Annotated in this window: 57 protein-coding genes and 1 pseudogene (2 of these 58 only partly in view); 27 read left to right on the forward strand and 31 right to left on the reverse strand. The window is 53.1% G+C overall.

What is annotated here, in order from left to right; translation table 11 throughout:
- Positions 1-1,630 carry the 5' portion of an ABC-F family ATP-binding cassette domain-containing protein gene (locus L6H70_RS21005; protein ID WP_236336076.1) on the reverse strand. It extends 323 nt beyond the left edge of the window, so 1,630 of the gene's 1,953 nt are visible here — the first part of the coding sequence; the start codon lies at positions 1,628-1,630; its stop codon lies off the left edge, out of view.
- Positions 1,631-1,941: 311 nt separating this feature from the next.
- Here L6H70_RS21005 and L6H70_RS21010 point away from each other — a divergent pair, with 311 nt between their 5' ends.
- From L6H70_RS21010 to groL, 7 genes are all read left to right on the forward strand, one after another.
- The gene (locus L6H70_RS21010; protein WP_236336077.1) at positions 1,942-2,592 is read left to right on the forward strand and encodes a 5-formyltetrahydrofolate cyclo-ligase; all 651 of its coding nucleotides are present in this window, start codon (positions 1,942-1,944) and stop codon (positions 2,590-2,592) included.
- Positions 2,573-3,046 (forward strand): cyclic pyranopterin monophosphate synthase MoaC, encoded by a 474-nt coding sequence (moaC, locus tag L6H70_RS21015; RefSeq protein WP_236336078.1) that lies wholly within the window; start codon positions 2,573-2,575, stop codon positions 3,044-3,046. The genes L6H70_RS21010 and moaC overlap by 20 nt, the downstream gene beginning before the upstream one ends.
- A 78-nt stretch (positions 3,047-3,124) precedes the next feature.
- Positions 3,125-3,610, forward strand: coding sequence for a MogA/MoaB family molybdenum cofactor biosynthesis protein (locus L6H70_RS21020; protein ID WP_054939027.1), 486 nt, complete (start codon positions 3,125-3,127; stop codon positions 3,608-3,610).
- Between the two features lie 135 nt (positions 3,611-3,745).
- A complete protein-coding gene (gene tatA, locus L6H70_RS21025; protein WP_236336178.1) occupies positions 3,746-3,985 on the forward strand; it encodes a twin-arginine translocase TatA/TatE family subunit in 240 nt (79 codons plus the stop codon).
- Positions 3,986-4,092: 107 nt separating this feature from the next.
- Entirely contained in the window at positions 4,093-4,863 is a 771-nt protein-coding gene (tatC, locus tag L6H70_RS21030; protein ID WP_236336079.1) for a twin-arginine translocase subunit TatC, read from the forward strand.
- A 360-nt stretch (positions 4,864-5,223) separates the two neighbouring features.
- Complete coding sequence (groES, locus tag L6H70_RS21035; protein WP_054939030.1) at positions 5,224-5,505, forward strand: co-chaperone GroES; 282 nt, start codon at positions 5,224-5,226, stop codon at positions 5,503-5,505.
- Positions 5,506-5,645: 140 nt separating this feature from the next.
- Positions 5,646-7,277 carry a chaperonin GroEL gene (gene groL, locus L6H70_RS21040; RefSeq protein WP_054939031.1) on the forward strand — a complete coding sequence of 544 codons (1,632 nt, stop codon included), beginning with the start codon at positions 5,646-5,648 and terminating at the stop codon, positions 7,275-7,277.
- A gap of 161 nt (positions 7,278-7,438) precedes the next feature.
- Here the strand turns inward: groL and L6H70_RS21045 are convergent, their stop codons facing one another.
- On the reverse strand, positions 7,439-8,410 hold the full coding sequence (locus L6H70_RS21045; RefSeq protein WP_236336081.1) for a tRNA dihydrouridine synthase: 972 nt from the start codon (positions 8,408-8,410) through the stop codon (positions 7,439-7,441).
- Positions 8,411-8,626: 216 nt separating this feature from the next.
- Between L6H70_RS21045 and L6H70_RS21050 the strand changes: the two genes are divergently transcribed.
- Genes L6H70_RS21050 through L6H70_RS21060 form a run of 3 tightly spaced genes read left to right on the forward strand, consistent with a single transcriptional unit; the run spans position 8,627 to position 9,397 of the window.
- The gene (locus tag L6H70_RS21050) at positions 8,627-8,908 is read left to right on the forward strand and encodes a hypothetical protein (protein ID WP_236336082.1); all 282 of its coding nucleotides are present in this window, start codon (positions 8,627-8,629) and stop codon (positions 8,906-8,908) included.
- Entirely contained in the window at positions 8,905-9,081 is a 177-nt protein-coding gene (locus tag L6H70_RS21055) for a hypothetical protein (RefSeq protein WP_236336083.1), read from the forward strand. Before L6H70_RS21050 ends, L6H70_RS21055 begins: the two co-directional genes overlap by 4 nt.
- Positions 9,068-9,397 carry a hypothetical protein gene (locus tag L6H70_RS21060; protein ID WP_236336084.1) on the forward strand — a complete coding sequence of 110 codons (330 nt, stop codon included), beginning with the start codon at positions 9,068-9,070 and terminating at the stop codon, positions 9,395-9,397. The genes L6H70_RS21055 and L6H70_RS21060 overlap by 14 nt, the downstream gene beginning before the upstream one ends.
- A gap of 106 nt (positions 9,398-9,503) precedes the next feature.
- Here the strand turns inward: L6H70_RS21060 and L6H70_RS21065 are convergent, their stop codons facing one another.
- The 3 genes from L6H70_RS21065 to L6H70_RS21075 form a co-directional block, all read right to left on the reverse strand.
- Complete coding sequence (locus L6H70_RS21065) at positions 9,504-10,013, reverse strand: SRPBCC family protein (RefSeq protein WP_236336085.1); 510 nt, start codon at positions 10,011-10,013, stop codon at positions 9,504-9,506.
- Positions 10,014-10,061: 48 nt separating this feature from the next.
- Entirely contained in the window at positions 10,062-10,397 is a 336-nt protein-coding gene (locus L6H70_RS21070) for an ArsR/SmtB family transcription factor (RefSeq protein WP_236336086.1), read from the reverse strand.
- Positions 10,398-10,538: 141 nt separating this feature from the next.
- Positions 10,539-12,041 carry an NAD(P)H-binding protein gene (locus L6H70_RS21075; protein WP_236336087.1) on the reverse strand — a complete coding sequence of 501 codons (1,503 nt, stop codon included), beginning with the start codon at positions 12,039-12,041 and terminating at the stop codon, positions 10,539-10,541.
- Positions 12,042-12,226: 185 nt separating this feature from the next.
- Here L6H70_RS21075 and msrA point away from each other — a divergent pair, with 185 nt between their 5' ends.
- The 9 genes from msrA (at position 12,227) to L6H70_RS21120 (ending at position 24,752) form a co-directional block, all read left to right on the forward strand.
- Positions 12,227-13,201 (forward strand): peptide-methionine (S)-S-oxide reductase MsrA, encoded by a 975-nt coding sequence (msrA, locus tag L6H70_RS21080; RefSeq protein WP_236336088.1) that lies wholly within the window; start codon positions 12,227-12,229, stop codon positions 13,199-13,201.
- Between the two features lie 214 nt (positions 13,202-13,415).
- Entirely contained in the window at positions 13,416-14,507 is a 1,092-nt protein-coding gene (locus L6H70_RS21085) for a cobalamin-dependent protein (protein ID WP_236336089.1), read from the forward strand.
- Positions 14,500-16,185: an ATP-binding protein gene (locus tag L6H70_RS21090; protein WP_236336090.1), complete on the forward strand. Its 1,686-nt coding sequence runs from the start codon at positions 14,500-14,502 to the stop codon at positions 16,183-16,185. The genes L6H70_RS21085 and L6H70_RS21090 overlap by 8 nt, the downstream gene beginning before the upstream one ends.
- A gap of 332 nt (positions 16,186-16,517) precedes the next feature.
- Positions 16,518-16,979, forward strand: coding sequence for a hut operon transcriptional regulator HutP (gene hutP / locus L6H70_RS21095; protein WP_236336091.1), 462 nt, complete (start codon positions 16,518-16,520; stop codon positions 16,977-16,979).
- Between the two features lie 126 nt (positions 16,980-17,105).
- Positions 17,106-18,659 carry a histidine ammonia-lyase gene (gene hutH / locus L6H70_RS21100; RefSeq protein WP_236336092.1) on the forward strand — a complete coding sequence of 518 codons (1,554 nt, stop codon included), beginning with the start codon at positions 17,106-17,108 and terminating at the stop codon, positions 18,657-18,659.
- A gap of 522 nt (positions 18,660-19,181) precedes the next feature.
- Positions 19,182-20,843: a urocanate hydratase gene (gene hutU / locus L6H70_RS21105; protein WP_236336093.1), complete on the forward strand. Its 1,662-nt coding sequence runs from the start codon at positions 19,182-19,184 to the stop codon at positions 20,841-20,843.
- Between the two features lie 19 nt (positions 20,844-20,862).
- Positions 20,863-22,140, forward strand: coding sequence for an imidazolonepropionase (hutI, locus tag L6H70_RS21110; RefSeq protein WP_236336094.1), 1,278 nt, complete (start codon positions 20,863-20,865; stop codon positions 22,138-22,140).
- On the forward strand, positions 22,137-23,411 hold the full coding sequence (locus tag L6H70_RS21115; protein WP_236336095.1) for a Zn-dependent hydrolase: 1,275 nt from the start codon (positions 22,137-22,139) through the stop codon (positions 23,409-23,411). The genes hutI and L6H70_RS21115 overlap by 4 nt, the downstream gene beginning before the upstream one ends.
- 18 nt (positions 23,412-23,429) lie before the next feature.
- Positions 23,430-24,752 carry an amidohydrolase family protein gene (locus L6H70_RS21120; protein WP_236336096.1) on the forward strand — a complete coding sequence of 441 codons (1,323 nt, stop codon included), beginning with the start codon at positions 23,430-23,432 and terminating at the stop codon, positions 24,750-24,752.
- 281 nt (positions 24,753-25,033) lie between these two features.
- Here the strand turns inward: L6H70_RS21120 and L6H70_RS21125 are convergent, their stop codons facing one another.
- Complete coding sequence (locus L6H70_RS21125; RefSeq protein ID WP_236336097.1) at positions 25,034-25,780, reverse strand: SDR family NAD(P)-dependent oxidoreductase; 747 nt, start codon at positions 25,778-25,780, stop codon at positions 25,034-25,036.
- A gap of 181 nt (positions 25,781-25,961) precedes the next feature.
- On the opposite strand from L6H70_RS21125, the gene L6H70_RS21130 reads away from it, so the two are divergent.
- A complete protein-coding gene (locus L6H70_RS21130; protein ID WP_236336098.1) occupies positions 25,962-26,312 on the forward strand; it encodes a winged helix-turn-helix transcriptional regulator in 351 nt (116 codons plus the stop codon).
- On the opposite strand, the pseudogene L6H70_RS21135 reads toward L6H70_RS21130, so the two are convergent.
- A pseudogene (locus tag L6H70_RS21135) lies at positions 26,313-26,533 on the reverse strand (transposase); the annotation flags it as partial.
- Positions 26,534-26,697: 164 nt separating this feature from the next.
- Complete coding sequence (locus L6H70_RS21140) at positions 26,698-27,273, reverse strand: dihydrofolate reductase family protein (RefSeq protein ID WP_236336099.1); 576 nt, start codon at positions 27,271-27,273, stop codon at positions 26,698-26,700.
- Between the two features lie 218 nt (positions 27,274-27,491).
- Between L6H70_RS21140 and L6H70_RS21145 the strand changes: the two genes are divergently transcribed.
- The 3 genes from L6H70_RS21145 to L6H70_RS21155 all read left to right on the forward strand — a co-directional run bounded on the left by L6H70_RS21145 (position 27,492) and on the right by L6H70_RS21155 (position 29,344).
- On the forward strand, positions 27,492-28,016 hold the full coding sequence (locus L6H70_RS21145; RefSeq protein WP_236336100.1) for a GNAT family N-acetyltransferase: 525 nt from the start codon (positions 27,492-27,494) through the stop codon (positions 28,014-28,016).
- Between the two features lie 86 nt (positions 28,017-28,102).
- The gene (locus L6H70_RS21150) at positions 28,103-28,834 is read left to right on the forward strand and encodes a ZIP family metal transporter (RefSeq protein WP_206103419.1); all 732 of its coding nucleotides are present in this window, start codon (positions 28,103-28,105) and stop codon (positions 28,832-28,834) included.
- Positions 28,835-28,909: 75 nt separating this feature from the next.
- Entirely contained in the window at positions 28,910-29,344 is a 435-nt protein-coding gene (locus L6H70_RS21155) for a hypothetical protein (protein ID WP_236336101.1), read from the forward strand.
- A 67-nt stretch (positions 29,345-29,411) separates the two neighbouring features.
- On the opposite strand, the gene L6H70_RS21160 is transcribed toward L6H70_RS21155, so the two are convergent.
- The 4 genes from L6H70_RS21160 to L6H70_RS21175 all read right to left on the reverse strand — a co-directional run bounded on the left by L6H70_RS21160 (position 29,412) and on the right by L6H70_RS21175 (position 33,059).
- Positions 29,412-30,320 (reverse strand): aldo/keto reductase, encoded by a 909-nt coding sequence (locus L6H70_RS21160; protein WP_236336102.1) that lies wholly within the window; start codon positions 30,318-30,320, stop codon positions 29,412-29,414.
- A gap of 150 nt (positions 30,321-30,470) precedes the next feature.
- Positions 30,471-31,460 carry an aldo/keto reductase gene (locus L6H70_RS21165; protein ID WP_236336104.1) on the reverse strand — a complete coding sequence of 330 codons (990 nt, stop codon included), beginning with the start codon at positions 31,458-31,460 and terminating at the stop codon, positions 30,471-30,473.
- A gap of 279 nt (positions 31,461-31,739) precedes the next feature.
- The gene (locus L6H70_RS21170; protein WP_236336105.1) at positions 31,740-32,588 is read right to left on the reverse strand and encodes an AraC family transcriptional regulator; all 849 of its coding nucleotides are present in this window, start codon (positions 32,586-32,588) and stop codon (positions 31,740-31,742) included.
- A gap of 159 nt (positions 32,589-32,747) precedes the next feature.
- Positions 32,748-33,059: a (2Fe-2S) ferredoxin domain-containing protein gene (locus L6H70_RS21175; RefSeq protein WP_206103423.1), complete on the reverse strand. Its 312-nt coding sequence runs from the start codon at positions 33,057-33,059 to the stop codon at positions 32,748-32,750.
- A 337-nt stretch (positions 33,060-33,396) separates the two neighbouring features.
- Between L6H70_RS21175 and L6H70_RS28930 the strand changes: the two genes are divergently transcribed.
- A complete protein-coding gene (locus L6H70_RS28930) occupies positions 33,397-34,575 on the forward strand; it encodes a YsnF/AvaK domain-containing protein (protein ID WP_236336106.1) in 1,179 nt (392 codons plus the stop codon).
- Between the two features lie 119 nt (positions 34,576-34,694).
- Here L6H70_RS28930 and glpX read toward each other — a convergent pair whose 3' ends face one another.
- The 4 genes from glpX to L6H70_RS21200 form a co-directional block, all read right to left on the reverse strand.
- Positions 34,695-35,690 carry a class II fructose-bisphosphatase gene (gene glpX / locus L6H70_RS21185; protein ID WP_206103425.1) on the reverse strand — a complete coding sequence of 332 codons (996 nt, stop codon included), beginning with the start codon at positions 35,688-35,690 and terminating at the stop codon, positions 34,695-34,697.
- 65 nt (positions 35,691-35,755) lie between these two features.
- Positions 35,756-36,556 (reverse strand): pyruvate, water dikinase regulatory protein, encoded by an 801-nt coding sequence (locus L6H70_RS21190; protein WP_236336108.1) that lies wholly within the window; start codon positions 36,554-36,556, stop codon positions 35,756-35,758.
- 18 nt (positions 36,557-36,574) lie between these two features.
- Complete coding sequence (locus tag L6H70_RS21195; protein WP_279306783.1) at positions 36,575-37,195, reverse strand: helix-turn-helix transcriptional regulator; 621 nt, start codon at positions 37,193-37,195, stop codon at positions 36,575-36,577.
- A 272-nt stretch (positions 37,196-37,467) separates the two neighbouring features.
- On the reverse strand, positions 37,468-38,400 hold the full coding sequence (locus L6H70_RS21200; RefSeq protein ID WP_236336111.1) for a DMT family transporter: 933 nt from the start codon (positions 38,398-38,400) through the stop codon (positions 37,468-37,470).
- Between the two features lie 182 nt (positions 38,401-38,582).
- Here L6H70_RS21200 and L6H70_RS21205 point away from each other — a divergent pair, with 182 nt between their 5' ends.
- The gene (locus L6H70_RS21205; protein ID WP_236336112.1) at positions 38,583-39,998 is read left to right on the forward strand and encodes an aminotransferase-like domain-containing protein; all 1,416 of its coding nucleotides are present in this window, start codon (positions 38,583-38,585) and stop codon (positions 39,996-39,998) included.
- 519 nt (positions 39,999-40,517) lie between these two features.
- Here L6H70_RS21205 and L6H70_RS21210 read toward each other — a convergent pair.
- From L6H70_RS21210 to L6H70_RS21260, 11 genes are all read right to left on the reverse strand, one after another.
- Positions 40,518-41,927, reverse strand: a complete 1,410-nt coding sequence (locus L6H70_RS21210) for a nucleoside recognition domain-containing protein (RefSeq protein ID WP_236336113.1) — start codon at positions 41,925-41,927, stop codon at positions 40,518-40,520.
- Positions 41,905-42,636: a FeoB small GTPase domain-containing protein gene (locus L6H70_RS21215; protein WP_236336114.1), complete on the reverse strand. Its 732-nt coding sequence runs from the start codon at positions 42,634-42,636 to the stop codon at positions 41,905-41,907. Before L6H70_RS21215 ends, L6H70_RS21210 begins: the two co-directional genes overlap by 23 nt.
- Positions 42,633-42,887: a FeoA family protein gene (locus tag L6H70_RS21220; RefSeq protein WP_236336115.1), complete on the reverse strand. Its 255-nt coding sequence runs from the start codon at positions 42,885-42,887 to the stop codon at positions 42,633-42,635. The genes L6H70_RS21215 and L6H70_RS21220 overlap by 4 nt, the downstream gene beginning before the upstream one ends.
- A 622-nt stretch (positions 42,888-43,509) precedes the next feature.
- Positions 43,510-43,968: an SRPBCC domain-containing protein gene (locus tag L6H70_RS21225; RefSeq protein WP_236336116.1), complete on the reverse strand. Its 459-nt coding sequence runs from the start codon at positions 43,966-43,968 to the stop codon at positions 43,510-43,512.
- Between the two features lie 91 nt (positions 43,969-44,059).
- Positions 44,060-45,019, reverse strand: coding sequence for a helix-turn-helix transcriptional regulator (locus L6H70_RS21230; RefSeq protein ID WP_236336117.1), 960 nt, complete (start codon positions 45,017-45,019; stop codon positions 44,060-44,062).
- A gap of 97 nt (positions 45,020-45,116) precedes the next feature.
- On the reverse strand, positions 45,117-46,214 hold the full coding sequence (locus L6H70_RS21235) for a GerAB/ArcD/ProY family transporter (protein ID WP_236336118.1): 1,098 nt from the start codon (positions 46,212-46,214) through the stop codon (positions 45,117-45,119).
- 10 nt (positions 46,215-46,224) lie between these two features.
- Positions 46,225-46,458: a hypothetical protein gene (locus tag L6H70_RS21240; protein ID WP_236336119.1), complete on the reverse strand. Its 234-nt coding sequence runs from the start codon at positions 46,456-46,458 to the stop codon at positions 46,225-46,227.
- A gap of 11 nt (positions 46,459-46,469) precedes the next feature.
- Positions 46,470-47,765: a Ger(x)C family spore germination protein gene (locus tag L6H70_RS21245; RefSeq protein ID WP_236336120.1), complete on the reverse strand. Its 1,296-nt coding sequence runs from the start codon at positions 47,763-47,765 to the stop codon at positions 46,470-46,472.
- On the reverse strand, positions 47,762-48,865 hold the full coding sequence (locus L6H70_RS21250; protein WP_236336121.1) for a GerAB/ArcD/ProY family transporter: 1,104 nt from the start codon (positions 48,863-48,865) through the stop codon (positions 47,762-47,764). Before L6H70_RS21250 ends, L6H70_RS21245 begins: the two co-directional genes overlap by 4 nt.
- Positions 48,862-50,493, reverse strand: coding sequence for a spore germination protein (locus L6H70_RS21255; protein ID WP_236336122.1), 1,632 nt, complete (start codon positions 50,491-50,493; stop codon positions 48,862-48,864). Before L6H70_RS21255 ends, L6H70_RS21250 begins: the two co-directional genes overlap by 4 nt.
- A gap of 170 nt (positions 50,494-50,663) precedes the next feature.
- Positions 50,664-51,815: a phosphodiester glycosidase family protein gene (locus tag L6H70_RS21260; RefSeq protein WP_236336179.1), complete on the reverse strand. Its 1,152-nt coding sequence runs from the start codon at positions 51,813-51,815 to the stop codon at positions 50,664-50,666.
- Between the two features lie 158 nt (positions 51,816-51,973).
- On the opposite strand from L6H70_RS21260, the gene L6H70_RS21265 reads away from it, so the two are divergent.
- Positions 51,974-52,552 carry a histidine phosphatase family protein gene (locus tag L6H70_RS21265; protein ID WP_236336123.1) on the forward strand — a complete coding sequence of 193 codons (579 nt, stop codon included), beginning with the start codon at positions 51,974-51,976 and terminating at the stop codon, positions 52,550-52,552.
- Positions 52,553-52,725: 173 nt separating this feature from the next.
- A complete protein-coding gene (locus L6H70_RS21270; RefSeq protein ID WP_236336125.1) occupies positions 52,726-53,577 on the forward strand; it encodes a GGDEF domain-containing protein in 852 nt (283 codons plus the stop codon).
- Here the strand turns inward: L6H70_RS21270 and L6H70_RS21275 are convergent.
- The 4 genes from L6H70_RS21275 to L6H70_RS21290 form a co-directional block, all read right to left on the reverse strand.
- Positions 53,574-54,803 carry an SLC45 family MFS transporter gene (locus L6H70_RS21275; RefSeq protein ID WP_236336127.1) on the reverse strand — a complete coding sequence of 410 codons (1,230 nt, stop codon included), beginning with the start codon at positions 54,801-54,803 and terminating at the stop codon, positions 53,574-53,576. The genes L6H70_RS21270 and L6H70_RS21275 overlap by 4 nt on opposite strands.
- A 4-nt stretch (positions 54,804-54,807) precedes the next feature.
- On the reverse strand, positions 54,808-55,545 hold the full coding sequence (locus L6H70_RS21280) for a glycerophosphodiester phosphodiesterase (RefSeq protein WP_236336129.1): 738 nt from the start codon (positions 55,543-55,545) through the stop codon (positions 54,808-54,810).
- A 194-nt stretch (positions 55,546-55,739) separates the two neighbouring features.
- Positions 55,740-56,072, reverse strand: coding sequence for a hypothetical protein (locus tag L6H70_RS21285; RefSeq protein WP_236336130.1), 333 nt, complete (start codon positions 56,070-56,072; stop codon positions 55,740-55,742).
- A gap of 113 nt (positions 56,073-56,185) precedes the next feature.
- A protein-coding gene (locus L6H70_RS21290) for a hypothetical protein (RefSeq protein ID WP_236336131.1) crosses the window boundary here: on the reverse strand, positions 56,186-56,360 show its 3' portion. Its footprint extends 407 nt past the window's final position; the window shows 175 of its 582 coding nt (coding positions 408-582); its start codon lies beyond the right edge, outside the window; the stop codon is at positions 56,186-56,188.

The following is a 56,360-nucleotide window of genomic DNA, read 5'->3' on the forward strand; positions in this document are numbered from 1 at the left end:
CGATGGCTTCCAGTTCTTTTTTCTTCTCAACGTAATCATCATAGTTGCCAAGATACTGGTCGATGCCGCCGGGATGCAGCTCCAGAACGCGCTCCGCCATTTTGTTAAGGAAATAACGGTCATGGGAGATGAATAACAGGGTTCCTTCAAAATCGATCAGGGCGGACTCCAATACCTCGCGGCTGACCAGATCCAAATGGTTGGTAGGCTCATCGAGAATAAGCATGTTTGCGCCGCGCAGCATCAGCTTAGATAGTGCCACACGTGCTTTTTCACCACCGCTTAAAGCTGAGACCCGTTTCAGGACATCTTCCCCGCTGAACAAGAAGTTGCCGAGAATGGTACGGATCCGGGCCTCTTCAAGCATCGGATATTCGCTCCACAGCTCCTCCAGAACCGTATTGCGCGGGTTGAGCCTTGTCTGTTCCTGATCGTAATAAGCGATTTTTACTTTGGCTCCCCAGTTTACGGTTCCGGCGGATGGCTCCCGGGTACCGGTCATGCATTGCAGCAGCGTTGATTTGCCGATCCCGTTCGGGCCGATCAGTGCTGCTGTTTCGCCGCGGCGCAGTTCAAAGGATGCGTTACGGAAGAGTGGCGCTGCTTCTTCGCTGAACGATACGGCAACGTCACGTACCTGCAGCACCTCTTTACCGGACATGAAGTCAGGCTCGAAGGAGAAGCTGGCTTTCTTCAGGTCGCCGAGCGGCTTGTCGATGCGGTCCATCTTTTCCAGCGCTTTGCGCCGGCTCTGGGCACGTTTGGTTGTAGAAGCACGCACGATGTTACGCTGCACGAAATCCTCCATCCGGGAGATCTCATCCTGCTGCTTCTCGTACTGCTTCATGCGGATCTCATATTCTGCAGCCTTCAGCTCCATATAACGGCTATAGTTGCCTGTATACCGCCGGGACTGATGCCGCTCAATTTCAACGATCGTGGTAACCAGCCTGTCGAGGAAATACCGGTCATGGGAGACGACCAGAATTCCGCCGGCATAGCTGCGCAGATAATCCTCCAGCCACGTCAGCGTCTCAATGTCCAGATGGTTCGTAGGTTCATCGAGCATGAGCAGATCCGGGGCCTGAAGCAGGATGCGGGCCAGCGCGAGGCGAGTCTTCTGTCCGCCGCTTAAGGTGGCAATCGGTGTATCCGGTGCGAATTCCCCGAAGCCCATCCCGTGCAGCACGCTGCGGATGCGTGTGTTCATCTCATAACCGCCGTGGTCTTTGAACCAATCTGACCGTTTGGCGTACCGTTCCAGCAAATCCTCATACCGTTTCGGATCATCGGCAAGCTTAGGATCAGCGATGCTCGCCTCCATCTGCCGCAGCTCGGCTTCCGCCTCGATCAGGGGAGCAAATACAGCGAGCATCTCCTCTTGGATCGTTTTGTCCGACTGCAGCCCGCTGTTCTGGGCCAGATAGCCGATAGTTGTTTCTTTGGATTTATGAATTTGCCCGCTGTCAAAGGACATCTCACCCGCGAGGATCTGCAGGAAGGTGGATTTGCCGGCGCCATTAACGCCTACCAGTCCAACCCGTTCCTTCTCATTCACCTGCAGGCTGATGCCGTCCAGCACGCTTTGTATACCATATGATTTCGAAATTCCTGTCGCTTGAAGAAGCATACCAATGAAACCTCCGCCCTTGCATATTTCGCCTTGGCACTGACGCCCGGCCGTGTAACTTGCTTATTCTATAGTTTACATGAAAAGCGCCAGCGGCGCGAGGGGGCAGGAGCTTTGCGGCAGGGGGGCGGAAAGCTGGGAGAATTGGGGAGCGCAGCGTGTTTTTTGACAGCAGGATAGCAGGAGAACATCTTAATTGATTCGCATAACAGGGCAAATGATACAACCTTGGCGAACCGGGGAGAAGAGTGGTAAACTGAGTTTACAAACTATGATAAGCTAGTCATATGAACAGGAGGAGGCGGCTGCAGATGACAGGCCAGAGCGCCTTACTCGCCGAATTAAAGCGGGAACTGCGTGCGGAGAGAGCCGCCGTCCGCGACAAGCTGCCGGCAGACCAGAGAGAGGCGTTGTCTGCTCTGGTCTGCAGTTATGCAGCGGAGTGGCTTGCACGGGAAGGTGCAGAGACGCTGCTTGCCTACGTGCCGTTTCGTTCGGAGCTGGACACACGCCCGCTGATCGATGGCGCCTGGGCAGCAGGCCGTAAGGTGCTGCTGCCCCGTGTGATCCAGTCCACAGGAAAGATGAGCCTGCATCCGGTAAACTCATGGAAAGAGCTTGCCGCCGGAGCTTATGGTATCCAGGAGCCTATTTCCGCCCCGGCTTGTGAACCCGGCGGGCAGTGCCGTCCGGATGCTGTATTCGTACCTGGACTGGCCTTTGACCGCCGCGGCGGAAGGCTCGGTTACGGACGCGGCTATTATGACCGTCTGCGGGCGGCCTGGGAAGCGGAGCCTCCGGCATCCGCAGGAGCTCTGCTGTGGATCGGCCTGGCATTCAGCCAGCAGCTGATTCCGGAGGTACCCATGGATTACCATGATGCCTATATGGACATGTTGATTACAGAAGACGGTATCATGGATTTCCGGAAGGAGAAACAGCATGGAACTAAGCCATTTTAATGAGCAGGGCCGGGCACGTATGGTGGATGTCAGCGACAAGGAGATCACCAAGCGGTCGGCCGCTGCGAGAAGCAAGGTAAAGATGGACCCCGGGACGCTTGATGCCATCAAGGCCGGCAGGATCGGTAAAGGGGATGTACTGGCTGTCGCTCAGGTCGCTGGAATCATGGCCGCCAAAAAAACAGCCGACTGGATCCCGATGTGCCATCCGCTGCCGCTGACCGGCATTGACATCCGCTTCTCGGATAACAGCAAAGATGAACTTTATATAGAAGCAACTGTCAAGACAACCGGGCTGACCGGTGTGGAGATGGAGGCGCTGACGGCCGTTTCTGCGGCAGCGCTGACAGTGTACGACATGTGCAAGGCGCTGCAGAAGGACATGATTATCGGACCGACGATGCTGGTGTCAAAGAGCGGCGGGAAAAATGGGGATTATGCGCTGGAGGTTTAAACACAGCACGGCTAAAGCGCGAGAAGGCTGCAGTCCGCAGCCGTCCATACATAGTACATAGAGAGGGAGGGACAACCTATGGCGTGGAAAACAGCAATCCTGACGGCCAGCGATAAAGGGTCCAGGGGCGAACGGGAAGACACTAGCGCCCAGGTTATTCGGGAGCTGGTGGAAGAAGAGCTTGGCGGTGAGATCATTGAGGTCAGAATCGTGCCGGATGAGCAGGATGAGATTATTGCCGCATTGATTGAGCTTACGGATTATTTTAAGGCCGACCTGGTGCTGACTACAGGAGGAACCGACCTGGCAATCCGTGATGTTACACCGGAAGCGACCCGGCGTGTAATTGAACGGGAGGTGCCCGGTCTTTCAGAAGCGATGCGGAGTACAGTTATGCAAAAGAACCGCGCGGTGATGCTTTTCCGCGGCATTTGCGGAATCCGCGGAAGAACGCTTATTGTTAATCTGCCGGGTACTCCGAAAGGTGTACATGAGAATCTGGCAGCAATTATGGACCAGCTGCCGGAAGCGCTGCTGATGGTCACCGGCCAGTACCGTCAATAACCTCTGCCGGCCTCTGTCTGTGTCCCATCCAATCTGCAGAAAAGCTGGTTGGATGTGTGATAAAAGTTATGGTATTATTAAATTAGTGTTTAAGATATCATGAACGGACAGAGTGACGAGGAGGAATAACAAATGCTGAATGGTATTGGTGCTCCCGGAATTATTTTACTGGTTATCCTGGCGCTGCTGCTCTTTGGTCCAAACAAGCTTCCTGAGCTTGGGCGTGCAGTCGGACGCACCTTCCGTGAGTTCAAGGACGGGGCACGTGAGATTATTAGCGAGCCGGAACCGGCAAAGCGCAGTGAAGCGCCTGTTCCGCCGGCCCCGCAGAAAATAGCTGCAGAACTTCCGCAGGACCGGCGTCTTCCGGAATAATACGATTTATCTACGCGGGGGCGTTCCTCTCAGGTCTGGTTAAGACTGGGCGGCGCCCCCTTTTTTTTACGGGGAATTCTACATAAGTCATTGGGTGGTGCCATATCATGTCTCTGGAAGCGGAAGAAATGTCAGTGGTTGATCATCTAACCGAACTGCGCAGACGAATTATCTATGTGCTGATTGTGTTTGTGGCCGGTCTTATCGGCGGACTGTTCGTCGCCAAACCGATTTATCTGTACCTGATCCACGCCGATCAGGCTGAGGGATTTGTCCTGCATGCCTTTTCCTTCTGGGACGGCATCGGCATGTATATGAAGATTGCCATGGCGGTCTCGCTGGCGATCTCACTGCCGTTCATTGTCTATCAGCTGTGGGCGTTCATCAGTCCCGGGCTGCGGCCTCTGGAGCGTAGTGCGGCGCTGCGGTATGTGCCCTATGTGTTCGTGCTGTTTATACTGGGCATAGCATTTGCCTATTACATTGTGTTTCCTATGGCGCTGTCATTCACAATCACTATTACCCGCAGCATGGGGCTTGAGGAGACGTACGGGATTGCCGAATATTTCAGCTTCATGTTCAGCCTGTGCATTCCGCTGGCCTTGCTGTTTGAGCTGCCGCTGATTGTAATGTTCCTGACAAAGCTGAGAATTCTCAATCCGCTGCGCCTGCGCCGGATGCGGCGGTATGCCTATTTCGCGCTTGTCTTTATTGCCGTAGTGATTACGCCGCCCGATTTCATCTCGGACTTTCTGGTAACCCTTCCGCTGCTCGTGCTCTATGAGTTCAGCGTATTTCTCTCAGCCTTTGTCTACCGCAAGCAGCTGGCGGAGGATGCCGTACGGGAAGCGCGTTATGTTAAACAAGAGGAGCTCTGACAATGACCCCCCGGCTTTGAACCTTGAGTTTTGAAGCCGGGACGGGCATACTTTGCCTTCTGGTGGATAGAATGTAAGAGAGTGTGTGCCGGACAACCCTGCAAACCATATTTTTCCGTAAAACAATGCGATTTTACGTAAAAGGACTTGAAATCCTTCTTCAAGTTGAGTATCATAAAAATTGTTGTTAGCACTACAGATGGTTGAGTGCTAACGGAGCTGAACAATATGGGATTAGCCGGCAGAGGCCGCGCCAAGACGATATTTTCACGAGCAGCCGTATGAATCCTTTTTGATTCTCCGGCATCCCAATCTATGTTCTCAAGGTAAATAACATAATTTCAAAGGAGGCTATTTTTCATGATCAAACCACTAGGTGAACGCGTATTGGTAGAACCAAGCGAGCAACAGGAAACCACTTCTTTCGGTATCGTGCTTCCGGACTCTTCCAAAGAGAAGCCGCAGGAAGGCAAAATTATCGCAGTCGGCAGCGGAGCTCTTAAAGACGGAGTGCGTGTACCACTGGAAGTTAAAGAAGGCGACCGCGTGATCTTCTCGAAATATGCCGGAACCGAAATCAAATATGAAGGCAAAGAATATCTGATTATGAAGGAAAGCGACATTCACGCGATTCTTGACTAAGAAGAACGTTTATAAGTTTAGCCGTAACCATACTTAAGCTTCAACGCACGTAACACAAACCAGGCATATGCTTTCGAAGCCAGTTTGTTCGAAGTGTATTCCAGATGTAACGCTCACAAACTTTTAGGAGGTTAACACTAATGGCAAAAGAAATTAAATTCAGTGAAGACGCCCGCCGCTCGATGCTTCGCGGGGTTGATGCTTTGGCAAACGCAGTAAAAGTTACACTGGGTCCTAAAGGCCGCAACGTGGTGCTCGAGAAGAAATTCGGCAGCCCGCTGATCACTAACGACGGTGTTACCATCGCCAAAGAAATCGAACTCGAAGATGCATTCGAGAACATGGGCGCACAGCTCGTTAAAGAAGTAGCTACTAAGACTAACGATGTAGCCGGTGACGGTACTACAACTGCAACGGTTCTGGCACAGGCCATGATCCGCGAAGGTCTGAAGAACGTAACTGCAGGCGCTAACCCAATGGTTATCCGCAAAGGGATCGACAAAGCGGTTAAAGCAGCTGTTGCTGAACTGCAGAAGATTGCTAAGCCAATCGAAGATTCCCAGGCTATCGCTCAAGTAGCTGCGATCTCCGCGGCTGACGATGAAGTGGGTCAACTGATTGCAGAAGCTATGGAAAAAGTCGGCAAAGACGGTGTTATCACTGTTGAAGAATCCCGCGGATTCCTGACTGAGCTTGAAGTGGTTGAAGGTATGCAGTTTGACCGCGGCTACATTTCCCCGTACATGATTACCGACACGGACAAAATGGAAGCTGTTCTGGACAACCCGTACATCCTGATCACTGACAAGAAAATCAGCAGCACGCAGGAAATTCTTCCGCTGCTTGAGAAGATTGTACAGCAGGCCCGTCCGCTCGTGATTATCGCTGAAGATATCGAAGGCGAAGCACAAGCTATGCTGATCGTGAACAAACTGCGCGGAACCTTCAACGCTGTTGCTGTTAAAGCCCCTGGCTTTGGCGACCGCCGCGAAGCAATGCTGCAGGACATCGCTGCTCTGACAGGCGGCCAAGTAATCACTGAGAAGCTGGGTCTTGACCTGAAGAGCACTTCCATCGAACAACTGGGTAACGCCCGCCAAGTGCGCGTAACCAAAGAAAACACTACTATCGTAGACGGCAGCGGCGACAAAGCGGACATCAATGCACGCGTAAGCCAAATTCGTTCCCAGCTGGAAGAAACCACTTCCGAGTTCGACAAGGAAAAACTGCAGGAGCGTCTGGCTAAACTGGCTGGCGGCGTAGCCGTTGTCAAAGTCGGCGCAGCAACTGAAACAGAATTGAAAGAGCGCAAACTGCGCATCGAAGACGCCCTGAACGCAACCCGCGCTGCGGTTGAAGAAGGTATCGTATCCGGTGGTGGTACAGCTCTTGTGAACGTATATAACGCTGTAGCAGCTGTAGATGTAACCGGCGACGAAAGAACTGGTGTCAACATCGTGCTGCGCGCTCTGGAAGAGCCAATCCGTACGATTGCTGCGAATGCTGGAGAAGAAGGTTCCGTTATCGTGGACCGCTTGAAGAAAGAAACTGTTGGTGTAGGCTACAACGCGGCAACCGGCGAATGGGTGAACATGTTCGAAGCCGGAATCGTTGACCCTGCGAAGGTAACTCGCTCCGCGCTGCAGAATGCTGCATCCGTAGCAGCTATGTTCCTGACCACCGAAGCTGTCATCGCTGACAAGCCAGAGCCTGAAAAAGGCGGCGGCATGCCAGACATGGGCGGCATGGGCGGTATGGGCGGCATGATGTAATAAGGGCTAAGAGCCCTTATATATCAAGAGTTTTCCTTGATAGGAAACCTGCTTTGACCAAAATGTGTTAAAAAAGAGACCTTTCGTAGTTATATACGAAAGGTCTCTTTCTTTTTTCTAGGTATTTCATATGCGTTTGATGATTTTAAAGGAGATATACTTCAATCTAATACTTGATCTAATAGAGGTTTTACTAAACGGCGAACCTCGTCTGTTGACGTGGTATCCATTAATTGGTTTCTTAGTTCGTCTGCACCTCTAAATCCACGAGTATAGATTTTGAAAAAGCGAAGCAGTGGTTTAAATGAACGCGGCAGGGTTTCTGTTGAATATTTATCGTGCAGATCCAACTGTAAAAGAAGTAAATTGAGAAAATCCTTCGCGCTATGTTCTTTGGGTTCTTTTTCAAAAGCAAATGGATTGGTGAAAATACCACGGCCAATCATGATACCATCAACGCCGTGTTGTTCAACTATTTTTAATCCTGTTGCGCGGTCCGGAATATCTCCATTAATGGTTAACAACGTATTAGGAGCAATTTCATCGCGCAATTTTTTTATTACAGGAATTAGCTCCCAGTGTGCCGCTACTCTGCTTTTCTCTTTTTTTGTACGAAGGTGAATGGAAAGATTCGCAATATCTTGTTTCAATATATGTCCTAACCAGCCGCGCCACTCGTCAATTTTAGAGTAACCCAATCTTGTTTTCACACTGACCGGCAATCCGCCTGCTTTTGCTGCTTGAATAATTTCTGCTGCAACTTCAGGATGGCGTATTAATCCAGCCCCTTTTCCACTAGATGCGGCGTTTTGTGCCGGGCACCCCATGTTTATATCGATCCCACGAAAACCAAGTTTTTTCATATCCATACTCATCTGTTCAAAAAGTGCAGGTCTATTGCCCCAAATATGAGCGACAATCGGTTGCTCATCAGCTGTGAACATTAACCGGCCACCTACATTTTCTTTTCCAACAGGGTGACAATAATTTTCTGTACTTGTGAATTCCGTGAAAAATACGTCAGGTGTTGCAGCTTCTCTAATGACGTGACGAAATACAATATCTGTGACATCTTCCATTGGAGCTAATATAAAAAACGGCTTCGGTAAATCCATCCAAAAATTCGGTTCCATGTTATCTTCTCCTGTTGCAACATATAAAAAGTCTTTGATCCATCATACATAGTATCATTATTTTTCGTTTGATGCACAGAATCAATAGAGAGGGCATGTAACATCATTCTAACAAAATACTAAATTACCCAATCCATAGGTTTGCAAAATGAATAGAGTATAGCAGATGTTCTTCCGGCAGCAGCTATAGATTTGTTCACAAATGGGGTGATATTGATGGATTTGAATGCATTGACTGGCCTGTTCAATAACAACGACGGCTCAGTCGTGCTTAATGTCCTTTTATCCATCGCTTTAGTCTGGAGCATCCGGCAGATCGCGAATAAAGAAAAGGTCATACAGCATTATCAGAAACGTGATGAGGAGAACGAGAAGGAGCTCAATCAATACAACCGTTCACTCGTCAAGCTGCTTATTGAAAGGGAAGACATGACAAGAGAGACCAAGGTAAGAGAGAGCGCTGATAAAATGAATAGTGGGGAGGTCGTCGACAAGTGAAGCTCCTCGATATTTTCAGAAAAAATGAGATCAAGCCCAGTCGTGTGAAGAAAGAAATCGAGAAGTTAGGCAAAATCCAGGCAGCCTATGAAATGAATGATATCGAAAGCCTGATGGACCTGCATCATTCCGGCCTGGGCAAGAGAGGAGATGATCTGCATGGGAATCATTGATTTGACGCTTGTCGCCCTGGAGTTAACCGCCTTTATAGTGTTTGCGGCATATGTGGTACGGTACAGCCGCTATTTTATCGGTAATGGCCCGCAACGCACCTATAATCTCTATCTCCGCAGTGTATGGATTACTTACTCCACCGTGGCTTTGCTCTGTCTTAACCTGTTATGGGGCCGGATAAATATAGTTTTTGGTTACAACATAGACAGCATATCGAACACACTTAGAGAGTTTGTGATGATCCTTTCACTGATTCTGCTTGTGTTTGCCGGACTAATGCACAAGGATTTGTGGGACAGCCATCATAAGGATTGATTAGCCCGTCTGATGCAGCGGATTAATAGATCTATCCATGTAAAAAACACCTGCCGGAGAAGTCTCCAGCGGGTGCCTGTTGTGTGTGCTGTATCTAACCGATGTTCTAACGTATGCTGGCCAAATGCTCAACCAGTCTGTTCCAGGTTTCCGTGATGCCTTGGAGCATGCCCATATCCATTACCTGCTTCAGGTCTTCGGGGGTTGCGTAATCCGAGCGGCAAATGACCAATGTCCCGCTGTCCGTTTGGGTGAAGGTCAGCGTTACCAGCGTCTCTGCCAAATCTTCGTTCACATTGCCCTCAGCATCAGAGAAATAATCAACATAGACAATCTTCTCGGGCTCGATGATCTCGCGGTACACGCCCTTGCCCCAGGACTCCATTCCATAGAAATCGCCCTGATTCTTGTCCTCGCATTTCATACAGTAGTGCCAGACTCCGCCTTCGCGGAAATCGATATGGCATACCGGGAGACTCCAGCCACGCGGGCCCCACCAGTGCTTCAAATGCTCCGCCTGTGAGAATGCCTGAAATACCAGCTCACGCGGAGCCTTGAATTCACGTTCAAGAATAAGCGATTTGTCCTCTACTCTGGATACCATTTGATTAGTCATTTGCTCTCATCCTCTCTGATTGCATGAAATGTGCTTATCACGTCCAGCCTAGTCTTGCTGCTCTGCCGGCAATTTCTTCTCCAGCGTCTGTAAGTAATCATCCAGACGGTTAAGTCTGTCCTCCCAAAGTACACGGTAGTTCTCCAGCCAATCGTCCAGTTCCCGGAAAGGAGCCGGACACAGACTGTAGATTCTGCGGTTGGCATCGACCTTGGACTCCACGATTCCGGCCTCGCTTAAAACCCGCAAATGCTTAGAGGCTTGGGGCTGCCGAATCTGCAGCTGCCGGGCGATTTCTCCTACAGTTAGCGGATGCCCGCGCAGCAGTTCAACCATCTGCAGGCGGTTAGGTTCAGCCAAGGCACTCATAACCGTTGCATTCATATTCATCATCCATTCGCTTGCGTTACTTTCCTTTGCTGAATACAATATACCATAACAGGAATATTCCTGTAAAGGAATATTTATAACTGACCCCCGTCCTCCTATTAGAGAACCGGCAGGGTATCGGAGGAAGGGCGAAGCTTAAGACTTGGCGCCTAACCGCTGCAAATGTCTGCGGAAGGCGGCCATTACCCACAGATGGGCTTTGGCTTGTGTGTATTTATAGAGAAACCACGGCAGGGAAGGCAGATAATCATGGATGGCAATGACGCATTCCCGGGTGCCGGGAATCTGGAGGAATTCAAGCCTGCCTTCATGGGTATCGCCTTTTTTGGTGAAGGCTCCGCCGGAAATTTGATACACTGTACTCTCCGCACTGCTCCTTTCCGGGAGATAGGTCAACTCCAGAATAGGGGTGCGGCTGGCCCGCAGGTGCACCCGGTAGATATTCCGCCCGTCATAATCAATACGGACCAGCGGCTTCAATGTTCTGCCCAGCCACTCCAGATAATAACGGGCGGCCCAATCGGTATTGGTATTGCCCGGCAGTACTACGCGCTGAATGGAGCGGACATCGGCGGCTGGTTTTGGTTTGCTTCCTGAGTTTGTTTTCGCAGGGGCGGCTGATTTTCCTTTAGGCCTTAATGCGGCTTCGTCCTCCTCCTTCAGCGCCTCCCGCGCAGCTTCATCAAAAGGAATCCGGCCATCGCTGATGCCGGGAACCGTCCGCGCGGGATGAACAACCATCGGATGGGCCAGGCTTTCAATCAGCGGGTAGGCCATCTCCTTCGGCGCTCCGGTGATCAGCGTCACCCAGAGGCGCGACAGATGGATGGTCAGCAGCGGAATATCAAATAATCTCCGTTTTTTGTGCAGGACCTCCGCGGTCTTCAGCATCATTTCTTTATAAGTCATGCTGCCGGGACCGCCGACGTCGATCGCACGGCCGTATAACCCAGCGCTGCCGATACATTTGCGGAGTGCAAGGAGTACCTCTGACAAGGCGATTGGCTGGGTGGGTGTCCGCGTCCATTTCGGCAGCAGCATGACCGGCAGACGCCGGACCAGCTTGACGAGGATCGGGAAGGACGAGCCCTGCGGTCCCACAATCAATCCGGCACGTATGGTTGTAACAGGTACCCCGTAAGAGCCGAGGATTCGCTCTACTTCAAGCCGGCTGCGTAAATGGCGGGAGAGCTGCTCCTGCGGGATATTCCCGGGAATAATGCCACTTAAGTAGACGATCTGCTTAATGCCGTTCTTGCGGGCTGCCCGGGCAAAATTGTCCGCCAGTATGGCATCCATGTCCTCAAAGGCCGCTTGGGTCAGCTTAGCCGAAGGCAGCATCGAATGAACGAGGTAGATGGCATAGTCTGCGCCTTGCAGTGCCTGCTCTGCCGATGACATCGAGAACAGCTCACAGGAGCGCCACTCTACATTCGGGCTGTTCTCCTTCTGGTTCCCGTGTCTTGACAGAGCGATCACGTCGTAATCCCCGGTTAAGAGCTTCAGCAGATTATGGCCGATATATCCGCTCGCTCCGGTTAAGGCGATTGCCGCTCTCCGGCCGGTGCCTTCACTCCCTGTTACTGGTTCAGGTCTGTTCTCTTTTGTTACCTCTTTTGCAGTTCTGGGTGTATTCATAGATTATCCCTGCTTCCATTAATGATAGATATGACCGAACTAAGCATCGTGCTGTTCAGTACCCTTTTCCGCGCTGCTTCAACCTCTGTCTTGTTATAACCCTGATTTATGTGAAGAAAAAGGATATTCAGTTATAATGAAGTTCATAAGCATTAAATTTGAAACAAATAAGGGAGGCAGGCCGGATGAATGATCAGCAGAATACCGGGCAGCAGCTCGCTACCTTTGCCGGGGGCTGCTTCTGGTGTATGGTCAAGCCGTTTGATGAGCTGCCGGGCATTGTCTCCGTGGTGTCCGGCTATACGGGCGGGCATACCGGGAACCCGACATATGCTGAGGTCGGAACCGAGACTACCGGACATTTCGAGGCTGTACAGATTACCTTTGAGCCGGAGCTGTTTCCGTACACGCGTCTGCTGGACATCTATTGGCAGCTGATCGATCCGACAGACCGGGGCGGCCAGTTCATGGACCGGGGGAGTTCCTACCGGACGGCTATCTTCGTGCACAGTGAAGAGCAGCGGGCCCAGGCGGAGGCTTCCAAAGCTGCGCTTCAGGCAGAGAAGCGGTTCAAGTCTCCGATTGTGACCGAAATTCTCCCCGCAGAAACGTTTTATCCGGCTGAAGCAGAGCATCAGGACTACTATAAGACTCATCCGCTGGATTATAAGCTGTATCTGAAGGGCTCCGGCCGGGGAGATTTCACTGAACACCATTGGAATGGGCGTGAAGACAAGGAGCGGCTGCGTTCCCGGCTGACCGCTCTGCAGTACGAAGTGACTCAGCATAAAGGGACGGAGCCTGCGTACGACAATGCGTACTGGAACCATTATCAAGACGGCATTTATACCGATGTGCTGAATGGCGATCCGCTGTTTAGCTCCCGGGACAAGTTCGATTCAGGCACCGGCTGGCCCGCGTTCACCTCACCGCTCGAACCGGGGCTGGTCCGCAGGGAAGCGGACTACAGCGGCGGCGGGGTGCGGACATTGCTGCGGAGCAGGCTGAGCGGTGCTTACCTCGGGCAGTTATCCTACGACGGTCCGGAGCCTTCGAAGCTGCATTACCGGATTTATTCAGCCGCAATCCGTTTTGTTCCGAAGGCGGAGCTTGCTGCAAATGGGTTGGAGCGCTACCAGGCACTGTTTGCGGATGATTAGACGGCGGGGGCATAGCATGAAGGAATAGCATCAGCGTGGACTGTCCGGCAGTCTGGCTCTAAGCCAGTCCTGCAGCTGAATAAGCTGTGAAGGAATATTGTACCCCCCTTTGTATTGTAGGGATTTCCTGGGCCTTTCCCGGCAGGCTTGCGAAATATTGTATAATAATATAAAAAGCGTTATTTTTGCGTTTGTACAGTAAAGGAGTGACCGCATGCATCTTGATCAGCAGAATGCAGGAGAACGGCTGAAAGGGATAGCCGAGCAGCTGGCGGAGGAAATCACTGCACGCCAGTATGAACGACAGCCTGACCTAGAGCAAAGATTCGGTCCTTCCGGAAGAGCAAGAACCAAGCAGGATTCCTTATATCATTTGCGGTATCTGGCGCAGAGTGTGGCGCTGGAGAGTCCGCTTCTGTTTATTAATTATATTGCCTGGCTGAAAGTCCTGCTTGCGCAGTACAAAATAACGGGCGAGGATTTGCGGATCAACCTCGATCTGATGAAAGAAGCGATAAGCGCCCGGGTAGAGCAGCCCGAAAGAGAGCTGATTCTAAGTTATCTGGACATGGGCATATATCATACACGCGGGGAGGGGAGTCTGCCCTCCTTTCTTCAGCCGCAGAAGCCTTATTTCCATGAGGCGGATGAATATCTTCAGCTGCTTCTGGACGGAGAACGGCGTAAGGCTTCGGAGTTTGTACTGGGCTTATATAAGGACGGCATACCCATCCACGATATTTATCTGCATATCTTCCAGGAAACCCAATATGAGATTGGACGGCTATGGCAGATGGGCCGTATTACGGTAGCCCAGGAGCATTACTGCACAGCCTGCACCCAGAGCATCATCTCCCAGCTCTATCCGCAATGGATTCGGGCGCAGAACGGCAAGAAAAAACTGGTTGCGGTTGGTGTGGGTGAAGAGCTTCATGAAATCGGACTGCGGATGCTGGCTGATTTCTTTGAAATGGAGGGCTGGAATACCTTCTATCTGGGCTCCAATATGCCCGTAGAGGGCCTGGTCCGACATTTGAAGGAGCAGCCTGCTGATCTGCTGGCCATTTCAATTACGATGACCTTCCATGTATCGGAGGTCATTCGTCTGATATCGTCCATCCGCAGCAGCCGCGAACTGGACGGCCTCCGCATTATGGTCGGCGGTATGCCGTTTAATATAGACACGGAATTATGGAAGAAGGTCGGTGCTGACGGCTATGCCCCGGACGCGAAGCTTGCACTGGAGGTGGCCGAACGGCTTGTTTCTGAAGAGGCCATACTGAAGGCGGGATTTCCAAATGATTGACCATGAGCAGGAAATCCGCAAACTGAGGGGGACCATCGAGAATCTCTCGCATCAGGTGATTGACGGCCAAGCGCGGGAAGAACAAATCTTGGCTGAATTTTCGGCGATGAACAATGAATTGATTACGATGCACCGGCAGCTTGCCAAGAATAATGCCGAGCTTAAGGAGCTGAAGGAAGAGGCTGAAGCGGCCAACCGGGCGAAAAGCCTGTTTCTGGCTACAGTCAGCCACGAAATCCGCACACCTATGAATGGTATTCTGGGTATGACCGAGCTGCTCGGGGCAGAGGGGATGGCGGAAGAACAGCAGAGTTATCTGCAGGTGATCCGTGATTCCGCGCAGTACCTGCTGCAGATGATCAATAATCTGCTCGATATCTCCAAAATTGAAGCCAGAAAAATGGAATTGAACAAGATCTCCTTCAGCGTTCATGATCTGCTGGAGCATGCCTTCAAGCTGCTCTCTCCCGCTGCCGTAAAGCGCGGAAATACTTTGAAATGGAAGATTGGAAGCGGTGTGGCGGCTACGCTTGAGGGAGATTCCCCCAAAATCCTTCAAGTGCTAATCAATCTGCTCGGCAATGCGGTGAAGTTCACGCAGAACGGGGAAGTAGAGCTGACCGTGAGTCTGGCCGGTGAGGATGAATTCCGTCAGAGGCTTTGTTTTGCAGTCCGGGATGAGGGGATCGGCATCTCGCCGGAGGATCAGGCGGCTCTGTTTCAGCCGTATTCGCAAATGAGCCGGGACGGGGAGAAGGCCGCAGAAGGTACCGGACTCGGGCTGTCGATTTGCAAGTCGATGGTTGAACTGATGGGCGGAACAATTAAGGTGGATAGTTCACCTGGACAGGGTTCCACCTTCTCCTTCGGGCTTGTGCTGGACAAACCGTCTATCCTGCCGGAGCCGCAGCCTCCTGCTGAAGCTTCATTACCGGAGGGCCGATTTAGTGCGCTGCCCATACTGGTTGCTGAAGATAATGGGCTGAACCGCACACTGCTGCAGCAGCAGCTCAAGAGGCTGGGGATTACAGAGGTGCATCTGGTGGACAGCGGCAGTGAGGCTGTAGAAGCCTGGCAGCAGCAGGAGTATGGGCTGATTCTGATGGACAGCAGGCTTCCGGGCATGAACGGCGACGAGGCGGTTCGTCTCATCCGCCAGCAGGAATTATCCGGGGCAAGGCCGAGGATTCCCATCATTGGTGTGACCGGAGACGGGGCGGAGGAGAGCCGGTTGCAGTTCGTCCGGGCTGGCTTAGATGACTGGGCGGTGAAGCCGCTGAGTCTGCAGAAGCTGCAGCAGCTTTTGGACAAATGGTTTGGCAGGGAGCCGTATATTCCCGTCCTCCAGCAAGACACGCTGACCGGCATCCGGGAGATGGACGGTGAAGAAGAGCCGCAATTTCTCCGCATGCTGGTAGAGATTTTCAAGAGTGATACCCCTCTTCGGCTGGCGGCACTGGATGCGGCGGCGTCGATGAGGGATCTTCCGGAGATGGCGGCGGTTGCCCACGGCCTGAAATCAGGCAGTCTGAGCATCGGTGCGCAGTATTTTTCCCATCTGTGCGCGCTAATTGAACTTCATGCCAGAGCAGATGAATATGACTTGGCCGTGCAGCAGCTGACTAAGCTTGGGCCTGCATACGAGGAAGCCTGCCGGGAGCTCGAAAACCTGCTGTAGATACAGAAAAGTTAGACCGGTATGCCCATTTTCACGGGGATTGCCGGTCTTTTTTCAGGCGCATGATCATATCAAGGCAGTAGAGACATATTATATAACGTGATCGCAGACGGTATTGCTGCTATTCTCTGACAATGTCATATAAGGTCACATTTACGATTGACAAATGCTGGAGCCAGGTATATATTCTTCTCAGCGATATATAGTGATTAGTCAACAGAATGTAGCTGAGAATCAGGAGACAGAGGTTTCCTAGTTTCGGTTGCATTTTTTTTATGAATCAAGAACCAGGACATACCAATCAATGCCAAAGAATCGAGGAGAATTTCTGCATGGGGGAAACATCCGCTTCATCTTTTCCGATCGGGAAGTTAGCTATACTGCTTGCGGTTCTTCAGGAGCATGAATGGAAAAAGGTCATTGAGCAGGAGCTGGCTTCGCAGGACTTCCGCTATACGATCGGGCGGGTCGGGGCTATGGATATGATTAAAGTGATCGCAGCCATCGAAACAGCAGCCAAAAGCAATCACATTATCGATCCGGGTTCCTACCGGGAGGTGCATTCACTGTATCATGCCATCATTGAGGCGATTCAGAGCATTGGCCGCGGCATCGTTCAGTTCGGCGATATTCTGCGCACGGTGGGGCTGACTTTTGCCATTGTAAGAGGGAAGATGTCGGGTGCTGTGGAGCATGAAGGGGAATGGATTGCGGTATGTGCCTACGGGACGATTGGTGCTCCCAAAAAGGGATTTGAGCATGAGGCCATCGGGTTTGGTTTTAATCATATTTAGCAGGTGGATTGCTGAAGAAGTCACCTTAACATGATCAAGCCGTAATTTAGTGATTAGTAATATAGAAGCCGGTACCTCTTATTAGGGTATGGGCTTTTTCTATTACTCAAAAAGCAGGTGAAGCTCATGTTAGAAATAGCTAATCATACAGTGTTTATATACGGTAATTCTTTAACCATGGAGGAAGTCGTCAATGTAGCCCGGTACCACCACCACGTGGAGCTTAGTGAAGAGAGCTGCCGGAAAGTGGAGCATACCCGAAACTATGTAGAGAAACTGCTGCGGGAGAAAAAAGTGGTGTACGGCCTGACCACAGGCTTCGGCAAATTCAGCGATACGTATATTTCCCCGGAGGATACGAAGGCGCTGCAGCTTAACCTGATCCGCAGCCACAGCTGCGGGATCGGAGCGCCGTTTCCGGAGGAGGTGGTCCGGGCCATCCTGCTGCTGCGGGTTAATGCGCTAGCCCTCGGCTACTCCGGCATCCGCCTGGAGGTCCTCCGGCTGATGATAGAACTGCTTAACAGGGGCGTCGTGCCGGTGATCCCGGAAAAAGGCTCCCTGGGCGCAAGCGGGGACCTGGCCCCGTTATCGCATATGGTACTCGTCCTGATCGGTGAAGGCGAAGCCTATTACCGGGGAGTGCGGCTGCCGGGGGCAGAGGCGCTGGCCCAGGCGGGGCTTACGCCCATCGTGCTGGAGGCCAAAGAGGGGCTGGCGCTGATTAACGGAACGCAGGTCATGACGGCAGTCGGCACGCTGGCCTGCTGGGATGCGCTGAAGCTGGCGGACTGGGCGGACTGTGCGGCGGCATTGACCTGCGAGGCGCTGCTGGCGGTACGGGATGCTTTTGATCCGGCGACGCATGCCGTCCGGCCGCATAAGGGCCAGCAGCAGGCGGCCGCCAACATCCGGAATCTGACGGCCGGAAGCACCCTGATGACAAACCAGGGGGAGAAGCGGGTGCAGGATGCCTATTCGCTGCGCTGCGCGCCGCAGGTTCACGGGGCGAGCAGGGATGCGCTGGCTTATATCGCGGAGAAGCTGAATATCGAGATGAATTCGGCGACGGACAATCCGCTGATTTTTGCCGATGAAGAGCGGGTAATCTCCGGCGGGAACTTCCACGGCCAGCCGGTTGCCCTGCCGATGGACCATCTGTCGGTCTGCGCGGCAGAGCTGGCCGATATTGCCGAGCGGAGGATTGAACGGCTGGTCAACCCGCAGCTGAACGAGGGGCTGCCCCCGTTTCTGACGCTTAACGGCGGGCTGCAATCCGGGTTCATGATCGCACAGTACGCCGCAGCCGCTGTCGTCTCAGAGAACAAATCGCTGGCTCATCCGGCCAGTGTGGACTCCATTCCGTCCTCGGGCAATCAGGAGGATCATGTCAGCATGGGGACGATCGGTGCACGCAAGGCAGGGCAAATCGTTGACAACGCCTATGCCGTACTGGCCATTGAGCTGCTCTGCGCGGCGCAGGCCATCGACTTCCGGGGGCCGCAGCGGCTCGGCAAAGGCACAAAATGGCTCTATGACCGCTGCCGCGAGCAGGTGGCGGCGGTGAAGGAAGACCGCGTGCTCTCCGGCGATTTTGCCGCCATTGCGGAGTGGATGAAGGAGCCCGGGGTGCTGGACGGGTTAATGGACCAGGTGCCGTTTAGCACCTGTGTGAAATAAATTTGAGGTGAGCAGATGCAAAAACGATGAGCTCCAAGCCACCCCAGAGCAAGCGAAGCAAGCGTGCAAATTACGCAGGGGGGGGATTGGAGCAGTAGGAGCGGTATCGTCCGCCTGTAAGCTTTCCGATGGAAAGCTCGTTTCAGGAGCATGAACGTTCTAGTGATTTTTACTGAAGGAAAGCTCATTTCAGGAGCATGAGCATTCTACTGATTTTCCTGTAAATGTATCCTTCTCCGCACTCCTCTAGAGGAAGGCGAAGTAATGGGATTTCCTCCATCTAATTTCCTCCGGGCGGAGCGGAGACGGTTGCTAGTGGGAATTTCTCCCGCTAATTTCACCCCTATGGCTCAAATTCAGCGTTTTTCGGGAATTTAGCGGGAGGTTTTCCATCTAAATTCCGATTTGCGCCGAAAATGAAAGAATTAACGGGAGGTTTTCCAGCTAAACTTATCGATTGAATTGACCACCATCACATAGTTTTGGCAAATCACCGCCTATTTTGAAGGGAGATCAGCCCATATGAGCCATAACAAGGAGAGAGTCTGCCGCGCGCCGAGGGGCAGCAAGCTGAATACCAAGGGCTGGGTGCAGGAAGCCGCGCTGCGCATGCTGATGAACAATCTGGATCCCGAGGTGGCGGAGCATCCCGGGCAGCTGGTTGTCTACGGCGGCATTGGCAAAGCAGCCCGCAACTGGGCCAGCTATGATGCAATCGTCCAGTCGCTGACCACTCTTACGAACGATGAAACGCTGCTGATTCAATCCGGCAAACCGGTAGCCGTGTTCCGTACCCATCCGGATGCCCCGCGTATTCTGCTGGCGAATTCCAATCTGGTTCCGGCCTGGGCCAACTGGGACACCTTTCACGAGCTGGATCAAAAAGGGCTGGCCATGTACGGGCAGATGACGGCGGGCAGCTGGATCTACATCGGTACGCAGGGAATTGTACAGGGGACGTATGAGACGTTCGCGGAGTGTGCCAGACAGCATTTTGGCGGCACGCTGAAAGGGACGATTACCCTCAGTGCAGGTCTTGGCGGAATGGGGGGTGCCCAGCCGCTGGCCGTAACGATGAATGATGGAGTATTCATAGGTATTGATGTGGACCGGACCCGGATCGAGAAACGTATCCAGTCCAAGTACTGCGATGTGCTATTGGAGACGATGGAAGAAGCGCTGTCCATGGCGGAAGCGGCCAGAAGCGCGGGGCGTCCGCTGTCCATCGGCCTTTTGGGCAATGCAGCAGAGCTGCTGCCGCGGATGATCGCGCACGGGTTCGTTCCGGACATTCTCACCGACCAGACGTCGGCCCATGATCCGCTGAACGGATATGTGCCTGCCGGGTTCACTGTCGAGACCGGAAGGCAGCTCCGGCTGGAGAACCCGCAGGAATACATTGCACTAGCGAAAAAGAGCATCGCCCAGCATGTCGAAGCGATGCTTGAATTGCAGAGTAAGGGTGCCGTTACCTTCGATTACGGCAACAACATCCGCCAGGTGGCTTATGATCAGGGCGTCAGTCAGGCGTTTCATTTCCCCGGCTTTGTTCCCGCCTATATCCGCCCGCAATTCTGCGAGGGGAAAGGGCCGTTCCGCTGGGTAGCCCTGTCGGGTGATCCCGAAGACATCTACAAGACCGATGCAGCGATTATGCAAGCCTTCCCGGAAAATGCAGGCCTGCAGAGATGGATTACTCTGGCCCGGGAGAAAATTGCCTTCCAGGGTCTGCCTGCCCGGATCTGCTGGCTCGGCTATGGCGAACGGGCCAAGTTCGGCCGGATCATCAATGATATGGTGGCCTCCGGGGAGCTCTCCGCGCCGGTTGTAATCGGCCGGGATCATCTCGACGCCGGATCAGTAGCATCACCGAACCGGGAGACCGAGGCTATGCTGGACGGCAGTGACGCCATCTCCGATTGGCCGCTCCTGAACGCGATGGTCAATACGGCTGCCGGGGCCAGCTGGGTTTCCCTTCACCATGGCGGAGGCGTGGGGATGGGGTACTCGCAACACGCGGGAATGGTAGTGGTAGCGGACGGTACGAAGGAAGCGGAAGCAAGGCTTGAGCGGGTGCTGACGACAGACCCCGGCATGGGGGTCGTCCGCCATGCCGATGCGGGATATCCGCTGGCTGTGGAGACGGCCCGGGCCCAGGGTATCCGCATGCCCATGCTGGACTAAGGGGAAAGGAGCAGCCTATATGATCCATATTCATGGCGCAGCCCAGATTGCTACGCTGGGCGGAGCCAGCACAAAGCCGAAGACGGGGAAAGAAATGGAAGAGCTTGGACTGATCGAGGACGGCGGGATTGTCATCGATGATGGGATTTTTGTGTTCGTGGGCAGCAGCGGGGAGGCCAACCGTTATGTTAAGGAGCACTCCGGGGATAAGTCGGTTACGGTACTGTCTGCAGCCGGGAAGACCGTTACTCCGGGGCTCATTGACCCGCATACCCATATCGTTTTTGCCGGGTCCAGGGAGTTTGAGCTGAATCTGCGGCTTCAGGGCGCTAAATATCTGGATATTTTGCAGGCCGGGGGCGGAATTCTGTATACAACTGAGCGCACCCGTGAAGCCACGGAGGAGCAGCTGATGGCCGAGACCGTGCGGCGGCTGGACCGATTCCTCTCCCATGGGGTCACGACAATCGAAGCGAAGAGCGGGTATGGACTGCGGCTCAACGACGAATTGAAGCAATTGCGGGTAGCGCGCCGGCTGGACGCCGCACATCCGGTGGAGCTGGTATCGACGTTTATGGGCGCACATGCGGTTCCGGCAGAATATAAGGGTGATGCGGATGCTTTTGTCCGGACGGTGACCGAGGAAATGATTCCGGCGGTAGCCCGTGAAGGCTTGGCGGAGTTCTGCGATGTGTTCTGCGAGGAAGGGGTTTTTACCGTTGAGCAGTCCCGGGACATTCTGGAAGCAGGCAAAAGATGGGGGCTGAAGCCGAAAATCCACGCCGATGAGCTGGTGTCCTGCGGCGGTGCAGAGCTGGCCGCCCAACTTGGCGCCGTCTCGGCCGACCATCTGCTCCATGCCTCCAAGGACGGGATCCGGCAGATGGCAGAGCAGGGGGTGATCGCCGTTCTTCTGCCCGGCACAGCCTTTTTCCTGATGGCTCCTCCAGCTGATGCGCGGGCGATGATTACTGCCGGTGTGCCTGTCGCGTTGTCGACCGACCGCAATCCCGGCTCCTCGCCGACGGAATCGCTGCCTTTTATCATGAATCTGGCCTGCTTAACGATGCGGATGACACCGGCCGAGGTGCTGACCGCTTGTACGATCAATGCCGCTCATGCGATTGGTCGTGCAGCATCCATCGGCAGCATTGAGGTCGGGAAACAGGCCGATCTTGTGATGTTCGATGCGCCTAATTATCTCTATCTGCAGTACCACTATGCTGTGAATCTGACGGATACGGTACTCAAAAAGGGAGACGTTGTGATCCGGGATGGAAAGAGGGTGCCCATATGACCGGTTTGCGGAAGAATGAGCTGCGGATTAATGCCGCCAGACTGCAGAATCATATCGGTGCTTTAGCCCGGTTTGGCTTCAATGAAGCCACCGGGGGGCTGGACCGGACCACGTTTACGGCATCTGAGCTGGCCGCACGGGAATGGCTGGAGCAGGAGCTGTTCCGGCTTCAGCTGGAGGTTAGGGTGGATGAGGCGGCCAATATCTGGGCGCGGAGAAACGGTGCCGCGGATATCCTGCCTGTTATTGCCTTCGGCTCCCATATAGATACGGTGCCTAACGGCGGGAAATACGATGGTGCACTCGGTGTTCTGCTGGCTCTGGAAATCATGAGCGTGCTGGCGGATAACCATGTCGTTACCCGCCACCCGCTGGAGCTGGTCTCCTTCAGTGCTGAGGAGCCGAATCCCTTCGGGCTATCTACGTTTGGCAGCCGGGCGGTATCGGGGAAGCTCAGCCGGGAGGATCTCAGCGGGGTGCGCAATGAGCAGGGACAGCTGCTGACAGATGCGCTGCGTCTGGCGGGCGGTGATCCCGGGCATTTCGAGCGGGCCCGGCGTAGCCCGGAGGAGTTGGGGGCTTTTCTTGAGGTTCATATTGAGCAGGGCAAAAGGCTGCTGGACCGTGCTGTCCCTGTTGGGATCGTAACCGCGATCACCGGCATTTACCGCGAAGAAATCACCGTCACGGGAGAAGCGAATCATGCCGGAACGACCCTAATGGCGGACCGCAAGGATGCGCTGATGGGGGCGTCCGAAATGATGCTGGCCTTCGAGGCGGTCTGCCGGGAGCATCCGGCGGAGGAAGTTGTCGGTACGGTTGGCCGGATTAAGAACGAGCCGAATGCGGCTAACATTATTCCGGAGAGGGTTGTCTTCCATCTGGAGGCCAGAGGAGAGCAGCACTCGCAGATCGGGGAGGTCATGGAATCCTGGGGCAGGCAGGCCGTGTCCATTGCGGAGCGCAGGGGGCTGCGGCTGAACCGGCGGCTCATTCTGGATCAGCCGCCCCAGCCGATGGATCCGCTGCTGATCACGTCGTTCACAGAGCAGGCCGGCCGGCTGGGGATTCAGAGTCTTACGCTCGGCAGCATGGCCGGTCATGATGCCACACATATGGCTGCTTTGACCAGGGCGGGCATGCTCTTCGTACCCAGCCTTGGCGGGAAAAGCCACTGCCCGGAGGAGGAGAGCCGCATAGAGGATATTGAGCAGGCCGGCAATGTGCTGCTGCAGACTATTTTGGCACTGGATGGACAATTAAGCCTATAAGGCAGGAGGATGAACCCCTTGCGGAAGATATATTCGGCAGATGCGGTGTACTTGCAGGATCAGTTTAAAGCAAACGGTGCTTTGCTGGTTGACGGCGGGAGGATAGCAGATACGGGGGACCGTGACGCGCTGCTGAACCGTTATCCGGACGCAACACATATCCGGTGGAAGGGAAAGGCCATTGTCCCCGGCACCGTCAACTCGCATAATCACTCGTTTCAGAGCCTGCTGCGCGGGATTGCGATTGATAAGCCCTTTCTGGAATGGCGGGATCAGGCGCTTTACCGGTATACGCCGCTTTTGGATGAGGAAGCCATTTATACCGGTGCGCTGCTCGCATTCGGAGAGATGCTGCGCTACGGAGTGACAACGGTCAGTGACTTCTTCTACGTGCATAACGGCGGCACGGCGCATGACGAGGCCGTGATCCGGGCGGCGAACGATCTGGGCATCCGCCTGGTCTTCGCCCGGACGATGTACGACTGGGCAGGTGCGCCACTGGCCTACCGCGAAACGGTGAATGAAGCTGTAGAGCGGACGAGGCTGCTGGCCAAGAAATATCAGGGCAATCCTATGGTTACGGTTCATCCGGCTCCGCACAGTCCGCATGCGGCTTCGCCGGAGATGATCAAGGCCGGCCACCGGCTGGCTCAGGAGCTGGATACGCCGTTTCATATCCATGTAGCTGAGGAAATGTTCGAGGTCAAAGAGACGCTGCAGCACTACGGACTCCGGCCTGTGCATTATCTTGATTCGCTGGGCGTGCTGGACGAGCGGATGATCGCCATCCATCTGGTCTGGCTGGAGGATTCCGAGATTGAGCTGATCGGCCGGAGAAAAGGATCGCTGGCGTATTGTCCGTCCAGCAATATGTTCCTGGCGGACGGGGTCACCCAGATTCCCGATCTGCTGAAGGCAGGTGTTAGGGTAACGCTCGGCACGGACGGCGGCTGCAGCAACAACCGGATTAGTGTGTATGAGGAGATGCGCATGTGCGCGCTTTTGCAGAAGGTCAGCCGGCTGGACGGCACGTGCATTACTGCTGATCAGGTATACCGGATGGGAACCTCCTGCGCCGGAGAAATTCTGTGGCTGCCTGTCGGGTCCCTGGAGATCGGGCAGCACGCAGACTTCGTGGCGCTTGATACGCATGATCTGTCTCTGGCACCGAGAAAAGAGTTGTTCTCCAACATGGTCTACGCCATGCAGCCCGGAGCCGTATCCACGGTCGTTGTAGGCGGCAGAATCGTCTTTGAAGACGGGAAGCTGAGTGCGGTGTCTGAGTCTGATATAGGCAGACGCGTGGATGAATTATTTGAGAGATGGGGCAGCCTAGCGTAAACGGGTATTCATGAAGCAAATGGTACAGATTGCGGCTTGCCAGCAGCAGAAGATAAAGGATTAGACTGATCCTGGAAACTTAAAATAGCGACAGCAAAGGACGAAAAATAAAGTCCTAGACTGTCGCTGTTTCATTGAACTAACGTTTCCCGTTAGTTCACTCATACTCCTGCATTGGATTGTCTCGCAACACCTGATAAGCGCAGGCAAGCCAGTCAGTCCAACGCAAAAATTGGGAGTCGTGCTTACCATTATTTTATCATAGTGGTATATCTTCCGAACTAAATTTGTGTAGTTCCGCCATCCACAAACAATTCGGTCCCTGTGATATAACTACTTTCGTTGGAAGCTAGGAACATAACTGCTTTTGCAATTTCTTCAGATGTCCCCAATCTACCTAACGGCGTTGTAGACTTGGCATACTCCATAGCATTATCGAGCTCAGCTCCAAATAATTCATCATAAGCTGGTGTAATAATCGTTCCAGGGCTAACCACATTAACACGAATTTGAGTTCCCTTTAAATCAAGAATCCAGTTGCGAATTAGTTGTCTGATTGCCGCTTTTGTAGCGCTGTAGATACTGAATGCCGGCATTCCCATTGAACCTGCCATAGACCCAGTCAGGATAATCGAACCTACATTGTTCGGAAACAAGGGTAATGCCTTTTGAACTGTGAATATCGTTCCTTTTACATTAACATCGAAGGTTTTGTAATAATGCTCCTCCGTAATTTCACCCAACGGAAGAAATGACCCCGTTCCAGCATTAGCAAAAAGAATGTCCAAATGACCTTTCTCTTTCTTCACTGCTTTATACAGCCGGTCCAAATCCGCCAGATTGGAAACGTCGCCTTGAATACCAGTTACATTATCTCCAATCAGCTTCACAGCCGCATCAAGCTCACTTTGTCTGCGCCCCGTGATATAAACATGCGCCCCTTCTTTAGCAAATAGCTGTGCTGTTACAAGCCCGATACCGCTAGTGCCTCCTGTAACAACTGCCACTTTCCCATTAAACTTTCCCATGTTATGACTCTCCTTTTAAAGGTGCTTTAAGTATGTCTGTCAGTCGTTTTGTCATCAAACAACTGTTCAGTACATCTCATAAATGATATTATGTAATAAAAGTAACCGTAATAATAGTACACACTTTTTTGTTATATAGTAACTAAAAAGTAATAATTGTAATTGAAGGGAGATGTACAACATGAGAGTTTATTATTGTAACCTTGAAGTTACCATGGAGGTAATTGGGGGGAAATGGAAAGGGCTAGTTCTGTACTATTTGATAAAAGGTCCGAAACGAACGAGCGAATTAAAGCAACTTGTGCATGGTATCACTCAAAAAATGCTTATCCAAACTCTCAGAGAATTGGAAGCTGATGGACTTGTTAGCAGGAAAATGTTCAATCAGGTCCCTCCGAGGGTTGAATATTCGACCACAGAGCTTGGGCAATCGCTTGAGCCGATTCTAAGAGCGCTTTGTCAATGGGGTGACGGTTATGCGGATAAAACATTCGCTGAAGGAGAGTTTCAAATTCTTAATAATGAATATTGATTATCCAACTAAGTCAGGATGGGTTATTGTTTTTGACAAAACACAACACTGAGTTAGTCGGTTGAACCGATAGCAGAATTCATCCAGATACGCTTGCAAATGTTTCGAGTCAAGACCGTGAAACGTGCCACAATAAAGGCTTTAGCGTTGGAGATGACCGTATGAAGCCACTTGAGATGATCCGCGTTTTCTACAGGGTTAAACAGCTTGGCTTCATGCTGATATCCTTGTTTAGCCAGAGCCTGGTAAGACCGGTACTTGTCGCTATTTATTAAGTAATCTGCCCGTTAGTTGAATAAAGGCAGCCGATCGAGTATACCGACCGGCTGCCCTATCGTGTTTGAACTTAGATTTCCCGTTAGGGTAATCACCATAAGTGACAAGGTCATCTTACCGTCTGGTAGACGAGACCTACGGCTCCAGAATCAAAGGTCTTGTTTTCGATTAGCTGAAGATTGATCTTCTCCTTGAGACCCTGGAATAACGGCAACCCCTTACCGATCAGGACGGGAGAAACCGTAATTTTATACTCATCAATTAAATCAAGCTCCATAAGGTGATGTGCAAACCTAGGACTGCCGAGGATGACCATATCCTTGCCTGGCTGCTGTTTGAGGTTATTGATCTCTTCCTCGATATCTTCTTTTACGAGTCTGGAATTATTCCATTCGACTTTCTCCAGCGTGGTGGAAAAAACAATTTTGGCTGTCTTTTCGATCCATTCGGCATGATCCCGTTCATGCTGCGAAGCTGATGGGTTCGAAAGTACAGAGGGCCAGTAACTGTGCATCATCTGATAAGTCCCACGCCCCCAAATGACAGTGTCAGCAGTGCTCAGAATTTCTTGCGCGTGTTTCTCCAGATCCGCATCGTAGGAAATCCAGCCAATGTCCATTTCACCGTTCGGCCCTTCTACAAAACTGTCAAGCGATGCGTGCAGAAATAGAACTAGTTTTCTCATATTCAGTTCTCCTTTGATCATGAAGGATATCTACATCAACATTATACATTATTTACATTTAGCAGGATTCAACTTGGGTTGTTTCTTGTGGATTGCTAACCCCGATACCTGCCCATCAGTATAATGCCTCGACAGTTTAGTACTTATAAGGCCAAGGTCTGGCGATATGATAATATGAATTAATAAGTCTGCTTCAGGCGGAAGGAGAGATTACCTGCATGTACATAAGAGTTCTTAATCCGGCCGATGCCGAAAAGTACCGGGAGCTCCGGCTTGAGTCACTGCTGAACCATCCGGAAGCTTTTCTGAGCACCTATGAAGCGGAGAAGGAGCTGCCGCTCGAAACCACTCGCAGCAGGCTGGAGCCTGCGGAAGGCAGGTTCACTCTGGGCGGCTTTACGGAGCAGGATGAGCTGGCGGGAATGGTTACTTTTATCCGGGAGGACAGGGCGAGAATCTCCCATAAAGGCAATGTCTATGCCATGTATGTGAGTCCCGCAGTACGCAAGCAGAAGCTGGGATACCGGCTGATGAAGGAGCTGATTGTCCGGGCCGGGCAGCTGCCGGGGCTGGAAAGGATTAATCTGACGGTATTCTCGGACAACGATCCGGCGAAAAGGCTGTACACTTCGCTGGGATTCACCTGCTATGGTACCGAGCGGAAGGCGGTTAAGCTGGACGGCGTATATCTGGATGAGGATTTGATGACGCTGGAGCTGAATCAACTCCTGCTGTATCCATGAAGACAAAAACGGAAGCTTGGTCATATTATAAGCTGCCCGATGCATAAGCTTGGTCTATGAAGTCCTGTCCACGGGAGGGAAAAGACTTGGCGACTGCGCTGCTTGGCAGCTTTTTATCGGCAATGGCTACGGTGCTTGGTGTAGTGCCCATACTGTTCGTACGAAGATTGTCCGAGCTGTGGAAGGATGTGCTGGTTGCTTTTACCGCCGGTATCATGGTCTCTGCATCGACCTTCGGCTTAATGCCGCAGGCCATTAGGGAGTCAGGAATTATTGCGCTGACGCTCGGGCTGATCACCGGGGTGCTGCTGCTTGATCTAATTGAGAACAATATTCCGCATATCGATGTTGAGAACAAACCGGGGTTCACCAATATGGATTCCAAGGCGCTGCTCGTCATGATCGCGCTGTTCATTCATAATATTCCTGAGGGCCTCAGCACAGGATTCAGCTATGCCAGTGAACAAGGCAGTCTCGGTCCCATGGTGGCGATTGCCATCGGGGCGCAAAATATGCCGGAAGGTCTGATCCTCGCCATCTTCCTGATGAATTCTAATGCGACCCGGCGCAAGGCGCTTGGGATTGCCGCACTGACCGGTCTAATGGAGATGATCTCGGCTGTTATCGGCTATTTTACGGCAAGTTCGATGCAGCATGCGGTCGGTTACGGGCTGGCTTTTGCCGCTGGAGCGATGCTTTTCATTGTCTACAAGGAGCTGATTCCGGAGAGCCATGGTCATGGCTATGAACGGCCTTCTACCTACTCCTTTATCTTCGGGCTGCTGGCGATGGTGTATATTACGCAGTTTTTTGGTTGATGGGCCGGAAAGACTTTCCTCAGAGCTTGTACAGTAACGTTCCTTTTTCATTTAAAAAGACCGCTTAAGGTGTTCATGACACATTTTGCGGTCTTTGTAATTGTACCCGTATACCCCTTATCTGCAGAGTTTGCGTCCCGCTCCAAAAGCCGCTATACTGGCTTTTATCCCGGCGATTCACAGAGCGTCAGCTTGAAGATGGAGGGTGGAAACTGGATGGATAGACTAGCCTGGGAAGCTGTAACAACCTTTATTTTGCTTATCATTGCGTACTTGAGCCTGTATTTTTCCTTTCGCAAACGTACGCCTTTTGCACGCTACACTGCATTAGTGCTGCTGGCGGCAAGCGGAGCTCCGCTGGCTGTGATGCTGGGGTTGGAATATGCCAGGGAATCCGAGGATGCGAATATCGGTCTGGGGATGGCTTTTATGCTGACCTGGGTGATTACAGCGCTGATATTTTTGCTGTCACTGGTTCTTTGGATTCTCCGGCTAAGAAAGAAACGCTAGTTTGAAAAAATATCAAAACAGGCTATCCCGGCTGCATATGCAGTTTAGGATAGCCTGTTTGCTGTGCTTAGCGGTGGGCTGTGTATACGTTCGCCTTGCTGGCCTTACGGATAGTTTCCAGCTCTTGCGGCGAGAGCGGTGCGGACTCCACTGCCGCTACGTTCAGCCTCAGCTGCTCTATGCTGCTCGCCCCCGGAATGATGGTCGCTACCGGGGACTGTGCGAGCGGATAGTGAAGCGCGGCTTGCGTCAGCGTCCGGGAACCGGAAGTCTGCTGTGTCAGCTGATCATGCAGTCCGGCCAGTTCCTGAATACTGTAATCCAGATAATCCTGCTTCAGCTTGGCGCGGCCATTCTCTGTCAGGATACCGCGCGCCAGCGGCCCGCGGGCAATCAGGCTGATGCCATGCTGCTTCAGCAGAGGGAGAATGTCTTCCTCCGGGCGTCTGTCAAGAATACTGTATTGACTCATCACACTTACGATGCTTGACCGCTGCACATATTCTCTGATCACATTCGGGCGGATGGAGGAAATGCCGTAATACCGGATCAGCCCTTCCTGCTTCAGCTCTTCAAAGGCTTCAATGGTCTCATCGATATTGTCTTCGAGCGTTCCGCCATGCAGCTGGTAGAGGTCGATATAATCGGTCTGCAGCCTGCGGAGACTCTCATGTACTGCTGATTTGATATAGGCTTTGGAGGGGTCCCAGGACCAGCCTTCCCTGCCGGGCACCCGGCGGTTTCCGACCTTCGTCGCCAGAATAACATCACCGCGGCGATGGCGGATGGCTGTACCTACGAGTTCTTCATTCCGTCCTTCATCATAAAGATCGGCAGTGTCGAGGAAGTTAATCCCCAGGTCCAGCGCTTCATGAATGATGGATACGGCTGCTGGTTCCTCGGTTCCCAGGGACATACAACCCAGCCCCATGGCGCTTACATATAACTCAGATTGGCCTAAACGGTTTTTGTTCATTCTGCATCCCTTTCTGCGCTGTTTTGTGTCCATTATACCATCCCTTACAGCAAAAAACGGCAAATGCACCTGCTCCCGGCCTGTCAGCTGTGTGGTGTCATTTGCCGTCTTCGCTTGAAGGCTAACTAATCTGTAACTCCCGGGAGGGGACTATCCCCGCAAAATAGTTTCGATCTGCTCCAGCTCTTCTGCGCTCAATTCAGGGGCGTTCAGGGAGGCTACGGCATCCTCGATCTGGCTTACCTTGCTGGCACCGATCAGTGCCGAGGTAACCTTGCCGCCGCGCAGCACCCAGGATAAGGCGAGCTGTGACATTTTCTGGCCGCGGGCAGCAGCAATGTCGTTCAGTTTACGCACTTTGCCGATGACTTCCTCGGTAATCTCCTGTTCGGAGAGGAATACACTGGGTCCGGCTGCACGGGAATCGGGAGCGATTCCGTTCAGGTAGCGGTCGGTCAGAATGCCTTTTTGCAGCGGCGAGAAGGCGATGGTGCCGATGCCTTCTTCGGCGAGCACATCCTGCAGGCCGTCTTCAATCCAGCGCGACAACATGGAATAGTTCGGCTGATGAATCAGGCAAGGCGTGCCCAGACGTCGGAGAATCTGCGCCGCTTCGCGCGCTTCAACCGGTCTGTAATTGGAGATGCCGACGTACAGCGCTTTACCCTGGCGGACGATCAGATCCAGCGCAGCCATCGTTTCCTCCAGCGGTGTGTTCGGGTCTGGACGGTGATGGTAGAAAATATCCACATAATCAAGGCCGAGCCGCTTCAGGCTCTGATCGAGACTGGAGACCAGATTTTTTTTGGAGCCCCATTCTCCATACGGGCCGGGCCACATATAATAGCCGGCTTTGCTGGAGATGATCATCTCATCACGGTAGGCGGAGAAGTCCTGGCGGAGGATCCGGCCGAAATTTTCTTCTGCAGAGCCTGGAGGCGGACCGTAGTTGTTGGCGAGGTCAAAATGGGTGATACCCAGATCAAAGGCCCGGCGCACCATAGCGCGGCCGTTCTCGAACAGGTCATTGCCCCCAAAATTATGCCACAGGCCCAGGGAAATAGCCGGCAGCAGCAGGCCGCTCCGGCCGGTACGGTTGTATTTCATATTGTCATAGCGTTCAGGACTGGCGATATACATGTTTAATCCTCCTAAAAGTTTTGTTTAGCATTACTTCATCGGATCGACTTCGGACAAAACTCTCATCGGAAGCATACACTTAGTTTTGTAAGCATAATCTTCCATGAGTCACTTCGGACAAAACTTGCTTCGGAAGCATACGCTTAGTTTTGTTTAGCATAAGCCTCTGTGAGTCACTTCGGGCAAAACTTGCTTCGGAAGCGTTTACGTTTTTTAGCCCCGGTCATGCTCTATTGTAGCGAAATCCCGGGGCTGGGCGTATGTCAGCAAGGAAGATCTTTATAGAACAATGTCCGTATTCTCATGACGGATGCGGTACTCTTTGGGAGAGCAGCCCTTGACCTTCTTGAACATCCTTGAGAAGAGCAGCGGGTCCTGGTAGCCGACAGAGCGGGAGATTTCCCCGATGGTACAGCCTGTTTCGGCGAGCAGCTCGCAGGCCTTGGCGATCCGGAAATTTAGCAGATACTGCTGCGGAGGCAGGCCGACAGTCCGCTTAAACAGGGCAGAGAGGTATTTACGGTCCAGCTTTAGGGAAGCGGACATCATCTCTACCGTGATATTTTCACAGTAATGGGCATGCAGGAAATGGAGGCACTCCTCAACGTAGAGGCTTTTTTGACGCGGGAGCCTGAAGCTGTCCTTCACCGCCGGAACGGTACGGAGCAATATAGTGAAGAACTCATACATAATCGCTTTGAGCGGCAGATCTAGGCCCTCCGCCTGATCCGCCGCCTCTGTCAGCCGGTCGTAGAGCGCAGGCATGAGCTGCTGATCCATCGGGAAGACGGGGCTTTCCGGCGATAGGGAGGTTTTGGACAGTAAGGATTCAATTTCTTCTCCGGTAAAAGCAATCCACGAGTAGGTCCAGGGCTCCGTGCTGTCCGCTGCGTAATGGGTCACGATATGCGGATAGGTCAGAAAGGCCTGGCCGGCCTTCAGGGTATGCGTCGCTTCCCCCACGGAAACCTTGCCCGTACCTGCGTGAATGAAATGGATTTTGTATAAGTCGCGGACGCCTGGACCGACAGAATGACCGGGAGCACACTGCTCGGAGCCCCAGTAATGCAAATGCAGATCGGGGCTGCTGCGGAACGGACGCTGCGGATTATATTTAAATATGGCCATGCTTCAGCCTCTTTCCTGTATAAGGTTGTCCTGGACAGAATGCGGATATATTGCCATTATACAATAGTTTCGCAGCGGCGGAGAAACCGCAAAAAGTCCCAGCACCCCTTAAGATTAAGGGCGGGGACTTCTGCTTGAGGTGATGAGGCAGAGGTAATGCTAAGCTTCCATTTTCAGCATAACAAGTTCCTCTACCGGCTCGCCGTTCACGAGATGCTCCTCAACAATACGGGGCACATCCTCTGTTGTTACATTGTAATACCAGATGCCGTCAGGATACACAATCACAAACGGACCGTTTCCGCACAGCCCGAGACAGCTCGTTTTGTTGATTTTAACGGTTTTGTTGATGCCCTGCTCCACCAACTGCTCTTTGAACGCCTGCATCACATCTTCGACATCCTGGTTGTTGCAGTGCTCGCTGCAGCAGAAGAGCAGGTGCTTTTTTAAAACCTTTAAACGCATATTCATGGTATGCCTCCTTAGTCGTGTGAAAATCGTTAACATATCTTACGAGGAGTATAGTCCCTTTTGCATATATTGTATTGAGGCTCTGCGGATTGTTCGTAAAGGCTTAACAAATGGCCTAAAACCGGGATTTTCATGTAAGAATATCTAACTTATCAGGATCATATTTGATGAAAATATGTCTGTTTTTTCGTTTTTTTGCTCTTTAACTGTTTCAAAAAAATATATAAGGAGTCTGCTTGGAATTAACAAACTTCCAGTTTCGCCGGCAGCTGTTTGGTTAAGTAAGAGATGTGAACGAGACCAATCAACAAAAAAAATGCTATCAGGAGGGAATCGTATGAATAAGAAAATTGTTGGTGTATTCCATAACGAACACGAGGCTTCACGGGCTATTGAAGATCTGAAAAGCCGGGGATTTCTTACAGAAGATATCTCCGTAATAGCAAGGGATAAACGGGATGTAGACGCGATCAGCGACGAGACAGGAACCAAAGCACCAGAAGGCATGGCCTCGGGTGCGGCAACCGGCGGACTGCTCGGCGGGGTAACCGGACTGCTGGCAGGAATTGGGGCCCTGGCGATACCGGGAATCGGCCCGATCATTGCCGCAGGCCCGATTGCAGCGACCTTAGCAGGCGCAGCCGTTGGAGCCGGCACCGGCGGATTAGTCGGCGGGCTGATCGGACTTGGTATTCCGGAAGATGAAGCTGAGAGCTATGATAACTATGTAGACGAAGGACGGATTCTGGTTATGGTGGATGCGGACAGCTCGCGTTCAAATGACGTGTATGAAGTGTTCCGTAACCATAATTCAGCTAACGCCGACCGGTATTTGGACAATAATGTAACCACTGAAACTGCAGAAGAGAATGCCCGCGGTTCTGTAACAGACACCGTAGATGCTGCCTTTAACGGATCGGGGCTCGAAGGACGGAATGATACCGGACTCGATACGATGAATTCAGCATCTGTGCATGATCTTCCGGAAACAAGAGCGCTGGATGATGTGAACCGTCCGGGGATGACGGGAGATGTGTACTCCGGCACAGCTGATGGAATCGGGGAGCGGGATCATGCACGGTTAAGTGAGTTTGACCGGGAGGATGATGAAGCCCGCAGACTGCGCCTGCGTGCAGAGCAGCTGGACGTGTCCAAAAACAAGGTACAGACCGGTGAGGTTAATGTCCATAAAGAGATCGTCGAGGAGCAGAAAACGATCAACGTTCCGGTTTCCCGCGAAGAAGTTGTGATCGAGCGGCGCTCGGTCAACAATGACTCCAGCTCAACCCCAATTGGAGCTGATGAAACGATCCGCATTCCGGTGAGCGAGGAACAGGTAGACGTCCGCAAGAATACAGTAGTTACCGGTGAAGTAGACGTTCATAAACGTGAAATTCAGGGTACAGAGCAGGTGAAGGATACCGTGAAACGCGAGGAAGCCCGGATCGACAAAACGGGTAATGTGAAGGTCAATAGCAGCGACGAGTTGCAGAGAGACCACAGCCGCACCCGTTAAACGGGTGAAGGCTGCAGAGTCATTAAGCTAAAGCATCATTAAAAAGGGTTTCTCCCGGGTCCAGAAGGACTTAGGAGAAACCCTTTTTAATGGAATTATTGCAGCTGCCTGCCGTCAGCTTACATGAAGGCTAAGTTCTGCCGCTCAGACCTGCCCTGTGGAATATCCTTGCCGGGCAGGAAATGAATGCTGCGGATATAGCGGATCGTCCGGCTCTGCGCCCGCATAATGACGGAATGCGTCTCGGCGCGTTCCTTGCCGATGAAGCGGACGCCGCTGAGGAACTCACCGGAGGTGACGCCGGTGGCGGCGAAGATCACGTCGCCCGTGCCGACCATATCCTCCATCGACAGCACGCGGGTCGGGTTGTCGATACCCATCAGCAGGCAGCGCTGCATCTCAAACGGTCCCTCTGGCAGCAGTCTTCCCTGCAGTTCTCCGCCCAGGCATTTCAGTGCAGCGGCGGCCAGCACACCTTCAGGCGCTCCGCCCGAGCCCATGTACAGATCGACATCGCTGTCCGGCAGCGCCGCCGCGATGGCTCCGGCTACGTCGCCGTGGCCGAGCAGCTTAATGCGTACTCCCATCCCGCGCAGGGTGCGGATCAGCCCTTCGTGCCGCTTGCGGTCGAGTACCATTACCGTCAGCTCGGAGAGTGCCTTGCCGGTGATCATGCTTGCTTTGCGCAGCGTAACCTCGGCCGGATCCTCCAGGCTTAGCCTGCCGGCCAGCTCGGGTCCGCAGGCCAGCTTCTCCATATAGATGTCGGGAGCATGCAGGAGGCTGCCGCGGTCGGCAATGGCAATGACCGACTGGGCATTATGCAGCCCGCAGGCTACCACCTCTGTACCTTCCAGCGGATCAACCGCCACGTCAACCAAAGGGCCGTTCTTGTTCCCGACCTGTTCCCCGATATAGAGCATCGGCGCCTCGTCCATTTCGCCTTCGCCGATCACGACGGTTCCGTCAATGGAGACGGAATCAAACATGGAACGTATAGCGGTTGTAGCAGCATCATCCGCCGCGTTCTTGTCACCCCGGCCAATCCAGCGGGCTGAGGATAATGCGCCTAATTCAGTTACCCGTACAATCTCCAGTGCCAATTCGCGTTCCATATATTATTCCCTCCAGTGTAGGTTTGGTGTGCAAGACTTATACGCCGCTGCTTCCGGACTACAGATTAGAGATAGCCCATAATAATGCCGGCGGTTTCCTCAATTGCTTTGTCGGTAATATCAATAACCGGGCAGCCGAGCTTCGCGAACAGCACCGCAGCATGCTCCATTTCCTCGGTAATTCGTTCGAGGCTGGCATATTGGGAGCCTGCCGGCAGGCCCAGCACCTTAAGGCGCTCGGAGCGGATCTTGAGCATATACTCCGGCTTCATCGTCAGACCGATGATCCGGCTTGGCGGCAGGCTCAGAAGCTGCTGCGGCGGAGCGATCTCCGGCACGACCGGGTAATTGACGACCTTTTTGCCCCGGTGGGCGAGGAAGATGCTGAGCGGGGTCTTCGAAGTGCGGGACATGCCCAGCAGCACAATGTCGGCCTTCAGCATAGCATTCAGATCGCGGCCGTCATCGCAGGCGACGGTGAATTCAATCGCTTCGATCCGCCGGAAGTAATCCTCGTCCAGCTGGTGCAGCAGTCCGGGCCGGGCCTGGGGCGCATCGTCGAACGTGTCGATGAAGGCCTGCATCATCGGCCCCATGATATCCACGATCCGCAGATCAAGGCGTACAGCCTCCTCACGGATCATTTCCCTAAGTTCCGGCTGTACCAGTGTGTAAGCGACAAAACCCTGCAGCTGCGCCGTTTCTTCCATCAGCTTCCGCAGCTCCTCTTCATGCCTTACGTTGCCGTATCTCCTGATTGTGACACGCTGATTCTGGAATTGGTGGATGACGGCCTGCACAACCGCCTCTGCCGTATCACCTATCGAATCTGAGCATATCGTGATGTAGTGCGAAGATTGCTCCATGCGCTTCCATTCCTCCCGTTATCCTTTGGCTTCAAGATCGAGGAGAAGCTTAACGATGGAAGTTTTGGTCAGCCGGCCCACCACATCGAGCCTTGGGACGGTTTCTTCCGCGCCGCCGGGCACGACCACCGGCAAACTGTCTACCTCGTGAAAAATCATTTTATGCGCGGCATCAAGCACCGTGTCCTCGGGAGATACCGTTACTACCTTGGTCTGGCGGGTCATGACCATGCTGACCGGCATGGATACCGCACCCGGATTGCCGAGTGTTACCTTCAGAAAATCCTTGCGCGAGGCGACTCCGGCCAGCTTGCCGTCCCCGTCGCAGATAATCAGTGTGCCGACATCCTGCAGAAACAGGGTAACGACGGCATCCTGGATTGTGGTCGTTTCACGGATCACCACCGGGATGCTCTGGATGTCCTTGACCTTGGTTTCCTTCAGCAGATAGCTGCTGCCGAGCCTGCTTACCGACCTTTGGCCGGGGAAATAGCCGACCTTCGGCTTGGCATCGATGTATTCCAGCATCACCAGAATGGACAGGTCATTGCGGATGGTCGGCCGGCTGAGATTGAGGCTTTCCGCGATTTGCTCGCCGGAGATCGGCGCGCGTTTTTTCACAATATCAATAATTTGCAGTTGACGGGATGTCAGTTCGATTGCAGGTTCCCTCCATTGTCCGGATATGATTAGGCGCTCCTCTAAGGAAAAGGAGTACCGGTGGCCGATTCCCCCTTTCATTCAGACGTCTTATTGGCAATAATAACCGCTAACTTGAGTATATAATACGCAATTATGATCATTAATGCAACATATAGTACGTCATAAATAAATTTATTAGGGTTTAATAATAAAAAAGCCAGTGAGAACACTGGCTTTCCTCTTCGGTGATCTGTGCCTGCTCAGGAGCATCAAGCGGCATCTTTCGGCAGAACGGGCGGTGAAGACGGCTTTTTGAACAATAACTGTTTCAACGCGCCTGCATTGACCAGCACCGTTCCGGCGATGATGGTGAACACACCAAGCAGGGTAATCCAGGTGACGGCCTCGTCATAGAACAGGAAGCCGACCCCGACAGCAATCGGCGGTGAAATGTACAGCCAGGTGGACGGGAATACGGGATTGGTCCTTGCAACCAGCCAGTAGAACAGAGTATGTCCGACCATAGAGCCGATGACGGTGAGATAGAGCAGCGACCCGGCGGTTTTGAAGGAGAGCAGGACTTCGGGATGCACATTTTCGGTGGCCAGTGAGAGGATGAATAACAGCGCTCCCCCGTACATCATTTGCGCGGCGTTCAGTGCAACCGGCGAGACACCGGAGAAGGCCGTGGTCACTTTTTTGGAATAAATCGCACCCGCAGCGTAGCAGCATTCCCCGATCAGTACGACAACACAGCCGATAAGCCACAGGGGAGAGATATCGACCACCAGGCTTGGGAGCACGAGCAGCAGGACGCCGGTGAAGCCGATGATGCAGCCGTACATAGAGTATGAGGGAGCTTTTTGCCGGAGAAAAGCGGTCTGCATCAGCAGGATCATCATCGGGCCTGTAGCCGACAGTACCGCAGCAAGCCCCGAGGATACATATTGCTCAGCCCAGTACAGTGCGGAGAAGGTGCCAAAGGTCAGCGCGGCTCCGGTGATCAGCATTTCTTTGCGGAGCAGCAGGGAGAAGCTTGCTTTGCCTTTGACGGCCATCCAGAGAAACAGAACAGCTCCTGCCAGGAAGAAACGCAGCCCTGCGGAGAAAAAAGGCGGTGCCCCGGCATCGACCCCGATTTTAATCGCAAGAAAAGTAGTACCGAAAATCAGACAGACAAGCGAATAAGCGAGCATAATCATGTGCAGTTCCCCTTTGTTAGGTTGATATGGCAGTCCGGTGAAGCGTTTGATTCATCATAAACGGCCAGGCACAGAACAGTTAATAAGTAACAGAACAGATGCAGGCCGGGATGCTGTACAATAGGGGAAACTGTGAAAGTGTGAAACGGGTAAACTGAGAATTGAGGAGAGGGTGCAGGCTAATGAAGCAACCGGCAAAAGAGGACCAGAGCCATCCGCTCTTCCGGCAGGTCTATGAATATATGCTGAACCGGATGGAGCGGGGAGAGTGGAAGGCCCATGATAAGCTGCCGTCGATCCGCGGGCTGGCCGAGGAATTGAAGGTGCACCGGCTGACGGTGTTCAAGGCCTACAGGGAGCTGACTGACAGCGGCAAGGTATATGTAAAAGACAAGTCCGGATATTATGTCTCACCGGCTAACCTGCTGCGGGAGGAACGAACGGTTGAAGGAGCCGCTGTGCCGGCTTATTCACTGACCAACCCCATGTCCGATATCCAGCGGATGCCGGTGACCTACCAATTCTCCCAGGCGCTGATTGATCCAGGTCTGCTGCCGAACCTCTTTCTTTCTGATTATGTCAAAAAGGTGTTCGATCTCTATCCGAAGGTCATGGGAACTTATTCTTCGGTGCAGGGGGATGACGAGCTGCGTGAGACGCTGAGTGAGCATTTCCATAAGCATTACAGGCTGCAGCTGTCGCCGCAGGAGCTGTTAATCACTTCAGGGGCGCAGCAGGCCATCAATCTGATTGCCGGACTTGTGCTCGGGCCGATGGACCCTGTGCTCGTGGAGCGTCCGACGTACAGCGTGGCTTTGGATATTTTTCGCCGGGCGGGTGCCCGGCTGATTCCGGTGGAGATCACACCTGAGGGTTATGATCTGGAGGCGGTGGAGGCGCTGATGCGTAAATTTAAGCCGCGGATGTTCTATATGAATCCGACTCATCACAACCCGACCGGCTACACCGTTCCGGCGCGGCAGCGCAAGCAGCTGGTAGAGCTGGCGGAGCAGTACCGCTGCCTGCTGGTGGAGGATGATCCCTTCCGCGATATCTATTTCGGGGAGGCGCCTCCGGCGCCGTTTTTTGCCTACGATACCGAGGGCTGGGTCATTTATATCAGCAGCTTCAGCAAGTATGTGGCTCCGGGACTGCGGATTTGTGCAGTGGCCTGCCGCCATCCGTTTATGGAGCGGCTGATCACCGCTAAATCCCTGGCCGACAACGGTTCCCCGCTGCTCAACCAGAAGATTTTTCTGCACTATTACACCTCGCCGCGCCTGCAGCAGCATCTGGGCAAGCTGCGGATTGCGCTGCAGGTGCATAAGGAGATTATGGAGGAGGAGCTGGCATCAAGCGGCTGGGAGTGGACCGCACCGGAGGGCGGACTGAACCTGTGGGTGAAGCTGCCGGATTCCGTTTCTGCCTCAGCGCTGTTTGCGCGCAGCATGGAACAGTCGATTTCTTTTGTCCCCGGTGAGCTGTGTGATCCGCTGGGAGAGATGAAGTCCCGGCTGCGCCTAAGCTACTCCTTTGCCAGTGAAACGCTGCTGCGGGAAGGGATGCGGCGCCTGATGAAGCTGGCGCGTGAGCTGTGAGTGTAAGGCGGGGGATGGGAAGATGAGGATGAGTATGAGTATGAGTATGAGGAGTGTGGCGTTGATTGAGAGGTATAAATACCTTTGAATTCGCCAGAATCGGGGCGGAGGGCGGAATTAGTGGGATAAATCCCTTTGATTTGGCCGAAACCGGGGTGGAGGACGGAATTAGAGGGATAAATCCCTCTGAATTGGCTGAAACCGGGGTGGAGGGCGGAATTAAAGGGATAAATCCCTTTGAATTGGCTGAAACCGGTGTCCCTGGCACATATACTCTTGAACTGTTTTGCCCCGCTCAATTTCGTTCACAGGGAAGCCGCTGACCTCTACTGTCGACGGATTAACGTTGGTGGTCCTGCGGGAGCGGGAAGCCGGATCAGCTTATGTAAAGATAGGTGTGTTTAATGAGCTGATGCAGCCAATGAGGTGTTACAGAATGTACGCGTTATGGCGTTCATTCCCTATCATTAAAAGGACCAGCCGGAATACCTGCTGGTCCTTTTGCATTGCTTTGAATCCTTATACCCAGCCGAGCAACCGAACGATTTGCGCTACGGCAAAGGTTACGGTGATGGCGATGCCAAGCGGGATGACGGCGGAGAGGACCGCCCATTTCAGGCTCTTGGTCTCCTTATAAATATTCACCAGGGTTGTGCCGCACGGATAGTGGAGCAGGGAGAACAGCATCATATTCAGTGCGGTCAGCCAGGTCCAGCCATGGCTCAGGAAAATGTCCTTGATGCTGCCGAGCCCATCAACGTCAACCATCGCACCTGAGGACATATACCCCATCAGCAGAATCGGCAGCACGATCTCATTGGCAGGGAGTCCGAGAATAAAGGCCATGATGATAAAGCCGTCCATGCCCAGCAGCTGGGCAAACGGATCAAAGAAGGCAGCCATATGGTTAAGCACGCTGTCCCCGCCGACTACTACATTACCGAGTACCCAGGTAATGATCCCAGCAGGAGCGGCGACGATGATGGCGCGGGTCAGTACGTTCAGCGATTTTTCTTTGGAGGAGCGCACAATCGTCTTCCAGATCTGCGGCCGGCGGTAAGGCGGAAGCTCCAGTGTGTAGTGGGTCGGCACCCCGCGGAGTGCGGTTTTGGACATGACCCAGGACACAGTCAGGGTGACGGTGATGCCGATCAGCACAATGCCCATCAGGACGAGGGCAGTCGAGAAGGTACGGAGTGCACCGGTTGTGGCAGCCCCGACCATGAACATGGAGGACAGCAGAATTAGGGTAGGCCAGCGGCCGTTGCACGGTACGAAGTTGTTGGTCAGAATCGCCAGCATCCGTTCTCGGGGCGATTCAATGATGCGGGTGGAGAGGATAGCGGCGGCGTTGCAGCCGAAGCCCATCGACATCGTCAAGGCCTGTTTGCCGTGTCCACCGGATTTCTTGAACAGGCGGTCCATGTTGAAGGCGACACGCGGCAGATAACCGAAGTTCTCCAGCAGCGCAAAGACCGGGAAGAAAATCAGCATCGGCGGCAGCATCACGCTGATGACCCAGGAGGTTCCCCGGTAGAGTCCCAGCACTAGCACACCATGCAGCCAGGAGGGGGCATTCACCGCTTCAAATCCGGCTGTCAGATAACCTTCGATCCAGCCGAAGAGCGAGGCCAGCCAGCCGGAAGGATAGTTGGCCCCGGCAATCGTAATCCAGAACACGAGACCAAGTCCGGCAAGCATGATCGGGAATCCCCAGAGTCTGGAGGTAACGATCCGGTCAAGCTTATAGGTGCTGCCGAGTTTTTTTCTATCCTGGTAGGTGACGGCATCGCTGCAGATACCTGCCGATACCCCGTAAATTCCGCTGACGATTTCATCGCGGATCGCGCCCTTGTCTGCGAGCTTCTTGGCTGCAGACAGCAGAGAATCCATCGGGTCCGGACCCTTAATGACATGCGGTGACTCCATGGCCGGCCACCTCCTTCGTTTCGTATCTTTTGCTCCCTCTCATATGGGCTTTGAGCGAAGTCAGCAGGCTGTTGTCACCATCCAGTAGCCGCAGGGCAATCCAGCGTGCCGGATACCGCGAGCCAACAGTTTGCTCTACCAGAGGAATCAGCTCGGCAATACCCCGCTCAATGTCCTCGCTGTAAGTGATCTGCAGCGGCTTCCCGGTGAAGGCGCCCGTCGCTACACGCTCCAGCTGATTCAATAGCGCCTCGATCCCGATCTCATTACGTGCCGAGATCGCAACGACCGGGACACCGAGTCTTTTCGAGATCGCTTTTAAATTGATGTCAATGCCAAGCTTCTTAGCTTCATCAATCAAGTTGATGCAGATTACCGCCCGTCCCGTGATTTCAAGCACCTGCAGGGCAAGGTTGAGATTGCGCTCCAGCGAAGTGGCATCCAGTACGACCAGTGTCACATCCGGCTGTTCAAAAATAATGTAGTCCCTGGCGGCCTCTTCATCTGCGGAATTGGAGTACAGCGAGTACGTACCCGGAAGATCCACGGCGCGGTAGACATGCTGGTTATGGGTGAATTCACCCTCGGCGGTAATGACGGTCTTGCCTGCCCAGTTGCCGGTGTGCTGGCGCAGGCCGGTCAGCAGGTTAAAAAGCGTGCTCTTCCCTGTATTGGGATTGCCGGCAAAAGCAACCGTATAGTGGCTCATGCCCCTTCACCTCCAATCAAATGTCCGTAAATCAACGAGCTTTCTTCCCGCCGCAGGGCAATGGTCGTATTACTTACCCGAAAAGCGATGGGATCTCCAAGCGGACTGCGCCGCAGCACCTCAACGGCATTGCCGACCACAAAACCGAGGTCGAGCAGCCTTCTTCGCAGCACGCCCTGAACTTCAATGCCGCTGATGCGCAGCATACTGCCGTTCGATGCTTCAGACAAGGGGATACCGGCTCCAGCCATAGCAGTTCCTTCTTTCATTATGGATTTATGATGAATATATGGACGAAATAAGTATAAGTTGTGCGCTGATGATAGATTATTGTACTGTGCCACAATATTAGTATACGTAAACAACTTTGTCCCTGCAACAAAAAAGTTTCCCTAGGGAAAAATAAAATAACCCCTGCCTGAAGTGCAGCAAATGCTGCAAATAAGGCAAGGGTTTAAAGAAGTCGCAGATGAATCTGCGGCAGATTAGCATGAATCTAGCGTGGTACCAGCATGACTCCAGCGTAATAGGTCGTAGTCCGGCTTGGTTCCAGCATGACTCCAGCGTAATAGATCGAAGTCCGGCGCGGATCCAGCATGAATCTAGCATGACTCCAACATGAATCCAACGTGGTACCAGCATAACTCCAGCGTAGTCGGGCGTGACTCCAGAACGACTCCAGCGTAATAGATCGTAGCCCGTGTGGTTCCAGCATGACTCTATCGTAGCAGAGCGTAATCCGTAGTGGTTCCAGCGTAGTCGGGTGTGACTCCGTAGTGGTTCCAGCGTAGTTACAGCCCGGCTCCCGTCAATCCCAGACCCGGTTGTAGCAAACCAAGGTCAGGCTGTAACGCCGGCTGAATTCAAGACCGCCTATTTCCAGCTGCCAAAATCAAGAGTGCCTCCGGTTTCCGCCAGCGTCTTTATATTGCTCAGAATCTGCCACCAGGCGCTGTCACTCGGACCATAGGAAGGGTCCTCCGGATGCCATTCGTCATGGATGAGTGTAAGCTTAGTGCAGCCGCCCACCGGTGCCAGCAGCCAGGAGATGCGGGATTCATAATTGATGCCGCCCTTCAGATAGGAGGGTCCGACCTTGTGCGTGAACCGCAGCGCTTCCCGGGGCGTGAATTCAAGTAGTGTGCCATACACATGCAGAGTCTCGCTGCCGTCTGCACCCGGTCCCACGTACTCCAGTGGCTCCCCCACTACAAAGCTGGAACGGATGCTGCTGCCATAATAGATTTGCTTCACTTTGTCAGGGGAGATAAGACACTCCCAGACCTGTTCTGGTGTTGCGCCAATATAGAACTCGTACTTTAGTTCTTTCAATATTGTTCCTCCTCTGGGTTCTGGATACCTCAATCACAGCTCCAATATACAAAAGAATCACTGACAGCTGCGGTCAGTGATTCCGAAAGATTCAAGATTCCGTATAATGGGCGGAAATACCGGCAGCTATAGCTGCAAGCTTCTGCTTCAAGGCGGCAGGTTCAAGGATAGTCAGCGACTTGCCGTAGGGCAGCAGGAAGTAAGCCGCGAAGCCGAATAACGAGGCTTCATCCAGCAGGAAACGGGCCTCTCCCGGAATCCGCTGCTCCAGCGAATGGCCGAACAGCCAGTGGCTACACAGGTCATTCAGCACCTCTTCACCCGAGGCAATGACTACCGGGATCAGTGCTGTCTCCTGATCCTGGCCGGGAAGCAGGCTCCTCAGCAGAAACTCCCGTGCCGAGAATCCCGGCGGACGATGGAAGCAGGCTCCTGTCCGCTCCAGTCCGGCAATCCGGTCCACACGGAAGCTGCGGATGTCCTGGCGCTGGTGGCAGAAGCCGGCCAGATACCACCTACCCTTCCAGAGCACTAGCCCATAAGGATCGATGGCACGCACAGAGAACGCCTCACCGCTGCCCTTGCGGTATTCCATCTGCACTGTCAGCCCGTCTGCGGTGCAGACCTCCAGCTCCTCCAGCAGATGAGACAAGGGTGTGGAAGGGGTATGCAGCATTTCGACACCACGCTCGTGGCGTTCCATCTGCGACAGTTGCTCGTCATTGCTGTAGCGCTTAAGCTTGGCAATGGCTCCGCTTAGGGCCTCGACATAGGGGTACCCGCTGCCCTCTGCAAAGGCGGAAGCCTGTACGAGCGCCCGGCGCTCAGCAGCGTTGAAGAAGAGCGGAGAGGCGCTGAAATGCTCCGGCAGCCGAAAGCCGCCGCCCGGTCCGGCATCTGCGATGACAGGAACACCGCTGGCGCAGAGCGCATCAATATAGCGGTACACTGAACGGACGCTCAGTTCAAGACTTTCTGCCAGCTCGGCGGCGGTTCTTTTGCGCTGCTGCAGCATCCAGAGAATAGACAGCAGATGATCGGCTTTGGACATCCGGCAGAAGCCTCCTGTTGTAGCATTAATTTCCCCATTATTCCATAATTGCTTACAGGCTGTCAAAAGACAGAGGGCTGCTTCCGGAGATCATACCTTAAGAGGGAGTGCTCTTGAACCGGCTGCGCAGCAGAATGGAAACAGCCAGCAGCAGCGGGACGGCTATCTGAAACAACGGGTCAATCTTCAGGCTGGGTCCAAGGCCGATGGCAATATGCTGCGAATAATCCCGCTCCACAAAGGAAGCCCCGTAAATGACGGCGCCCACAGGGAACACCCACCATTTCATTGGTTTGCCGGTCAGCCCGCTTATACCTTTAACCGCACAGAAATAGAACACCATCATTTTGATCAGCAGGCCGACGAAGAGCTGGATGGTTACCAGAATGTCGAGCCGTTCCACAAAATGCAGATTGGATAAGGTGCGGACTGTTTTCAGAAAAGGCAATTGGCTGATTCCCGCAACCGTGGGTCCGAGGACGGCCACATTGAGTGCATTCATGAAGATTAGAAAAAGGCTGATCGCAATATAAGCTGAAATTGTATTTCTCACCGGCACGCCGGGTTTCTCCCATAAGGACCACAGCATCAGAAATACAAGCATTTGGCCGAAGGGAAAAGAGACAATATCCGGCAGTGCCGCATCCAGGATCGGCCTTAGCCCGCCCTCAAAGACAGGAGCCAGGCGTCCAAAATCGATGGAGCCCATAATTCCGAGCAGCAGGATCAGCAGGCCGTAGAAGAATAGAACTATCGGGAGCAGTACCTCCGGCAGCCGGAAGAGCACCGCGGTTCCCTTCCAAATGGCGTAAAGCGCAATGAGGATGAAGACGAGCATCGTAATGGACATCGGTGTTGTCTGCAGTAACGTAAGTGAGGTCAGTTCGCCTAAATCCCGGACATTACGCATCGATTGGTACGCGAAATAAAGGCAATAAATCCAGCCGACGATGGAGCCGGCTGTGCCTCCGAAGTGGAATCTCAGCATGCCGATAAGATCAAGTCCCCGCGAGCGTTGCTGAATCCACAAAAGAAGCAGAAGCAGAAGCAGGCCGGACACTGAACCGGCGCACATTGCCAGCCAGGAATCCTGCTTCGCCTTGCCGCCAAGCAGGAACAGCGGTGTGCTGCCAATTTCAAACAGCATGACCATAAATGAGATTTGCAGGGCTGACACCTGCTCTTTACTATGCATCTCTGTATCATCAACCTCCTAACCATTCAATGATGACTCTGCCTGCAGGCTGGAAAATAGCTGTGTACAGGGTAGCGATGCTGAAGTGGGGCGTCTCTGTAATGCCGCAAATATTCACATAGGCACACCAGGCAAGGATGCAGCCGAACCACAAGCGTTGGAGCTTTGCCCCTCTACCTGTCAGCCTTCTGCAGCCCCATAAAAAGCCAAGGACATACAGGATAAGAGTGATGGCTATTTTCATCACACAGCCCTCTATTTCTGCTGAACGGACTTAAAGGATTTGTTGCTGAGGCCTGTCCGCTCAATTTTTATCGAGACATGGGGGCGGATCTCAATGTCCCGGAATACATTGTCCCAGCTTTTGGTCTGCTCAATCTGTTTCCAGCGCTTGCGGTCACTGCGGTGAATTCTCACCGCGAAGCCGGTAACATCAGCTCCCAGCTTCCGCACCTCGGTCCACGAGTTATTGACAAGCTCAAGCACATGCTGCTCAATTGATGCCTCCATCCCTGAAATGGATGCCCGATCATTCAAATCCATGTCGCTGCCCAGCTCTGTTAATACTCCGCTGCCTTTGATATGGATGTCCATGACGTAATGATCCTTATCCCAGATGGGACGAACGGAGGTGCTTGAATTCTGGAGAATAAACGAAGCATCCGGAGTTTCGCCTGTCTTGGGGTGGGAGGGAAAGGCTATGGTGGCTTTGTTGATTTTGTCGGTTATAAAAGACAGGCCGAAGGCCTGTTTTTGTGTCAGCCAGCCGATCAGCTTCTCGCCTTTGAGTACGCCCAGCTTGCCAAGTGCCAGCCGGGAAGGCAGGTCTGTCACTGCGACTTCAGTGGTTTCATCCATTATTTTATGCCCGGTTAACCGGATCTCCGGCAGCACCGCGCTCCCGGATTCAGAGGATAGGGCCATGGCCAGCTCGTAGAGGCGCACCCCGGGATAATAGGAGACCAGCCTGGATTCTTGCTCTATCATCAGCTGGATGCCTGCGCCCTGATTTTTGGTCATCTGCATGAGCTGGTCCAGAATAGCTCCCGCTTCTCCTTTAGCAAGAAACACAAAGACCGTTTCACGGGCATCCTGCTTGCGCAGAAACATATCAATGATCTGGTTGATCCCGTGTCTGGCCATAGCCTCGCCCAGCACAGTAATCCGTGAATGGGAAAAAAACATTTCGCGGGTGCTGGTCAGGTTGGTTTTATCAATGGCTTCCATGATCGTTTTTCCCTTTACGGTGAAGGTGATGAACGGCGGTGAAGTGGTGCTCCCGCCTGCACTGCCTCCCATGCCGCTGGCGCCGGACGAAGGGTTGATCACCTGGTAGGTGGCTTTCCACTGATTATCCTCCCAGTCATAGGCCGAACCTGAGGTAATGCCGAGCTCATTGAGCTCCCGGTTATCCCAGCAGCCGGTAATCAAGGTGGACAAGAGGGGGAGACAGAGCAACAGGCAGGAGGTTTTTCTCGCTGTAAGCGGGGGCCGTCCCGCAGGTAGTGGCAGATTGGATTCCGGCTGAATGGCCTGCTTCCGCTGCTTCATGTTTCACACTCCCTTCTTTTGGCTCTGGCGCGCTGGATCCGGTGAAGCATAATGGCTGCCAGCGGGACGAGCACATTGAACAGGAAGAAGGTCAAGAACCTTCCTTCCTTGTTATAGAGATTCAGTTTGTCTATGTTCTGCCAGTTAAACAGGCACTCCAAGGCGATAACCAGCCCTAAAGCCCCGATAAACGGCCGGCTGCTGCTTACCCGGAAGGTTTGCTTGAAGCACTCTATAGTTACAAACAGGAAGATGGAAAATTTGAGATAGATGGACAGCACCCAATATGAGATGAACAGGATATCCAGCTTCTCGAAAAATCTGCCGAAATGAACCACTCCGGCAGCCGAGAATCCCGGGTAGGCACTTAGCTTGATAAACTCAGGTCCGAACACCATTAACGCTGTAACCAGCGAAAAGAGCATCAGCACAGCAACAAACAGAAGACCCACCCACCCGGCGATCCGTGCTTTTTGCGGATCCTTGAGATACGGTGCCAGGAACAGCAGCACGGCCACTTCAGACATCCAGGTAGTCGGTGTAATACTGGCCAGCGTCAATGAAGCCAGGGAATGATCAAACATCGGGAGCAGGTGGTGCACGTTCATTTCATGGATTATACCGAACAAGAACAGCGGCGCGAAGAATCCATAGAGCAAGATTACGATGCTGTTCACTCGGGCTATGGATTCAATGCCCTGTCTGACCATATAAATCGTAATGAGTAGGATCAGAATGACAAGGACGGTCACTGGTGTGTTCAGCAGCACATTATCTTTAATGAAATTGACGAATTCTCGCAAGATCGTGGCGGTTGTATCCAGATAGAACTGCAGCATAAAAAGACCCAGTACCGTGGCTACGATCGGCGAGCTTCGTTCACCCACCCATGTGAGAAAGGGAGCGCCGTTGCTTACGCGGATGGCTGTTCCGACGATGGCGGCAACAATCAGTCCGGCCACGGTGGATAATAGAATGGAGAGTGGCGCATCCTGCTCGGCATAGTTACTGATAATGACGGGGAGGACGACGGTAGCTGTCGGCAGAATCGTATTGATGACAAGCATGGCAGCTTGGGCGGTATCAATTTTTCCATTCAAGCCTGATCCTCTCCCTGCGGTTTTTTTTGCTGCCCTGATAGTTGCGCTTTCTTCTTCTGATCTTCAATCGACTGCGGTTTCTGATCCGGACCTTGTCTGCGCGTTTCTTTACCCAGGCTGGTCTTAGGCCGCATAGGCATATTCCAGAGCGGGACACGGATAAAGATATCTTTCAGGTAGCGCGGGATCATCGGAGCCACTGGTGACAGGTAAGGTACGCCGAACGAATACAGTCCTGCCAAATGGATCAGCAGCACCATCAAAAAGGACATAATGCCGAACAGACCAAGCGTGGCGGCAATCAGCATTAGTAAAAACCGGATCAGACGAATCGAGTTGGCGATAGCCAGCGAAGGAATAACGAAGTTGGAAATGGCTGTGAACGAGACGACGATGACCATCGCCGCCGATACCAGACCGGCAGAAACCGCTGCTTGTCCCAGTACCAGCGCCCCGACAATCGAAATCGCCGGACCAATGGTGCGGGGCATCCGTACTCCGGCCTCACGCAGCACATCGAAGGTAAGCTCCATGAGCAGCGCTTCTGCCAGCGCCGGCAGCGGCACCCCTTCGCGCTGGGCGGCCAGACTGATCAGCAGTGTGGTCGGCAGCATTTCCTGGTGAAAGGTGGTAACGGCAATATACAAGGCAGGCAGCAGCATAGAGACAAAGAAGGCGCCATACCGGATCAGCCGCAGAAAGGAAGAGATATCGTAACGCTGATAATAATCTTCGCTGGATTGAAAAAAATTAAAGAAGGTGGACGGCGCAAGCAGCGCAAAGGGCGTACCGTCAATAATAATCCCAACCTGCCCCTCCAGAAGCCCACCGGCCACCGCATCAGGGCGCTCCGTATTCTGAATGGTAGGAAAAGGGGTTAGCCCGCCATCCTGAATGAATTCCTCGATGTAATTGCTTTCCAGAATACTGTCTGTAATAATACCGTCCAGCCGGCGGCGGATTTCGGCCAGCACCGCTTCACTGGCAATTCCCTGCAGGTAAACAAGAGCAACCCCGGTCCCGGTGCGCTGGCCGATTTTATACTCTTCTATCCGGAGATCAGAGGTTTTGAGTCTTCGTCTGAGCATGGATGTGCCGACCCGCAGGCTTTCGGTGAACCCTTCCTTGGGACCGCGGATAACGCCCTGGGAGGTGGGTTCATTGACGCTTCTCTTCTCATAGCCGGAGGTGTCGGCGGCGAGCGCCATCGTAAGCCCGTTAAATAGAATGAGGGTGTAGCCCTCAAACAGCAAAGACAGCATATGTTCGACGGTTTTACCTTCCTGAACGCCCCCGATGGGCAGCATCTGGTCCTTAATCAGAGCATAGGCTTTATCTGCGGTGATGGCGTCACTTTTCAGTGTGACATGCTCCATCAGCGGCTGAATTACGGTCTGATTAACGGTATCTGCGTTCACGAGGCCATCAATATAAATAAAAGCCAGAGAGAGAGAGCTTAACGATTCATTGGTGAATCTGCGGATGATCACATCCGAGCTTGTACCAATTCTTAGACTGATCTCCTGCAAAGTCTCATCGAGTGAGGGGCTCAGGGGACAAGGCGCGGGGATAACAGTTTCTACAGGGTCTTTAGTATGCTTACGGCCTTGCTTGGAATGAACGGGCACTGCTTCTCCTCCTTCACACTGAATGCTGGATAATGTGGGAGTATTATCCCCCGGCCGTTCATTCCTTATTCTGCCTGCTGTATGAAATTGGTGGACATGAAAAAGAGGGTGTCCGCAGGCCATATGCAGCCGCAGAACACCCTCTGAATGTTAAGCTTCTATGATGTTTACTACCGGGTACTGACAACCAGTGCATTACTGATCAGACGTCCCGGAGTGGTCAAATATTTCCCGTTATAATACAAGCCGCTGGAAGCACCGCCATCCAGATTCATCGCCTGATAAGCGCCTGCCTGCTTCATGATCTGTGCCAGCTGCGGGATGGTAGCCCCGCCGGTGGTCAGCAGGATCAGCTTGTGATCGCGGGTAAGGCCAAGTGCGCTGCGGGCCCCGCCGCCAGTTAATATTTTGGGGTCCTTGAAGCCTTCGGCAGCGACGTTCAGCGATACACTGCCATTTACCAGCAGCCGGGGACCGGCCTGCAGCGCCCCTTCAACGGACCCGCTCTGGAACCGTGCGCTGAACTGACTGCCGGGAATCAGCTCAGCCAGCAGATTGCGGTCATAGGCAAATACCGTCCGGCGGTCACCGGGGCTGTTCTTCAGCATTTTGCCGCCGCTGATGATATAACCATAAGGGGCTTTGTAGGCTCCTTCCGTATAAGCATCAAAAAAAGTTCCGTTGATCGCGGCAACAGCTCCGCTTCGTTTGGCAATGCTGCCGAGCGCTTCCGTCTTGCCGACCGTATTGCCGGCAAGTACAGCATCCAGCCGGACGGAAGGGTGCAGCAGAGAGACGGTAACTGTCTGCACAGAGAATGATCTGGAGCCGACTTTATATGTATGTTTCGCGCTGGTTACGGCAGAGGAGCCCGCCTTCAGGAGCGTTCCGCTTAGGACCGGCAAGGTCGCTTCGGCGCCGCCCAATGTGAGTGTAACGGAGGCGGGCTCTTTGTTCCATTCCAGCCCGATGCCAAGTATCGTGCTGACAAGGGAGAGCGGAACATAGGTCGTGCCGTTCTCGCTGAAGGGCAGATCACTTATCGGAACAGCTTTGCCGTTGACCGAAGCTGAAGCTTGGCCAAGGGTAAGAAGAAGCGAATTTTTGTCTCCGGCAATTTCTATGGATTTCGCATCTGCTGTAAGCCCAGCACGGAGGTCGAACAGACCGTTTAAGAAGCGCAGCGGGATAAACGAATGATTTCCTTTGTCCACATAGACGGCATTTTTAGGCGCAGTAGCCGCCGACGCACCGGGCAGCAGGGATGGAAGCGTGGAGAGCATTAGGAACAGGGTAAGGACAAGGGTGAGTATTTTCTTCAGCATAAACAGAATCTCCTTTTGACTTATTATGTATTGTCTTTATATCGTCAAAAGCGGCGCTGCACTTAAACGTGCGTATAATCGCATGCAGCTGCGTCGGATTTCATATATAATTCTTTGATACTCAATTTCATTTTACGCAAAGGCGGTTAGCTACAATGACAACGATTGGTTTGATCCGGCACGGCAGTACCTTATGGAATAAAGAAGGCCGAATACAGGGCCATACCGATAATCCCCTGGATGAAGAGGGCCTGGAGCAGGCAGCGGCTCTTGCGGAGCGGCTAAGTACGGAAGAGTGGGATTATATTTATTCCAGCGACCTGCTCAGAGCAAGACAGACAGCAGAGGTTATCGCGGCGAGACTTGGTCTTTCTATTGCAGGATTGGTACCGGGAATCCGGGAAATGGACGGCGGCTTGCTTGAGGGCACGACGGAGCAGGAACTTATAGAGCGCTGGGGAAAAGATTGGAGAACGCTTGAGATCGGCCTGGAGAAGAATGAATCCGGCCGGCTTAGAGGAAGCCGGGCGATTGAAGAAATCGCGCAGCGGCATCCGGGCCGGCATGTGCTGGTGGTCAGCCATGGTGCAATCCTCCGCAGCACCCTGAGCGGACTGGTACCTGAACTGGATTTGAGTGTGTTCCTGAAGAATACTTCGCTCACCCGGTTAGTCTATACCGGCAAAACCTGGACCTGTGAGCTCTACAATTGCGCCAAACATATTGAGAATTAGACATCTCAGCTATGCCGGCCGCGCTATTCCAAATCATTCCATGAAGAAACAGACCTGACCTGCCGATAATAAGCATAATACTGATCACTTGCCTGTTTACAAGCTTTTACAGCTGCAGCTGTTCACTATGTTGGTTCGGTTTATTCATATGTAAAAGGGAGTGTTCGAAAACGATGGAAGAAGCGCGGAATTATATGTTAGCCGTATTCTCAGTCCTTATTGCAGCGTTGACAGCTTACGCGATTCTCCGGCTCTCGCAGAATTTCGCAATTAAAAATCAAAGAGCCCGTGCAGTGCGCACGAGCCTTATTATTCTTATGGCCGGCAGTGGTTTAGGCGGCATGCACCTGCTCGGGAGAGGGGCCGTATCCGGGTTCCAGCCGGCCGGCGGCAGCCTGTTCTTCGCATTGGCGCTCTACTCACTGACCCTTACCTTGATGATGCTGCTGTTCTCCCGGGCCCGCCAGGTGCTGGCCGAGAGGGATCAGCTTAAGGAGCTTGCGTATAGAGACAGCTTAACCAGCCTCTTCAATAAGAATGGAATGGACCATTTCTGGGAGCACTGCAAACCGAATGAACAGCTTGCTGTGCTGTATCTGGACCTGAACCGCTTCAAATCGATTAATGATAAGCTTGGCCATCATGTCGGTGATTTGCTGCTCCAGGCCGTCGGCGGGACGCTGAAGCAATTCTCGGCCAAGGGCAAGCGGCATATCTTCCGGATCGGCGGCGATGAATTCGTAATCATTGCGAAACGCTGCGGCCGCAAGGAGGCTGAACAGCTGGCCTTGCAGATTCTGGAGAAAACGACCCGGAATTATCAGCTTGAGCGGCATGAGCTGTTCGTGTCGGCCAGTATCGGTATTACGATCAGCCAGGGCAGAATTGATTCCGCGCGTCTCCTGAAGGAAGCCGATTCGGCCATGTACTATGCCAAGCAGCTGGGCAGAGGCCGTTATGCGGTTCACAAGCAAGGCATCGTCATTCAGCCGGTGAACGTGCTGGGCAGCTCCAGAGCGAATTAATCAGCGCGTTCTGCTGTAACGGTACGTTGTCCATCCATCATAAACAGGCAGAGCAGGGCAACGGCCATGCTGCCTGCTGCCGCGTAGAACAGGACCGAGTAATCTGTCAGATCGATCAGTAGCCCGAGCACCGGCGGGGAGCTGATCGCGGCAAGCGAGGAGACCAGATAATACATCCCGGTGCGGGTGCCGATACTCTCCTCGGTTCCCGTAGCCACAACGTAAGGATAGGAATTAATATTGATGCAGGCCCAGAATATTCCCCCGGTTAGCAGCAGCCCCCGCAGCATCAGCAGATTTTCCGCAAAGCCCACCAAGGCAAAGACAGCCGTCAACCCGATAACGCCAGTAATAATCATTTTTTTCTTGCCGAACCGTCCGCCCAGCCAGCCGCTGGGGATCGCAAAGGCTACAAAGGCCAGTGAGAAGAAGGTAAGCGAGAACGATGCAGCCTTTTCACTGAGGCCCAGGTGATGTTTGCCGTACAAGGTAAATAAGGTTTCCACCCCCTGATAAGCCACGAACCAGAAAAAGATAGCCGCCAGCAGCCAAAAGGTCGTGCGATCCAGCTGCTTCAGCAGAGAAATCCGCGCAGGCTTGAGTTGCGGAACGACGGCATTTCTTTGTTGCTCCTGAAGTCCAGAGCGGACAGTATCCGTATTCACGCCATCCCGGTCTTCCCGAATGAAGCGTGCTACGATCAGCAGGCAGAGCAGTGTAATCAGTCCGGCTACGAGGAACGGCAGTGCCGGGTTCGCATCATAGAGCATGGAACCGGCACCAAAAGCGAGAATCGATCCGATCCCGCCCATAAAGTTAACTAGCCCGTTGGCCTTCGTCCGCTGCGGCTCCGGTGTAATATCGGGCATCAGCGCAACGGTCGGCGAACGGTACAGGCTCATGGCCAGGTTCATCAGCATCATGAACAGCAGCAGGGTAAACAGTCCGCTGTGGTACGGAATCAGCATTGTCAGCACGGCTGCCAGCGGCATTCCGATCAGCAGATAAGGCATTCTGCGTCCGTAGCGGCTGACGGTCCGGTCACTGCGGTTGCCGATCCACGGCTGCAGAAATAGTGCAAAATAATTATCGATCGTCATCATAAAGCTGATCAGGGCTACACTGTTAACGTATTTTTCCAGAAAGAATGGTACGAACGCATTATATAAGCTCCACGTGATGCTGATGCTGAAAAAGCCGAAGCCCAGCAGCCAGACTTTTTTCACACCCTCACACTCCCTTGGCAGCAAGCAGGCCGGACAGCACATCCGGATAATCAGTGATAATTCCTGCTACCCCGGCATCGATTAAGGCTTTCATCCGCTCGGGATCATTAACGGTCCAAGGATGGTAGACCACACCATGTTCTGAAGCTTCAGCCACGAACTCCGGCAGAACGGCATAGTGATAGGCATGCAGCGCATCAGCCTGCAGGGAGGCCGCGTAATCCCAGGGGCGGTATAGGCCCTCACCATATAAAATACCTGTGCGGATTTCCGGCGCCAGCGATTTGCAGTAGGCCAGCGAGTAATGATTGAAGCTCGACAGTACCACACGGTTACTCATCCCGTAATCCCGCACGGCCGCAATGACCTTCTCTTCCATCCCCGGGTACATAAAAATTCCGTTCTTCAGTTCGATATTAAGGAGGGTATCCCGCTCCTGCAGCAAATCCAGCAATTCCTCCAGCGTAGGAAGACGCTCATCCTTGAATTCCGTCCCGAACCAGGAACCGGCATCCAGCTCCAGCAGCTGGCTCAGTGTTCTATCCTTTACATATCCTTCAGCACCGGCAGTGCGCTTTAAACTTTCATCATGGATGAGTACCAGTCCTCCGTCTGAAGACATCTGGACATCGGTTTCAATGCCGGTTGCGCCCAGCTCAAGGCTTTTGCGGAATGCCGCCATCGTATTCTCCGGGCAGACCGCAGACGCCCCGCGGTGTGCAAAGTTGATAATGCTGTTCATGTGTTGTTACCCCTCCGCCTCATAGTTTTACTAAGTGCCCGCACAAAGCAGGCTCTATTGTCATATTCAACACCACAACAAGAAACCCTGTCCGCTTGCCAGCGAAAGGGTGCAAAATGAAGCAATTTTAACATGGGGCTTACAATATTGCACCAAAAGACCGGACTCCCGTCCAAGGTAGGAGGCTGAGGGGATCATTTTCTTGCTTCGAGCCACATTTTAATTTCAGCGTATAGAAAAGAGCCCTGTGCAAATAACAGAATCAGCTTATACCAGAGGGGCATCTCAACCAACAGGGCAATGATGAAACTGATGAACCCCGTTAGTGCCAGCAGCCGGCTGATTAGAACTTTTTTCTCAACCTTGACGAGGCTGTCAAATATATAAACTAAAATCACTTGGAGAGGTAACAACAATAAAAATAAAGATATAAAGGTGAAAAATCCGAAGATTGCAGAAGCAATGATCCATACTAAAATCAGCCCTATGATGTTCAGCCGCTTCGTTATTTTCTCTGAGAGTTTCATACTATGCCTCCAGGGTACTCGGAATGAATATCCGAAAAAATTCCATTTATATCTATATTATAAACGGATATCCATCCCGGTTCAAAAAAGATAACGGTCATATCTGCTTCACTTCACGCGGAGACAATGCCGCGGATGGCTTCATGCACATGCTGTACCTCCGAGAATGCCAGGGAATACTCCAGATCTGATTTTTTGGCCGGAGACGCGCCAGGGAGGAAGGGAATGGATAAGACCGGCGTATCCGCGCTGCTGAGATAGATTCGGAGGGTAAGCTCCTTGATCTCC

This window comes from Paenibacillus auburnensis (assembly GCF_927798115.1).
GTDB lineage: Bacteria > Bacillota > Bacilli > Paenibacillales > Paenibacillaceae > Paenibacillus_AQ > Paenibacillus_AQ auburnensis.

What these genes read in the sequence shown, in the direction of transcription:
- L6H70_RS21010 (WP_236336077.1), top strand. Translation starts at nt 1,942, where the DNA reads ATGACAGGCCAGAGCGCCTTACTCGCCGAATTAAAGCGGGAACTGCGT.
- moaC (WP_236336078.1), top strand. Translation starts at nt 2,573, where the DNA reads ATGGAACTAAGCCATTTTAATGAGCAGGGCCGGGCACGTATGGTGGAT.
- L6H70_RS21020 (WP_054939027.1), top strand. Translation starts at nt 3,125, where the DNA reads ATGGCGTGGAAAACAGCAATCCTGACGGCCAGCGATAAAGGGTCCAGG.
- tatC (WP_236336079.1), top strand. Translation starts at nt 4,093, where the DNA reads ATGTCTCTGGAAGCGGAAGAAATGTCAGTGGTTGATCATCTAACCGAA.
- groES (WP_054939030.1), top strand. Translation starts at nt 5,224, where the DNA reads ATGATCAAACCACTAGGTGAACGCGTATTGGTAGAACCAAGCGAGCAA.
- groL (WP_054939031.1), top strand. Translation starts at nt 5,646, where the DNA reads ATGGCAAAAGAAATTAAATTCAGTGAAGACGCCCGCCGCTCGATGCTT.
- L6H70_RS21045 (WP_236336081.1), bottom strand. Translation starts at nt 8,410, where the DNA reads ATGGAACCGAATTTTTGGATGGATTTACCGAAGCCGTTTTTTATATTA.
- L6H70_RS21050 (WP_236336082.1), top strand. Translation starts at nt 8,627, where the DNA reads ATGGATTTGAATGCATTGACTGGCCTGTTCAATAACAACGACGGCTCA.
- L6H70_RS21060 (WP_236336084.1), top strand. Translation starts at nt 9,068, where the DNA reads ATGGGAATCATTGATTTGACGCTTGTCGCCCTGGAGTTAACCGCCTTT.
- L6H70_RS21065 (WP_236336085.1), bottom strand. Translation starts at nt 10,013, where the DNA reads ATGACTAATCAAATGGTATCCAGAGTAGAGGACAAATCGCTTATTCTT.
- L6H70_RS21070 (WP_236336086.1), bottom strand. Translation starts at nt 10,397, where the DNA reads ATGAATGCAACGGTTATGAGTGCCTTGGCTGAACCTAACCGCCTGCAG.
- L6H70_RS21075 (WP_236336087.1), bottom strand. Translation starts at nt 12,041, where the DNA reads ATGAATACACCCAGAACTGCAAAAGAGGTAACAAAAGAGAACAGACCT.
- msrA (WP_236336088.1), top strand. Translation starts at nt 12,227, where the DNA reads ATGAATGATCAGCAGAATACCGGGCAGCAGCTCGCTACCTTTGCCGGG.
- L6H70_RS21085 (WP_236336089.1), top strand. Translation starts at nt 13,416, where the DNA reads ATGCATCTTGATCAGCAGAATGCAGGAGAACGGCTGAAAGGGATAGCC.
- L6H70_RS21090 (WP_236336090.1), top strand. Translation starts at nt 14,500, where the DNA reads ATGATTGACCATGAGCAGGAAATCCGCAAACTGAGGGGGACCATCGAG.
- hutP (WP_236336091.1), top strand. Translation starts at nt 16,518, where the DNA reads ATGGGGGAAACATCCGCTTCATCTTTTCCGATCGGGAAGTTAGCTATA.
- hutH (WP_236336092.1), top strand. Translation starts at nt 17,106, where the DNA reads ATGTTAGAAATAGCTAATCATACAGTGTTTATATACGGTAATTCTTTA.
- hutU (WP_236336093.1), top strand. Translation starts at nt 19,182, where the DNA reads ATGAGCCATAACAAGGAGAGAGTCTGCCGCGCGCCGAGGGGCAGCAAG.
- hutI (WP_236336094.1), top strand. Translation starts at nt 20,863, where the DNA reads ATGATCCATATTCATGGCGCAGCCCAGATTGCTACGCTGGGCGGAGCC.
- L6H70_RS21115 (WP_236336095.1), top strand. Translation starts at nt 22,137, where the DNA reads ATGACCGGTTTGCGGAAGAATGAGCTGCGGATTAATGCCGCCAGACTG.
- L6H70_RS21125 (WP_236336097.1), bottom strand. Translation starts at nt 25,780, where the DNA reads ATGGGAAAGTTTAATGGGAAAGTGGCAGTTGTTACAGGAGGCACTAGC.
- L6H70_RS21130 (WP_236336098.1), top strand. Translation starts at nt 25,962, where the DNA reads ATGAGAGTTTATTATTGTAACCTTGAAGTTACCATGGAGGTAATTGGG.
- L6H70_RS21140 (WP_236336099.1), bottom strand. Translation starts at nt 27,273, where the DNA reads ATGAGAAAACTAGTTCTATTTCTGCACGCATCGCTTGACAGTTTTGTA.
- L6H70_RS21145 (WP_236336100.1), top strand. Translation starts at nt 27,492, where the DNA reads ATGTACATAAGAGTTCTTAATCCGGCCGATGCCGAAAAGTACCGGGAG.
- L6H70_RS21155 (WP_236336101.1), top strand. Translation starts at nt 28,910, where the DNA reads ATGACACATTTTGCGGTCTTTGTAATTGTACCCGTATACCCCTTATCT.
- L6H70_RS21160 (WP_236336102.1), bottom strand. Translation starts at nt 30,320, where the DNA reads ATGAACAAAAACCGTTTAGGCCAATCTGAGTTATATGTAAGCGCCATG.
- L6H70_RS21165 (WP_236336104.1), bottom strand. Translation starts at nt 31,460, where the DNA reads ATGTATATCGCCAGTCCTGAACGCTATGACAATATGAAATACAACCGT.
- L6H70_RS21170 (WP_236336105.1), bottom strand. Translation starts at nt 32,588, where the DNA reads ATGGCCATATTTAAATATAATCCGCAGCGTCCGTTCCGCAGCAGCCCC.
- L6H70_RS21175 (WP_206103423.1), bottom strand. Translation starts at nt 33,059, where the DNA reads ATGAATATGCGTTTAAAGGTTTTAAAAAAGCACCTGCTCTTCTGCTGC.
- L6H70_RS28930 (WP_236336106.1), top strand. Translation starts at nt 33,397, where the DNA reads ATGAATAAGAAAATTGTTGGTGTATTCCATAACGAACACGAGGCTTCA.
- glpX (WP_206103425.1), bottom strand. Translation starts at nt 35,690, where the DNA reads ATGGAACGCGAATTGGCACTGGAGATTGTACGGGTAACTGAATTAGGC.
- L6H70_RS21190 (WP_236336108.1), bottom strand. Translation starts at nt 36,556, where the DNA reads ATGGAGCAATCTTCGCACTACATCACGATATGCTCAGATTCGATAGGT.
- L6H70_RS21200 (WP_236336111.1), bottom strand. Translation starts at nt 38,400, where the DNA reads ATGATTATGCTCGCTTATTCGCTTGTCTGTCTGATTTTCGGTACTACT.
- L6H70_RS21205 (WP_236336112.1), top strand. Translation starts at nt 38,583, where the DNA reads ATGAAGCAACCGGCAAAAGAGGACCAGAGCCATCCGCTCTTCCGGCAG.
- L6H70_RS21210 (WP_236336113.1), bottom strand. Translation starts at nt 41,927, where the DNA reads ATGGAGTCACCGCATGTCATTAAGGGTCCGGACCCGATGGATTCTCTG.
- L6H70_RS21215 (WP_236336114.1), bottom strand. Translation starts at nt 42,636, where the DNA reads ATGAGCCACTATACGGTTGCTTTTGCCGGCAATCCCAATACAGGGAAG.
- L6H70_RS21220 (WP_236336115.1), bottom strand. Translation starts at nt 42,887, where the DNA reads ATGGCTGGAGCCGGTATCCCCTTGTCTGAAGCATCGAACGGCAGTATG.
- L6H70_RS21230 (WP_236336117.1), bottom strand. Translation starts at nt 45,019, where the DNA reads ATGTCCAAAGCCGATCATCTGCTGTCTATTCTCTGGATGCTGCAGCAG.
- L6H70_RS21235 (WP_236336118.1), bottom strand. Translation starts at nt 46,214, where the DNA reads ATGCATAGTAAAGAGCAGGTGTCAGCCCTGCAAATCTCATTTATGGTC.
- L6H70_RS21240 (WP_236336119.1), bottom strand. Translation starts at nt 46,458, where the DNA reads ATGAAAATAGCCATCACTCTTATCCTGTATGTCCTTGGCTTTTTATGG.
- L6H70_RS21245 (WP_236336120.1), bottom strand. Translation starts at nt 47,765, where the DNA reads ATGAAGCAGCGGAAGCAGGCCATTCAGCCGGAATCCAATCTGCCACTA.
- L6H70_RS21265 (WP_236336123.1), top strand. Translation starts at nt 51,974, where the DNA reads ATGACAACGATTGGTTTGATCCGGCACGGCAGTACCTTATGGAATAAA.
- L6H70_RS21270 (WP_236336125.1), top strand. Translation starts at nt 52,726, where the DNA reads ATGGAAGAAGCGCGGAATTATATGTTAGCCGTATTCTCAGTCCTTATT.
- L6H70_RS21280 (WP_236336129.1), bottom strand. Translation starts at nt 55,545, where the DNA reads ATGAACAGCATTATCAACTTTGCACACCGCGGGGCGTCTGCGGTCTGC.
- L6H70_RS21285 (WP_236336130.1), bottom strand. Translation starts at nt 56,072, where the DNA reads ATGAAACTCTCAGAGAAAATAACGAAGCGGCTGAACATCATAGGGCTG.